The organism is Streptomyces azureus (genome assembly GCF_001270025.1).
GTDB classification, from domain to species: Bacteria; Actinomycetota; Actinomycetes; order Streptomycetales; family Streptomycetaceae; genus Streptomyces; species Streptomyces azureus.
This window is the reverse complement of record NZ_DF968254.1, coordinates 57,672-115,342: the sequence shown is the minus strand read 5'-3', so window position 1 is coordinate 115,342 and position 57,671 is coordinate 57,672. Positions and strand designations below refer to the sequence as shown.

General features: G+C 70.3%; 41 protein-coding genes and 3 pseudogenes (2 of these 44 cut by a window edge). 20 read left to right on the top strand and 24 right to left on the bottom strand.

The features are described 5' to 3' along the window. Window positions 1–1,057 carry the 5' portion of a beta family protein gene (locus AOQ53_RS14575; RefSeq protein WP_059417468.1) on the bottom strand. 5 nt of this gene lie to the left of the window's left edge, so only the first 1,057 of its 1,062 coding nucleotides appear in the window; the start codon lies at window positions 1,055–1,057; its stop codon lies off the left edge, out of view. A gap of 294 nt (window positions 1,058–1,351) precedes the next feature. Between AOQ53_RS14575 and AOQ53_RS14570 the strand changes: the two genes are divergently transcribed. The 4 genes from AOQ53_RS14570 (at window position 1,352) to AOQ53_RS14555 (ending at window position 12,528) form a co-directional block, all read left to right on the top strand. Then, window positions 1,352–2,563, top strand: a complete 1,212-nt coding sequence (locus tag AOQ53_RS14570) for an AAA family ATPase (protein WP_059417467.1) — start codon at window positions 1,352–1,354, stop codon at window positions 2,561–2,563. Next, on the top strand, window positions 2,560–3,207 hold the full coding sequence (locus tag AOQ53_RS14565; RefSeq protein ID WP_236711689.1) for a hypothetical protein: 648 nt from the start codon (window positions 2,560–2,562) through the stop codon (window positions 3,205–3,207). Before AOQ53_RS14570 ends, AOQ53_RS14565 begins: the two co-directional genes overlap by 4 nt. Window positions 3,208–3,304: 97 nt before the next feature. Next, complete coding sequence (locus tag AOQ53_RS14560) at window positions 3,305–10,258, top strand: DEAD/DEAH box helicase (RefSeq protein ID WP_059417465.1); 6,954 nt, start codon at window positions 3,305–3,307, stop codon at window positions 10,256–10,258. Next, a complete protein-coding gene (locus tag AOQ53_RS14555; RefSeq protein WP_059417464.1) occupies window positions 10,255–12,528 on the top strand; it encodes a UvrD-helicase domain-containing protein in 2,274 nt (757 codons plus the stop codon). The genes AOQ53_RS14560 and AOQ53_RS14555 overlap by 4 nt, the downstream gene beginning before the upstream one ends. 884 nt (window positions 12,529–13,412) lie before the next feature. On the opposite strand, the gene AOQ53_RS14545 is transcribed toward AOQ53_RS14555, so the two are convergent. Beyond that, window positions 13,413–14,108, bottom strand: a complete 696-nt coding sequence (locus AOQ53_RS14545) for a hypothetical protein (RefSeq protein ID WP_236711688.1) — start codon at window positions 14,106–14,108, stop codon at window positions 13,413–13,415. A 295-nt stretch (window positions 14,109–14,403) separates the two neighbouring features. Between AOQ53_RS14545 and AOQ53_RS14540 the strand changes: the two genes are divergently transcribed. The 8 genes from AOQ53_RS14540 (at window position 14,404) to AOQ53_RS14505 (ending at window position 27,165) form a co-directional block, all read left to right on the top strand. After that, a complete protein-coding gene (locus AOQ53_RS14540) occupies window positions 14,404–15,891 on the top strand; it encodes a DUF4331 domain-containing protein (protein WP_059417461.1) in 1,488 nt (495 codons plus the stop codon). Then, window positions 15,888–17,150 (top strand): tetratricopeptide repeat protein, encoded by a 1,263-nt coding sequence (locus tag AOQ53_RS47380; RefSeq protein ID WP_059417460.1) that lies wholly within the window; start codon window positions 15,888–15,890, stop codon window positions 17,148–17,150. The genes AOQ53_RS14540 and AOQ53_RS47380 overlap by 4 nt, the downstream gene beginning before the upstream one ends. Window positions 17,151–17,153: 3 nt before the next feature. Further along, window positions 17,154–18,764: a HoxN/HupN/NixA family nickel/cobalt transporter gene (locus AOQ53_RS14530; RefSeq protein WP_059417459.1), complete on the top strand. Its 1,611-nt coding sequence runs from the start codon at window positions 17,154–17,156 to the stop codon at window positions 18,762–18,764. 1,016 nt (window positions 18,765–19,780) lie between these two features. Then, entirely contained in the window at window positions 19,781–20,119 is a 339-nt protein-coding gene (locus AOQ53_RS14525; RefSeq protein ID WP_059417458.1) for a hypothetical protein, read from the top strand. Next, complete coding sequence (locus AOQ53_RS14520) at window positions 20,109–20,774, top strand: hypothetical protein (protein WP_059417457.1); 666 nt, start codon at window positions 20,109–20,111, stop codon at window positions 20,772–20,774. Before AOQ53_RS14525 ends, AOQ53_RS14520 begins: the two co-directional genes overlap by 11 nt. Window position 20,775: 1 nt before the next feature. Then, on the top strand, window positions 20,776–25,536 hold the full coding sequence (locus AOQ53_RS14515; protein ID WP_059417456.1) for a putative T7SS-secreted protein: 4,761 nt from the start codon (window positions 20,776–20,778) through the stop codon (window positions 25,534–25,536). Between the two features lie 8 nt (window positions 25,537–25,544). Beyond that, the gene (locus tag AOQ53_RS14510; protein WP_059417491.1) at window positions 25,545–25,895 is read left to right on the top strand and encodes a hypothetical protein; all 351 of its coding nucleotides are present in this window, start codon (window positions 25,545–25,547) and stop codon (window positions 25,893–25,895) included. Window positions 25,896–26,406: 511 nt separating this feature from the next. Next, a complete protein-coding gene (locus AOQ53_RS14505) occupies window positions 26,407–27,165 on the top strand; it encodes a hypothetical protein (protein WP_059417455.1) in 759 nt (252 codons plus the stop codon). A 28-nt stretch (window positions 27,166–27,193) separates the two neighbouring features. On the opposite strand, the pseudogene AOQ53_RS40955 reads toward AOQ53_RS14505, so the two are convergent. From AOQ53_RS40955 to AOQ53_RS14475, 6 genes and pseudogenes are all read right to left on the bottom strand, one after another. Next, a pseudogene (locus AOQ53_RS40955) lies at window positions 27,194–27,409 on the bottom strand (IS110 family transposase); the annotation flags it as partial. Between the two features lie 630 nt (window positions 27,410–28,039). Continuing rightward, window positions 28,040–28,432 carry a type II toxin-antitoxin system death-on-curing family toxin gene (locus AOQ53_RS14500; protein WP_059417454.1) on the bottom strand — a complete coding sequence of 131 codons (393 nt, stop codon included), beginning with the start codon at window positions 28,430–28,432 and terminating at the stop codon, window positions 28,040–28,042. Beyond that, window positions 28,429–28,623, bottom strand: coding sequence for a ribbon-helix-helix protein, CopG family (locus AOQ53_RS14495; RefSeq protein ID WP_037672007.1), 195 nt, complete (start codon window positions 28,621–28,623; stop codon window positions 28,429–28,431). Before AOQ53_RS14495 ends, AOQ53_RS14500 begins: the two co-directional genes overlap by 4 nt. Window positions 28,624–29,047: 424 nt before the next feature. Then, on the bottom strand, window positions 29,048–30,376 hold the full coding sequence (locus AOQ53_RS14485; protein ID WP_059417452.1) for a class I SAM-dependent RNA methyltransferase: 1,329 nt from the start codon (window positions 30,374–30,376) through the stop codon (window positions 29,048–29,050). A gap of 126 nt (window positions 30,377–30,502) precedes the next feature. Further along, window positions 30,503–32,554 carry an APC family permease gene (locus tag AOQ53_RS14480; protein ID WP_059417451.1) on the bottom strand — a complete coding sequence of 684 codons (2,052 nt, stop codon included), beginning with the start codon at window positions 32,552–32,554 and terminating at the stop codon, window positions 30,503–30,505. 515 nt (window positions 32,555–33,069) lie between these two features. Further along, window positions 33,070–34,014, bottom strand: coding sequence for an adenosine kinase (locus AOQ53_RS14475; RefSeq protein WP_059417450.1), 945 nt, complete (start codon window positions 34,012–34,014; stop codon window positions 33,070–33,072). 247 nt (window positions 34,015–34,261) lie between these two features. Between AOQ53_RS14475 and AOQ53_RS14470 the strand changes: the two genes are divergently transcribed. Together AOQ53_RS14470 and AOQ53_RS14465 are read left to right on the top strand one after the other, a co-directional pair. Beyond that, the gene (locus AOQ53_RS14470) at window positions 34,262–34,933 is read left to right on the top strand and encodes a potassium channel family protein (protein ID WP_059417449.1); all 672 of its coding nucleotides are present in this window, start codon (window positions 34,262–34,264) and stop codon (window positions 34,931–34,933) included. Beyond that, on the top strand, window positions 34,933–35,610 hold the full coding sequence (locus AOQ53_RS14465; protein WP_059417448.1) for a potassium channel family protein: 678 nt from the start codon (window positions 34,933–34,935) through the stop codon (window positions 35,608–35,610). The genes AOQ53_RS14470 and AOQ53_RS14465 overlap by 1 nt, the downstream gene beginning before the upstream one ends. Before the next feature lie 125 nt (window positions 35,611–35,735). On the opposite strand, the gene AOQ53_RS14460 is transcribed toward AOQ53_RS14465, so the two are convergent. The 8 genes and pseudogenes from AOQ53_RS14460 to AOQ53_RS14425 all read right to left on the bottom strand — a co-directional run bounded on the left by AOQ53_RS14460 (window position 35,736) and on the right by AOQ53_RS14425 (window position 43,598). After that, on the bottom strand, window positions 35,736–36,467 hold the full coding sequence (locus AOQ53_RS14460; protein ID WP_059417447.1) for a DUF3159 domain-containing protein: 732 nt from the start codon (window positions 36,465–36,467) through the stop codon (window positions 35,736–35,738). Window positions 36,468–36,470: 3 nt separating this feature from the next. Next, window positions 36,471–36,869 carry an OB-fold nucleic acid binding domain-containing protein gene (locus tag AOQ53_RS14455; RefSeq protein WP_078945308.1) on the bottom strand — a complete coding sequence of 133 codons (399 nt, stop codon included), beginning with the start codon at window positions 36,867–36,869 and terminating at the stop codon, window positions 36,471–36,473. A gap of 52 nt (window positions 36,870–36,921) precedes the next feature. Continuing rightward, window positions 36,922–37,605, bottom strand: a complete 684-nt coding sequence (locus AOQ53_RS14450) for a response regulator (RefSeq protein WP_059417445.1) — start codon at window positions 37,603–37,605, stop codon at window positions 36,922–36,924. Continuing rightward, window positions 37,602–40,157 carry a sensor histidine kinase gene (locus tag AOQ53_RS14445; RefSeq protein ID WP_059417444.1) on the bottom strand — a complete coding sequence of 852 codons (2,556 nt, stop codon included), beginning with the start codon at window positions 40,155–40,157 and terminating at the stop codon, window positions 37,602–37,604. The genes AOQ53_RS14450 and AOQ53_RS14445 overlap by 4 nt, the downstream gene beginning before the upstream one ends. A gap of 131 nt (window positions 40,158–40,288) precedes the next feature. Beyond that, window positions 40,289–41,454 (bottom strand): annotated as a pseudogene (locus AOQ53_RS14440) (alginate lyase family protein). Window positions 41,455–41,612: 158 nt separating this feature from the next. Continuing rightward, window positions 41,613–42,365 (bottom strand): DUF3710 domain-containing protein, encoded by a 753-nt coding sequence (locus AOQ53_RS14435; RefSeq protein WP_059417443.1) that lies wholly within the window; start codon window positions 42,363–42,365, stop codon window positions 41,613–41,615. 1 nt (window position 42,366) lies between these two features. Then, window positions 42,367–42,936, bottom strand: a complete 570-nt coding sequence (gene dut, locus AOQ53_RS14430) for a dUTP diphosphatase (RefSeq protein WP_059417490.1) — start codon at window positions 42,934–42,936, stop codon at window positions 42,367–42,369. A gap of 77 nt (window positions 42,937–43,013) precedes the next feature. Beyond that, complete coding sequence (locus AOQ53_RS14425; protein ID WP_059417442.1) at window positions 43,014–43,598, bottom strand: PaaI family thioesterase; 585 nt, start codon at window positions 43,596–43,598, stop codon at window positions 43,014–43,016. A 58-nt stretch (window positions 43,599–43,656) separates the two neighbouring features. Between AOQ53_RS14425 and AOQ53_RS14420 the strand changes: the two genes are divergently transcribed. After that, window positions 43,657–44,115 carry a DUF3093 domain-containing protein gene (locus AOQ53_RS14420; protein WP_010035031.1) on the top strand — a complete coding sequence of 153 codons (459 nt, stop codon included), beginning with the start codon at window positions 43,657–43,659 and terminating at the stop codon, window positions 44,113–44,115. Window positions 44,116–44,228: 113 nt separating this feature from the next. Here AOQ53_RS14420 and AOQ53_RS14415 read toward each other — a convergent pair whose 3' ends face one another. From AOQ53_RS14415 to AOQ53_RS14400, 4 genes are all read right to left on the bottom strand, one after another. Next, window positions 44,229–45,212, bottom strand: coding sequence for a hypothetical protein (locus AOQ53_RS14415; protein WP_059417441.1), 984 nt, complete (start codon window positions 45,210–45,212; stop codon window positions 44,229–44,231). Between the two features lie 13 nt (window positions 45,213–45,225). Next, complete coding sequence (locus AOQ53_RS14410) at window positions 45,226–45,522, bottom strand: DUF4193 domain-containing protein (protein ID WP_003993510.1); 297 nt, start codon at window positions 45,520–45,522, stop codon at window positions 45,226–45,228. 405 nt (window positions 45,523–45,927) lie between these two features. Further along, complete coding sequence (locus tag AOQ53_RS14405) at window positions 45,928–47,160, bottom strand: sensor histidine kinase (RefSeq protein ID WP_059417440.1); 1,233 nt, start codon at window positions 47,158–47,160, stop codon at window positions 45,928–45,930. A gap of 6 nt (window positions 47,161–47,166) precedes the next feature. Continuing rightward, window positions 47,167–47,820 carry a response regulator transcription factor gene (locus tag AOQ53_RS14400; RefSeq protein WP_003993508.1) on the bottom strand — a complete coding sequence of 218 codons (654 nt, stop codon included), beginning with the start codon at window positions 47,818–47,820 and terminating at the stop codon, window positions 47,167–47,169. A gap of 412 nt (window positions 47,821–48,232) precedes the next feature. Between AOQ53_RS14400 and AOQ53_RS44615 the strand changes: the two genes are divergently transcribed. Beyond that, window positions 48,233–48,406, top strand: coding sequence for a hypothetical protein (locus AOQ53_RS44615; protein ID WP_010035018.1), 174 nt, complete (start codon window positions 48,233–48,235; stop codon window positions 48,404–48,406). Window positions 48,407–48,554: 148 nt separating this feature from the next. Here the strand turns inward: AOQ53_RS44615 and AOQ53_RS14395 are convergent, their stop codons facing one another. Together AOQ53_RS14395 and AOQ53_RS14390 are read right to left on the bottom strand one after the other, a co-directional pair. Continuing rightward, on the bottom strand, window positions 48,555–49,370 hold the full coding sequence (locus tag AOQ53_RS14395) for an inositol monophosphatase family protein (RefSeq protein WP_059417439.1): 816 nt from the start codon (window positions 49,368–49,370) through the stop codon (window positions 48,555–48,557). 8 nt (window positions 49,371–49,378) lie between these two features. Continuing rightward, complete coding sequence (locus AOQ53_RS14390; protein WP_059417438.1) at window positions 49,379–50,506, bottom strand: ferrochelatase; 1,128 nt, start codon at window positions 50,504–50,506, stop codon at window positions 49,379–49,381. A gap of 157 nt (window positions 50,507–50,663) precedes the next feature. On the opposite strand from AOQ53_RS14390, the gene AOQ53_RS14385 reads away from it, so the two are divergent. The 3 genes from AOQ53_RS14385 (at window position 50,664) to sepH (ending at window position 55,405) form a co-directional block, all read left to right on the top strand. Next, complete coding sequence (locus tag AOQ53_RS14385; RefSeq protein ID WP_059417437.1) at window positions 50,664–51,902, top strand: MFS transporter; 1,239 nt, start codon at window positions 50,664–50,666, stop codon at window positions 51,900–51,902. Further along, window positions 51,862–53,181 carry a D-arabinono-1,4-lactone oxidase gene (locus tag AOQ53_RS14380; protein ID WP_059417436.1) on the top strand — a complete coding sequence of 440 codons (1,320 nt, stop codon included), beginning with the start codon at window positions 51,862–51,864 and terminating at the stop codon, window positions 53,179–53,181. Before AOQ53_RS14385 ends, AOQ53_RS14380 begins: the two co-directional genes overlap by 41 nt. A gap of 1,189 nt (window positions 53,182–54,370) precedes the next feature. Then, window positions 54,371–55,405: a septation protein SepH gene (gene sepH / locus AOQ53_RS14370; RefSeq protein WP_059417435.1), complete on the top strand. Its 1,035-nt coding sequence runs from the start codon at window positions 54,371–54,373 to the stop codon at window positions 55,403–55,405. Window positions 55,406–55,489: 84 nt separating this feature from the next. On the opposite strand, the gene AOQ53_RS14365 is transcribed toward sepH, so the two are convergent. Beyond that, on the bottom strand, window positions 55,490–56,341 hold the full coding sequence (locus tag AOQ53_RS14365; RefSeq protein WP_059417434.1) for a sulfurtransferase: 852 nt from the start codon (window positions 56,339–56,341) through the stop codon (window positions 55,490–55,492). Window positions 56,342–56,591: 250 nt separating this feature from the next. On the opposite strand from AOQ53_RS14365, the gene AOQ53_RS14360 reads away from it, so the two are divergent. Further along, window positions 56,592–57,395, top strand: coding sequence for a VOC family protein (locus tag AOQ53_RS14360; RefSeq protein WP_059417433.1), 804 nt, complete (start codon window positions 56,592–56,594; stop codon window positions 57,393–57,395). A 198-nt stretch (window positions 57,396–57,593) separates the two neighbouring features. Here AOQ53_RS14360 and AOQ53_RS40950 read toward each other — a convergent pair. Beyond that, window positions 57,594–57,671: pseudogene (locus AOQ53_RS40950) on the bottom strand (sigma factor-like helix-turn-helix DNA-binding protein); its annotated part runs 66 nt beyond the window's last position; the annotation flags it as partial.

The following is a 57,671-nucleotide window of genomic DNA, read 5'->3' as shown; positions in this document are numbered from 1 at the left end:
TGCCGGGCAGGGACCGGACGACGTACGTCATGTGCTGGACGTTTCCCGCCCAGAGCCACTGGGTGTGGGTGCCGGTGCCCTCGCTGTCCGTCTCGGGCCCGTGCACGCAGTCGCGCAACCAGGTCTCCCCGGCGCTCGCGACCGCTGTCCGGAAGTCGGGCAGATCGTGGATCCGGCGGGCGGCGGCCCGGATGCCCGCCGTGCGGTCCGGCCCCCCGTTCAACACCTTGCACAGCACGAACGAGCGGTCGGTGGTGTAGCGGAGGACGCCCCAGGGCGGGCCTCCGGCCCCCGGCTCCGTGGCCAGGGCTTCGGGAGGCTGGACGCCGTAGTCGCCGTATCTCAACCGCGAGAGGCCGTCCCGGTGGCCCGCCCGAATCTCGTGCCACATGTCCCAGTCGGCGCGGGGCTCCTCGTGCGGCTCGCCGAACCGCATCATGTCGTCCGTGACGTGGGGGAACGCCCCGCCGAGTACGGCGACGGTCCGCCGGTCGCCGGCCAGTGCCACCAGAGCGTCCAGAGCGCGCAGCGCCTCCTTACCCGCGTCGGGGCGGCCGGGCAGGACGGCGCCCAGGTCCAGCAGCAGATCGACGGGCACCTCCCGGCCGGCCCGGTCCAGCAGTGCGCCGACGGCCTCGGCGACGGCTCCGTCCCACTCCCCCGGCATGCGGACACGGACACCGATACCGCAGCCGCACTGGCGGGCGGTCTCCACCGCGGCCGTCTGGTGGGCCTCGCTGCGCTCGGGACCGGTCACCGGACGGAGCAGGGGGTTGATTGCCGTGCACTCGGCCAGGATCGCGGCGAGTGCCGGTATCTGTGCGGCCTCGGCGAACGGGGCGTCGATCCAGCCCGGATGGCGCCGGTGCACGCCCCTTACCCGGCGCAGTTCCCTCTGCCAGTGGGCCTTCTTCAGCTGCGCCGGACTCGTCCCGGAAGAGGACGGGAGGTTCCAGAGGGGCGCGACCGCCGCCTGTATGTCGGGCCGGAGGCGCTCGTACGCCACCCGGGCATGCTGCCGGACCGGCAGAACGGGAACGTAGAGCGGTTCGGACATCGCGGCTCCCCCTCGGCACTGCCCGCGCGCTTTCCCTTCCCGCCAGGGTCCGCGAACGTCACAGCTGCGAAAAGAGAGCCCTTTCGGTCCGAATGGCTGAAGTGCGCAAGTACCTGGTGACGGTGTGACGCAAGTTGTACGCTTCGTGATGCTCGGTGGTCGGACGCACCAAGTGGACGGCACACGTGGGGAACTGAGCGGCACTCAGGCCTGCCTCAGGGACCGTCCGCCGTGCGCCGACCAGTTCGATGCCCGGGTCTTCGTGACCCGGCCGTTCCACGATGGGCGCGAGGCTTGAACCACCGGATACTCGGTCTCACAGTGCGCAACTTCCGCACCCTGACCGACACGAAGCTGCCACTCGGGCCCCTGACCGTCATGGTCGGTCCGAACGCGGCGGGCAAGTCGAATGTTCTGCAGGCGCTGGGGTTTTTGGGTGATGTCTCCCAGGACGGAATCGCGACGGCGCTCGAAAGGCACGGCGGATTCGACGTCCTTGCCTTCCGCGGGGGCCGGAAGCCGGTGTCGCGGATCACGGTGGGTGTCGAGGGCATCTGGTCCGAGTTCGCGTCGGAGGAAGCTCCAGATCGCTACGAGTTGAGTGTTTCCCGTCCTCGCCTACCCGAAGGGGCCACGGCGCGGCACACGACGTACCGGCGGGAGCGGTTCACACAGCACCCGGCGGACAGCACGGAAACCCTGGTCGAGCTGACAAAGCGCTCGCTGACGGTCACCAGCCCGCTGGAGGCCGACCACCCGGAAATGACGGAGAACATCGGAGGGTTGGCATCCGCCCTCCACCAGGACCAGGCACTGCCGCTTCCGGAAACCGCCCCAACCCGCCGGGCCATGCGCGAAATCAGTCGGCATCTTTCCGCGATCCGGGTGTTCGACCCCGACGTACGGGCCGCGCGGAAGCCGTCGTCGGTCACTGAGCGGGGCCGGTACCTGGAGAGCGACGCATCCAACCTGGCCGACTTCCTCCTGAGCCTCAAGGAGGACAGAGATGCCTGGATGTACCTCCTGGAGGACGTCAGGACCGTGGTTCCGCAGATCAGGGACATCCACCTGGAACTCATCCCGGGCTCCCCGCTGGTCCAAGTGGAGCTGGAGGAAGAAGGTCTTCGCGGGCGCACCCGCCTGAATGAGGCGTCCTGGGGAACCGTCCGCATCCTGTGCATGCTGGCGATCTTCCACGACCCTCACCCTCCGTTGCTGACGTGCATCGAGGAGATAGACCACGGAATCCACCCGCACGCGCTGAGCCTGCTGGCGGGCAGGCTCCGCGAGGCCAGCGTCCGCGGCCAGTTCCTGGTCACCACCCACTCGCCGGTCCTGGTCAACGAGTTGGAAGCCGAGGAGCTCGTCGTGTGCGAGCGGCTGCCGAGCGGCGCCTCCCGTATCCCGGCCCGTCGGCTGGAGGAAATCCAACGGGTCATCGAGAAGTCGGAGTACGAGCCGACGGGAGACCTCTGGTATGCGGGAGCCCTCGGAGGCGGACTGTGAGCGCGAGAACCGCCCGGAGGCGTCGGCGCTCGGTCATCGTGGTGGCCGGCGAGGGGAACTACGACCGCGAGGTGCTCCGGCATCTGGTCCCGGCGCTGCACCCGGGCGATTGCCCTGAGGTGATCAACATGAAGAAACCCATACGGCTGGCTCGTGCCCAGGCGAAACTCTCTCCTCGGCTGGAAGAGATCAAGAGGTTCGCTCTGGGCGTCGCGGATACGGCGAAGCTGGCCGGGGTGGTCATACATGTCGATCTCGATGGCGTCGCCGACGAGAACTACGACAAGCTCCGCAGGCGCATCACCGAAGAGATGCGCGCCACCTTCAAGGACTGCCCCTCGGCCCTGGCTCTGGCAGCCTACGAGATCGAGGCCTGGCTGATGCTCTTTCCCGAGGCGTTCCCGAAGGTCAGGCCCGGCTGGCGGCTGCGGGACGCCGACTGCCGCCGTGACCTCGCCAAGCTGGAGAAGACGAAGGAACACCTAGTCAAGTACCTGGGCAAACCCCCCTACCGAGAGTCCGACGCTCCCGCGATCATGCAGGCGGCGGTGCGGGGTGGGCACGTCACCGCGCGTCCGGCCGGCAACAACCGGTCGTTCCAGGACTTCGCCGAGGACATGTCCCTCTGGGAGAAGACCGCCTAGCAGGTCAGAACCGGTTCACCACCGTACAGGGGCTGTCAGCCACCCCCTATACGGTGGTATCGATCAGCAGGGCACCGGCATCGCAAGGGGGACCGTCGTGAAGCCCACCATGGCCGCCGCGCAGCTCCGCGGCAGTCTGACGCAGTACCTCACGACGACGTACGCCCTCGCCGACGAGGACACCCGCGGCGCGCTCGAACGCTTCCTCGGGCATCCAGAGACCGGTATCTTCCGCGGGCCCTACCTGCGGATCAGGACGCCGTTCCACATCGCCGACGACGGCTGGCAGCGGGAGCTGGAGTGGTCGGCCGGTTTCCCCGGGTTCGCCCCGTGGCGGCACCAGGCCAAGGCATGGGCGCGGTTGTCCACGCTGCACGGGCCCGCCAGGCCGACGTTGGTGACCACCGGCACCGGGTCCGGCAAGACCGAGTCGTTCCTGGTCCCCGTACTGGACCACTGCCGGCGGCGGAAGACCGAGGGGCGGGCCGGGATCAAAGCCGTGCTGCTGTACCCGATGAACGCGCTCGCCACCGACCAGGCCGGGCGCATCGGGGAGTATCTGTCGCGGCCGGAGCTGGCCCAGGTCACAGCCGGCCTGTACATCGGAGACCGGCCCGACACGGACTTCCGGCGGGTGATGACGCGACGCGAGGAGATGCGCCTCTCCCCGCCCGACGTGCTGATCACCAACTACAAGATGCTCGACCTGCTGTTGCAGCGGGGAGAAGACCGCAGCCTGTGGGACGGCGCCGAGCCCGCGTACGTCGTGCTGGACGAGTTCCACACCTACGACGGCGCGCAGGGCACCGACGTGGCGATGCTGCTGCGCCGGCTGGCCGCCGCCACCGGCGCGTCCCGGCCCGGCAGACCGCTGGGGTCGATCTGCCCGGTGGCGACCTCGGCGACGCTGGGGGAGGGTGCGCCGGGCAAGGAGGCCGGAGGCATCCTCGACGTGGCGGCGCGGGTGTTCGGGATGCCGTTCCCGGCGGACGCGGTCATCGGCGAGGAGCGGATGACCGCCGACGAGTTCACCGGCACCGTCGACTACGAGCTGCCGGAACCGCCGACCCCGCAGGAGGTCGTGGCCGTGTCCGGCGGACCGGACGTGGAGGCCCGGCCCGACCTGCTGGACCTGGACGCGCTCGCCACCCGGATGCTGGGCCGCTCCGGCCTGGACGCCTTCCGCGTCGGCCGACTGCTGAAGCGGCACGACTTCACCCACGGTGTGCTGTCACTGCTCAGCGGGGAGCCGCTGGACGAGTGGACGCTGCGGGACCGGCTCGCCCGGTTCGGCTACTCCTGGGGCCGCACCGCGCGGGAGAACCCGCGGCTGGTGCTCCAGGCGCTTTCCCGGTTCGTGGCGCTGCTGTCGGCCGCCCGCGACCCGGACTCCGACGAGCGCAGGCCCCGGCCGCTGCTGCACATCGAGGCACACCTGTGGGTACGGCCCGTGACCCGTGTGCTGCGCGGGATGGGCCGCACTCCCGAGTTCCGCTGGTACGAAGACGACCGCACCGCAGCCCGCCGGGCCGCGCTCAACGCCGTGCCGCCTGGTGACGAGGACCCGGACGCCTCGTCCGGCAGCTGGCCGTCGTCCGCGAGCGGACAGCCGCTGCCGGGCAGCGACACCGCGCCGCGCCCCGCCCAGGTGCACCTGCCCGCCGTGTACTGCCGCAACTGCGGGCGCTCCGGCTGGGCCGCACTGTCCCCCGAGGCCGACCCGCAGCAGCTCGTGATGGCCCAGGACCGGATCTGGCGGGCCGGGGTGGGCCGGGACAAGCGGCGCGTCCGCTATTTCATCTCCGCCACCGCCCGCGAGCGACGGCAGGCCCTCGACGCACTGACCGGTGCCCGGCCCTCGGACGGCGGCGTCGACCCCCTGTCGGTGGTGGTGCTGGACGGCGGACAGGGCACCTACCGACTGCCGACCACCGGGGACGACGGAGATCTCGTCGACGCCTGGTTCGCGTTGGCCGTACTCGACAAGAAGACCGCCGATCGGGCCGCCAAGGAGGACCGGTGCCCGGCCTGCCACACCGACAACAGCATCCGCTTCCTCGGCACGGCCCGGGCCGCCCTCGCCTCTGCGACGGTCACCCAGCTGTTCACCGGCGGCGACATCGCGCTCGTACCGGAGGAGCGCAAGACGCTGCTGTTCAACGACTCGACGCAGGACGCGGCACACCGGGCGGGATACGTCGCCAACGCCTCGTACAAGTTCTCGCTCCGCTCGCTGCTCGCCCACAACCTCGACGAGTCCGGTGCGCCGACCGCACTGAACGACCTGATCGGCCATGTCCTGGACTCGGTGGACGACCCTGAGGCGCTGGCCGCCGTGGTGCCCCCCGATCTGCACGACGAACCGGGCGTCGACCGGCTGTTGTCCGGGCGCGGCACCGGCGACGCGCGGACCTGGCGGCTGATCGGCGAGCGGCTGGCGTTCGCGACGGTGATGGAGTTCGGGCTGCGCAGCCGCATGGGCCGCACCCTGGAGCTGACCCGGACGGCCGCCGCCGAGGTCGCCGTGGCGGACCCGGACCGGGTCACGGATCTGGCGCGGGACCTGCACCTGACACTGCCCGGCCAGTTGCTGGCGGTCGGCGGGCTGCCCACGCCCGAGCGCTATCTCGCGTACGTCCGTGGCCTGCTGGAGCGGCTGCGGCTGCGCGGCGCGGTACGGCACCGCTGGCTCGACACCTGGATCAAGGAAGCCGGCGCCGACCGCTATCTCATCTCCGGGCGCAGGCCGGACGGCATGCCCGCCTTCCCAGAAGGAATCGCTCCGCCGCGGTTCCTTCTCGACGGGCAGAAGGACAGGACCGACTTCGACTCGATCACAGGACGCCTGGGGTGGTACCAGGACTGGACCCGCAGATGTCTGGATCTGGACGCCGTCGGGGCCACCGAGTACCTGCGCAGGCTGCTGCCCGCCCTCGCCGACGCGGGCGTCCTCTCGGTGCGGACCGCCCGCGACCGCCAGACCCGGGTCTACGGGCTGCAGCCCGGCCACATCGAGGTGCGGCTCCTCGACGACGCCGTCGTCAACAAGGCCTTCGTCAGCTGTGAGGACTGCCGCTGGCAGCAGGTCGTGGCGCCCGAGCGCCGCACGCGCTGGTACGGGCATCCCTGCCCCCGCTACCGGTGCAAGGGCCGGCTGACCGCGCCCCAGAGCGACCGGTCCGCCGCAGAGGCCGAGGTGTCCCGCTTCGGCTCGGGCCCCCTCGTACCGGAACGGGACTACACCGGCGACTACTACCGCCGCCTCTACCTGACGGGCGGCACGTTCCGCGTGGTGACCGCCGAGCACACGGGCATGCTCAGCCGCCCCGAGAGGGAGCGCGTGGAGCGCACCTTCAAGGCGGGCACGCACTACACCGACCCCAATGTGCTGTCGTGCACTCCGACGCTGGAACTCGGCATCGACATCGGCGACCTGTCCGCCGTACTGCTCGGCTCCCTGCCGGCCGGTCCCGCCAATTATGTGCAGCAGGCCGGACGCGCCGGGCGCCGCACGGGCAACGCGCTGGTCATCGCGTTCGGCGGACGCAAGGCACGCGACCTGTACTACCTGGACGAGCCGCGCGAGATGATCGCCGGGAACATCCTGCCGCCGGGCTGCTACCTGTCGGCGGTGGAGATCCTGCGCCGCCAGTACACGGCGCGGCTGCTGGACCTGGCGGCCCGCGGCGAGCTGCGCACCTCCGACGGCGAGGTGCTGGCACCACTCCCCCGGCTGTCCTCCGCCCTGTTCGGCACCACCGGGTGGTGCCAGGACCTCGCGGACGCCGCCCAGACGCATGGCGCGAGCCTCGTGGAAGAGTTCCTGGCCCTGTTCCTCGACGACAGTGATGAACAGGGCACCGGCAGTTCCGACGAGGTGGGCGTGTCCGCGTACGCGGCGGAGGAACTCCGGGCGTACGCGACCGGCGGGATCGTACGGGCACTGCAAGAGGCCGAGGAGGATTGGACAGGGCGGCGCGAGGAACTGCGTCGCAGGATCGCGGCGATCGACGAAGCCGCGGAGCAACTGGCCCAGTCCGACGAGTCGCAGGCCCGAGAGCGGCGCGAACTGCTCGCCGAGCGACGGGGTGCCGGGGACCTGTTGCGGGAGTTGAGCCAGTCCAGCGCCCACGCCACCCTGGTGGACCTCGGGCTGCTGCCCAACTACAGCCTGACCGACACCACCACCCGGCTGGAAGCGACCCTGTACTGGACGGAGACCCCGGGGGAGGACGACGACACGGACGGGGCGGGAGCCGCCGAGCAGGGCGCCGTCCGCAAGGTGTACCGCAGTGAGACGCGGGACTACGAGCGGTCCCGCAAGCTGGCCCTCACCGAACTCGCCCCCGGCAACAGCTTCTACGTCAATGGCTACCGTCACGTGGTGCGCGCCCTGGACGTCGGCAGTCCCGAGCGCCGCGCCTGGTCGGTGTGGCGGCTCTGCCCCGCCTGCGGCTACGTCCGCACCGAGGAGCAGAACGCCGAGCACAACACCGACCCGTGCCCGCGCTGCCACGGCCGGGAGATCGCCGACGCGGGCTGTGTTCAGCGTGTACTGCGGCCCAGGCGGGTCCTGTCCCGCGACAAACGCGACGACGCCCGGGTCCGCGACGACCACGACGAACGGGACCGCAGGCGCTACGCGGTCCTCACCACCGTGGACATCGACCCCGACCGTCTGGCCCCCGGTTCCTGGCGGCACGACACCGCCGTGTTCGGCGTCGATTTCACCCGCCACGCCACCATCCGGACACTGAACCTCGGGCTGGACCGCGAGGACGGCAGCAGTACGGTGCCCCTCGCCGGACAGGACGTGCGGCTCAACCCGTTCTACGTCTGCACCGAGTGCGGCGGCGCCACGGCCGACGGCCGACCGGTGGTGGACGTGCCGCAGCACGCGCTCACCGAGTCGGGGGCGGCGAGCAGCCCGGCCGCCCAGCACCATCAGTTGTGGTGCCCGCGCCGCCGTGCCCGAAAGCCGGTGACCGGTGCGGGCGAACAGCAGGGCAGGGGCCAGGACGTGCCGCTGCTGCTCGCTCACGAACTGACCACCGAGGCCGTGCGCATTCTGCTGCCCGCGTCGGTGGCACGCGTCAAGGAGCGGCTCGCGTCGTTCACCGCCGCCCTGTTCGTGGGGATCGCGGCTCGCTACGGTGGCGATCCCGACCACATCGACATCGCCGAGGCGACCATGCCCGACCACGCGGGCGACCTGGACGCGGACTGGCCGAGGCGCTTCCTCGTCGTCTACGACCGGCTGCCGGGCGGCACGGGCTACCTGCACCGGCTGGCCTCCGCCGACGGCTTCCGGGAGGTACTGCTCAGGGCACGGGACGTCATCGAGCGCTGCGCGTGCCGCGAGAAGGGGCTCGACGGCTGCCACCAGTGCCTGCTGCGGCGCGTGCCGGCCGCCGACTACGACAAGGTCAGCCGCAACGAGGTCCGCCAGATGCTGGACGAGCTGCTGGGAGCCGACGGTGAGGGGTGGCGCACCTCGCCGGTGGCGACGACAGGTCACATCCCGCTGCAACGACAGGCCGAGAGCGACCTGGAGATCCTCTTCATCGACACTCTCCAGGACTGGGCGAAACTGGCCGAGTCGAAGGCCGCAGCGGACACGTACACGACCTCCGCCGGTACGTACGCCCTCGACCTGCGGCTCACAGCGGCCGACGGGGCCACCGTGAGCTGGCGTGTCTCCCAGCAACGTGCCCTGGACGGCACCCGGCCCGACATACTCCTCGAACGGCTGGACACCCCCGGCCCGCGCGTCGCCCTGTATCTCGACGGTTACGCGTACCACGCCACCCGTGTGCACAACCGGCTGGCGGACGACGCGACAAAGCGCACTCGGCTCCGGGCGGACGGCCTTCGCGTGTTCCAGCTGACCTACCACGACGTCAAGGAGTGGCGTCAGCGGATCAAGGACACGGGGTACGCGGGAGCCGCCCCCTCCGACCCCGTGTGGGAGCCGTACGGCGCGGCCGGACAGCAGCGGGCCCGCGACTACTACGACCGCGTGGGCCGGGGTCTGCCCGGTGAACTCGCCGAGACGGTGTGGGTCAACCCGGCTCGGCTGCTCCTGGCCTATCTGCGCTCTCCCGCCCCGGAGCGCTGGAGGCGGCGAGCGGAGGCGGCTGCCGCCGGGCTCAGCGGAGCGGGCGGGGTCCGCGCCGCCGCACTCACCGGCGAAGGCGTCGGCGAGGGCCTCCGGGCAGCGCTGCGCGGCGGCATGCCCGCTGGGGGCGCCGGACCCGTACGGCTGCTGTCCGGCCCCGATGCGTCAGGCTGCCGTCTGGTGCTGGCCGCCGACGGCAGACGCACCCCTCCCGTGTGGACGGGACTCACCGTCCTGGACGACGGTGACGCGGCCCTCGCCGACGAGCCGACCCACAAGCAACGCTGGCGTGCCTGGTTGTACTGGAGCAACGTGCTGCAGTTCCTGGAGCACGGCGGTGGAGACAGCGCCCAGCTGACATCGAGCATGCTCGACGGATTCGCCCCCGAGGTCCTCACCGTGACCGGCGGAGAGGGCTGGCTGACGTCGGCACGTGCGCCGGTACCCTCGCCCGCGGACGAGCTCGCGTCCGTCGGGGTCGTCCCCGCGCCCTCAGTGCCTGCTGTGGGCAGCGGTGAGGCAGTCGCGCCGAGGCCCTCTGCGGACGAGGCACGCGGCGACGAAGGACCGGGGCGGGACCCCGGCTGGGACCGGGTCATCGAGTACCTCGACCCGGAGGAGCCCGGGCTCACGGAACTCGCCCACGCACTGGCCGGCGCGGCGGTGCCCGTGCCTCGGGACGGCTACGAACTGGATGGCCACGGCTGGCAGGCCGAACTGGCATGGCCCCACGCCCGGATCGGAGTGGTCCTCGCCGCCCGCGCGGGCGGTGAGGAGCCCGACTACGAGGCACAGGACCGGGACAATGCGTTCTCGGCGGCAGGCTGGACGGTCCGCACCGCGACCGAATGGGACCCGGCGGCGATGATCGCCCGGCTCACGGAACGACAGCACGACAGCGACACCATCAGGGACGGGGAGCCGAAGCGATGAACACCTCGGGCGTCACACTGCGCCTGCTCGACAAGGCCGACAAGGAGATCCTCAAGCTCCCCCGCACGGTCAAGGGAGCGTTCTTCGACTTCCAGCACAAGTTCCGGAGCAACCCCCACACCACCGGGCTCAAGCTCCAGCAGCTCAAGGGCGACAGCAGGCTCTGGTCGGCGCGCGTCAATGATGAGTACCGGGCGCTGCTGCTGCGGCTCGCCGACGACGACTGGCTGATCGTCTCCGTCAAGCACCGCAAGGACGTCTACAACCGGCTGTCGTACGGTGTCAACCAGGTCACCGGCGGCATCGAGTACGTGGACCTGGAGGTGGTCGAGGACAGCGTCCTGCGCCGCCTTCCCGCCCCGCCCGCACAAGCCCCGGCGACCGCCGAACCATCCACGCCCGCGCAGCCCGAGCCGACCCGGCCCCTGTTCGCGGACTGGTCCGACCAGCAGCTGTCGGACCTCGGTGTCGCCGAACCCCTGCTGCCCGTCATCCGTTCCCTCGCCACCGAGGACCAGCTGCTGGGCCTCGTCGAGTACGCACCGCAGCTCACCGGCGAAGTGCTCCTCGCCCTGTTCGACGGGGCGTCGTACGACGACGTCCTCGACCAGGTGACCCGGCCGGTCTCCGCCACCGAGCCGGTCGACCCGGACGACTTCGAGGCCGCCGCCGGGCGGCCGGCGACGGTCGTCACCACGACGGACGACGCCCTGAGGGAGGCACTGGAGAGCGGCGACTTCGGTCGCTGGAAGGTCTTCCTCCACCCAACCCAGGCCAGACTGGTCGAACGGCGCTACAACGGCCCCGCCCGGGTGGGCGGCGGCCCCGGCACCGGCAAAACCATCGTCGCGCTGCACCGTGTGCGACATCTCGTACGGCAGCTTCCCCCGGGCCAGGACAAGCCTGTTCTCCTGACCACGTACAACAAGAACCTCGCCGCCGACCTGCGCTCCCGGCTGCTGGAACTGGGCGGAGAGGAGCTGCTGAGCCGGGTAGAGGTGAGCCACGTCGACCAGCTGGCGCTGCGCATCGTCCGCGAGGCAGAACCGGGCAACGGCAAGCAAGCCATCGACGACAGCCAGGCCGTACGCGAATGGCGCGGGCTGCTGGACGAATTGGGAGAGGACGGCTGGGACCCGGAGTTCCTGCACGACGAATGGACGCAGGTCATCCTCGGCCAGGCCGTCTGCACTCGCACCGACTACTTCAGGGCCCGGCGCGCCGGACGCGGCAGGAACATCGGCCGCGCCGAGCGGGCCGAGATCTGGCAGCTCGCCGAGCGCTTCACCCAGCGGCTGGACCGGCTCGGGCGGCAGACCTGGGACCAGGTGGCAGAGCGTGCCGCACGGCTGGAGATCGGCCGCGAACAGCGCATCCAGAACATCGCCCGACAGCGGGAGGAGACGGGCGGCCTCGACAACATTCACCTCCAGGACGGCTCAGGAGGCTGGCTGCGCCACCGGTACCGACACATCGTGGTGGACGAGGCACAGGATCTCCGACCCGCCCACTGGAAGATGCTGCGTGCGATGGCCCCCCGCGGCGCCGACGACCTGTTCCTGGTCGGCGACACCCACCAGCGCATCTACAAGAACCAGGTGACGTTGGGCAGCCTGGGCATCAATATCCGAGGCCGGTCCTCGAAGTTGAGCCTCAGTTACCGCACGACGCGGCAGATCCTGCGCTCCGCCCTCGGCGTGCTGGGCGAGACGAAGTACGACGACCTCGACGGCAGTGAGGAAACGCTGGCCGGCTACCGGTCGGTGCTCAGTGGAGGGCTTCCGGCCGGGCACGCGTTCCCGGACTGGGCCTCCGAGCGGGAAGGCGTGGCCTCGCTCATCAAGGAGTGGGACGCCGACACGGACAGGACCATTCCGCACGAGCAGATCGCGATCTGTGTGCCGACGAATCAGATGGCGGCCGAGATGGCCTACACGCTCAAGCTGAACGGTATCGACTCGGTGGAGATCCGTTCCGACGGCCCGCACGGCTCGGCTGGCGTGCACATCGGCACGATGTTCCGATTCAAGGGGCTGGAGTACCAGCGAATGGTTATCGCGGGCGTGGCGGACGGACTCGTGCCACGTAAGGCCGTCAACAGCCTGCGCGACAGGGACCCTGTCCGTTACCGGCACGAGATCCAGCGCGCCAGGTCCCTGCTGTTCGTGGCGGCGACACGGGCCCGCGACAGTGTGGACGTCTTCTGGCACGGAAAACCCAGCCCGTTCCTCGACGACTCGTGGGTCGACACACCAGAGCCGGCATCCTGAAACCAGATCAGCACCACCATGTATGCGGTCTGCCGATCGCCCATGGCTGCTGGCCCGCCGCCGATCCCCGGGCTGAATAGGCGTCAACGGCGTCTCGAACCTGCCCAAGCCTGAAGGGGATCGCCGCCGTGACTTCGGCATGGCAGTCGCCGAGGTCACGTCAGAACCTGCGCCAACCCGTGGCGTCCAAAGCCTCCTGGCTTTGCCGCCGGTTGAAGTGCGCGACTGAAACCGTGGACGGGGCATGGCATGGTCTGCGCTCAGGGGCGGTTCTCGGGAGACACCAAGCCGACGTCGAGTCGGGCGGGTGGTTTTCCGTTCGACCAAGCCGATCAGCGGCAATGTGCTGTCATGACGCGGCACCCGCCCCTGCGTCCTCTCTCACCGCGCGCGGCGGTGGGGCACAGGTGCGCGACGTCACCTGCTTCAGTTCGACAGCGGGCACCCACCGGTGCCCGCGGTCCGCGCGGGCGCCGGTGGGTCACGATGGCCGAACGGGCCCGCAGACACCGGTGTTCGGGGCCACGGCGTTCACCTCGGTGGCCCCGAACAGGCCGTTGCCAGGCGACTGCACGGCCGCGGGCCAGCTCGTCCAGGACGACGCCGGCGTGGGCGGCCACTCCCCCGGTCGGCTTGGCGGCAGCCCGGGCTCGGCGGCCGCGGCGGAGGCAGCGTCCCCGGCGGCGAGCGGCGCCCACCGGGTGTCCGCCTCCGTCCGGTGGGCACGGCGGCCGGCCTCTGTCCCTGAGCGCCCTGCCGACGGCCTCCGCACCGGGGCCGCTCCCGCCGAGCAGATCGTTGAGGTGGAACAGTGACGGCCCGAACAGCCAGGAGCCCGTGGCGCGTGCCGGGCGTCGGCCTGGCCTTCCGGTAGTGCGCGGAAGTTACGGGAGGGTCGGGACCGTCGGCGGCTTCGCCGTGGCCGGGATGTAGTCGAAGTTGGGCGTGAGCGTGCCGAAGAGGCTGCCGGCGCGCGGGGGTGTGGCTCCGGTGGCCGCCGCGAAGAGGTTTGCGGCTTCCTGGGTGACGTAGAACGGGGCCTTCTTGATGCGGAAGCCCGTGGGGCTCGGGCGCGCGCCGGCCATGATTTCGCTGTAGGTGGACTCGGCGATCACTACTTCCTCAAGGAGCGCCTTGCCGTCGATCGACACTCCTGCGGAGTAGGCGGGCGTCGGCATGACGCGGATGAACGTGGACTTCAGGGTGATCGTCTTGCCGGATCCTTGGTGCTGGATCTTGAGGCCGCCGGGGTAGAAGATGCGGCCCTTGGAGTCGAGGCCATCACCGGCCGTTGAACCGATCGGCATGCTGAAGCCCCGGCCGTCGGCGTCCATGACGAACGGGCTGATGGCCTCCACAGTGATGCCCTCCCGCTCCATCCAGGCGAGAGTCTCGTCACCGATCTCCACCTGCGCATCGCCCCAGGGGGAGATGTAGGCGCCCGGCAGCGGCTGGGCGGCGGCGGCCGTCCTGGTGGCGCTGGTCGGCTGCTGGGCGGCCGCTCCGGGCGAGGCCAGGCCGAGCGGTACGGAGAGAGCGGCCACGGCGGCGAGGACCGTGAGACGGCGGAGTGCGTGCATGCGCATAGAGGGTTTCCAGTCTGTGAGGGGGTGAACGAGCCGGAGCCCTTCCCGGATAGGCCCAACAGTGGGGTGGGGAGGCCCAGTTCGACGTCGGGGCAACGATGCGGTCGAAGATCGACTCTGCGGTGAGTATGCCCATCGATGCATGGCTTTGCGACCACGAGGGCGGCTTGTTGGGCCACCCGGGGGAAAAGAGTCACGCGACGAGTGGTGTGCGATGCGTAACGGTCGCGCCAAGATCGCATGAGCTGTTGGCTGGAGCGACCCCCCGCCCACAGCCCTGGAGACACGCGTGCCCGGAACCCCCAGAACGTCCGGAACCAACCCACTGTCCCGTCGGCGGCTCGCTGTCCTGGCCGCCACCACCACCGCACTCACCGCCGCTGCCCTGTCCGGGCAGTTCACGGGCACCAGCGAGGCGGGCGGGCACATCGACGCCCCGTCGACCGTGCTCGACTCTCCGGCGGACCTGACCGACGTGTACGCCTTCACCAGCCCGGACAACGCGGACATGGTCACGCTCATCGCGAACGTCCGCCCCTTCCAAGTGCCCGGTACCGCGGCCAACGCGCTGGCGGACTTCCCGTTCGCGACCGGCGCGCGGTACGAGATCCACGCGGACGCCGATGGTGACGGGGCGCCCGACACCACCTACCGCTGGACCTTCCGGGACGAGGACCGCAGGCCGTTCGGGACAGGGCCGAAGGTCGGGCCCCTGCCGGTGAACTCGCTCGACGACCGGTCGCTCGGGGTACGCCAGAAGTACACCCTGGAGAAGGTCGAGGCGGGCGGCGTCACCCAGACGCTGCTGAAGGACGCGATCGCGTCCCCCACCCACACCGGCCGGGCCCTGATGCCCGACTACGGCACGTTGCGGACACAGGCGATCCGCCAACTCCCCGGCGGTGGCCGGACCGTGGCCACGCAGGCGGCGGAGTCGTTCAAGGCCGACACCCAGGTCTTCGGCCTGTACACGGTCGGTACCCGCGGCCCCGTGCCGGGATGGCTGCCCGATGCCCAGCCACTGTCGGCGCTGAACGTGAACAGCCTGGTCCTGCAAGTACCCAAGAGCGAGATCGCCCTGAACGGCGATCCGAAGCGCAACCCGGTCGTCGGCGTGTGGGCGTCCGTCTCCCGGCAGGGCGCGAACCTCGAGCGCAGTCTCTCGGAGCAGGCCCCCACCTTCCGGCAGGTCTCCCGGCACGGCATGCCGCACGTCGCGTTCGCGCTGTTCGGCTCCACCATCGGGCTGGCCGAGCCCGGCGGGCCCGAGGACCGGCTCCAGGCCCGCGCACCGAAGGACGACCACTTGGAGAGCGACTTCCTGGCCGCCACCCTCGACCCCGTACCGCCGCGCCGGATCGAGAGGGCACAGGGCCGCAAAGCACCGGCGACCCCGCGCCACGACATCCAGGCCCTGTTCATGAAGGGCATCGGCAAGGACAACGGAGCCACTTTCGGCTTCGACCTCAACACCCACACGATGAACGCCGACGCCGACCCGAGGCGCATCGTGCTCGCCGAGCAACTGCGCCTGAACCTCAACACCCCTGTCACCACCAGCCCGAAGGCGCACGGTGTCCTCGACGGGGACCTCCAGGGCTTCCCGAACGGGCGGCGCCTCAACGACAACATCGACGGGCCGCTGATCCGGATGCTGGAGGGCGAGCCCGCCGGGCCGTCCGCCGCGGAACTGCTCCCGCAGCCGGTCGTCGGTCTGGAGCCCGCCGACGCCCAGACCGTCTTCCCGTACCTCAATCTCCCGCACGCGGGCCCGTGAGGCGTCTGATCACCGCCGGGGGCGCGGCGCTGGCCGTGGCCGGGTGTGTGGCGGGACTTCTGTATCTCGGTCCTGACACCCCCCGGCCCCAGGCCACCGCCGCCCCCGCGGGCGCCCACAGCGCCGGCATCAGCCCTGTCGTAGCCGCCCGCAAGGCGACAGAGGCATACCCCGACGACCCGGCCGCCTGGGCCGGCCTTGCCCGCGCCGAAATCGAACAGGCCCGCACCTCCCTCGACGCGGGCCGGCTCGACGCCGCCGAGAGGGCCCTGCGCCGCTCCCTCGCCCTCGACGCCACGGACAACTACGGGGCCGTGGCTGGGCGGGGGTTGCTCGCCAACGCCCGGCACGAGTTCGCGAAGGGGCGCGAGTACGGGCTCCGCGCCACCCGGATGGCACCCGACCGGCCGGACGGGTACGCCGTGCTGGCGGACGCCGAGATCCAGCTCGGGAACTATCCACAGGCGCGGGCAGCCGTACAGCGGATGCTCGACATCGCTCCGGCCACGGCCGCCTACAGCAGAGCCGCCTACGACCTGGAGACCGGCGGAAGGCCCGAGGACGCCGCCATCGCGCTCCAGCGAGCCGTGGACAGCGCGGCCACCCAGGACGAACGGGGCTTCGCCGAGGCCCGCCTGGGCGACCTGGCCTGGTCCCTGGGCAAGGTGGACCAGGCGGAACGGCACTACCGGCGCGCCCTGGCCGCCGTACCGGACCATCCGTACGGGCAGGCCGGAATCGCCCGGGTGGCCGCCGCACGGGGGCAGACCGGCAGGGCACTCGACCTGTACACGCGGCTCGTCGAACGGACGCCGTTGCCCCAGTTCCTGCTGGAGACGCTGGAGCTTCGACGTGCGGCCGGGGACTCCCGCCAGGGGAGCGAACGGGCCGCCTTGTCGGCGCAGGTACGGATGGTCCGCGCGGACGGCGGTCCCGTCGACCCGCATCTCATTCTCTACGCAGCTGATCACGGCGACCCCGAGGTCGCGGTGGAACTCGGGCGCAGGGAGTGGAAGCACGCTCGGAGCGTCATCGTCGCCGACGCACTCGGGTGGGCGCTGCACCGCGCGGGACAGCACACCGAGGCCCTCGCCTACGCACGCCGGGCAGCCGCAACCGGCTGGAAGAACGCGCTGTTCCGCTACCACCGGGGCGCGATCGAGCAGGCACTCGCCATGCCCGAAGGATCCCGTCATCTGAGCGAGGCCGACGCCTTGAACCCACACCTCTCCCTGTACCGACCCGACGGAGACGGGTAGTCGATGAAGCTTCCATGCCGCGCGGCGGTCGTCGCGGCGCCCCTGCTCGTCCTGTTCGGCCTGAGCGCCGCACCGACGGCTCAAGCCCACCCGCTGGGTAACTTCAGCGTCAACCACTACGACGGACTGCGCTTGTCGCACGACCGGATCGAGGACACCGCGGTCGTCGACAGTGCGGAGATCCCCACCGCACAGGACGAAGAAGCGACGGACACCGACCGCGACGGGACGATCTCACCAGCCGAAGCGGCGGACCGGGCAGCCGAGCGATGTGCCCAACTCGCCGACCGCACCCGCGTTTCGGTGGCCGGCGAGCGCCTCGCCTGGAGTGTGGGCCGCTCCACCCTGACGTACGGGAGAGGGGCCGCGGGAGTCCCTGTCGCCCGGCTGACCTGCATCCTGCGGGCTGACGCCGCGCTCTCCCGGCCCGCCGACGTTGCCTTCGCCTCGGGGGCGGATGTGACACGGACCGGCTGGAAGGAGATCACCGCTGTCCCGGGCGACCGCGTACGGCTGGCCGGTTCGTCGGTTCCGTCGAAGAGCCCGAGCGATGTGCTGCGCCACTACCCGCGGGACGGGGACGAGCAGCCGCTCGATGTGGTCAAGGCCGAGCTGCGTACCCAACCAGGGCCGGGCGGGGCCACCTACGGCGCCTCCGGGCCGGTAAAACCGGACGAGGCCCCAGCAGTTCAGGCTGCGGACCGGGGCACCGTGCTGTTTCCGGCGCTGGAGCACCGGCTCACCGGCCTGACCGCGGGCCGGGACCTCACTGTGCCGGTGGGTCTCCTCGCCGCCCTGCTGACCCTGCTCCTGGGCGCGGGCCACGCGGCACTGCCCGGGCACGCCAAACTCGTCGTCGCCGCCTGTCTGGCCCGCCGGCAAGGCGGCGTCCGCGCCGCTCTCGCGGTCGGGACGACGGTTACGGCTACCCACACCGCCGGGGTCCTGGCCATGGGCCTGATCCTTACCGTGGGCGGCGGATTCGTCGGGGAGCGACTGCTGGGATGGCTGGGGGCGATCAGCGGTGCGGTGATCGCGGTGCTGGGGATGGTGCTGGCGGTGACGGCGGTACGGGCCTTGCGGGCGGGACGGCCCCCGGCACGCTGGCACCACGGGCACAGCCATGGGCACACGCACAGCGAGACACGGGAACGCACTCACGCGCATGGTCACCCCCACCGTCATGACCACCCCCACGGTCATGAAGACCGGCACGGGACCGGCCACTCTCACGGCCATGGCGACCACGCGCACGAGACCGACTCCCGTGCGGGGAAGATGCCGCGCCGCACCGGCCTCCCCGCGCTCCTCGGCGTAGGACTCGCGGCTGGTCTGGTGCCCAGCCCGTCGGCCCTCGTCGTCCTGCTGGGCGCCATCGCACTGAGCCGGACATTCTTCGGCGTCCTGCTCGTCGTCGTCTACGGCCTCGGCATGGCCCTCACTCTGACCGCCGCCGGCCTGTTGCTCTCCGGCGGCGGACGCAGATTCGCCGCTCTTGGTGAACGCCGCCTGCCCTCCCTGCGCCGATACACCCGCTACGCGACGGTTCTCACCGCTCTCGCCGTCCTCACCGTAGGCATCAGCCTCACGTTGCGAAGCCTGCTCACACTCTGAACCCCGAAGAAGTGCAACCAGACATGGGAGACCAGCGAACCACAGGTCAGGGTGTACAGCTTCGACCTCACCCGCGCCGCCGTCGGCAAAGGCAGCCGCGAAGCGCAGGACGTCAAGAGGTTCCGGATCGGCCGACGTGAGCAACTGGGTGCGCCCCGACGCACCCACCTTCTGCCGACTCGGTCCTCTCGGTAGCCATCGCTCGATCTCCGGCAATCGCACCTGCCAACAGAATCGTGCCTCTGCGTCGGGCTCCCCATCTGAGCGTCACTCGAGCGTCAAGAAGTACGAACAGCAACCGGCACCCACGGTCGGGGGACAGCCTCCGCACTCTGAAACCGTAGGTCAGCGACTTGCAATTAGTGAGGCGGTTTGCTCGACCCGCCTCGCGGAAGGAAACAGGTCGAGCGAACCACTCGGGACACAAAACCGCAGGTCAGGCACCCTTAGCCGCTTAGCCGCAGGCTCAAGAACCGCCACGCACTCCACGTGCGACGCCATCGGAAACATGCCGCAATACGATACTCAATCGCTTCGACCAGGCGAGCCAACAGGACGTCAGCCACCAGTTCCTCGACCGCGGCGGTGAGACCTCGCGCTGTACGGGAGAAGTTCCGGCGGCGCCTGCCGAGTCGCTGGACCTGTTGCAGGGCCCCACTCAGGGGGTCGTGGAGTTGCCGCTGCACATCGCCTGATCCGGGGCGCCTCCCCCAACTCGCGTCCCGCACCAGGGCGGCCGCGTGACGGACATGCCGAAGCTGCACACGCGGCTCCTGGCGCGAATCTGCACCGTGAGGGCTGGTCCTGTCTCGACAGCGGTCTCGAACTGAGGGCGACATGCAGGGCCATGATGAGCCTTCAGGAGAACCGCCGACATGTTCGCGTGCGTATTGATCTACGGTGCCATCAGTCACCTAGGACGGGGAGAGGCCGTGCAGCGGACAAGGACAGCGCTCGCTGAGCGAATTGCCGAGCAGAGAAGCGGAGTCGGTGACCCTCGGGCGCTGGTCGGTGAGATGCGGCGCTCGGTCCTTCTGGTGCCGACGGCCGGTGGAGGGCTCTGGTCGGCGTGGTCGGGCGGGGTGCGGTGGATCTGCGGGTTCACCGACGAGGCCGCACTGGCCCGGTTCGCTCTGCTGCACGCATCCGGTGATCAGCCCATGGACTACGCGGCGCTGCTGGGCGCCCGCATCGTCGACGAGGTCGTGCCGTCCCTCGACGAGCCCACCGGCCTCGCCGTCGACATCGCCACCGAGGACGGGTCGATGTTCTTCCCACCGGTCGTCGGCATCGTCGCGGACGGCGTCGCCGTCGACACCGGCGAGGCGGAGGAGGGGCGCGGCCATGGGCGTTGACGGGGCCGACCTGCAATTCGACAAGGCGTCTGTCGCGAAGTTCAAGCAGGGCGTGGGCGCGACCATCGACGGGCTCGGTGATCTGGGCGGCGCCACCGGTTCGGTGCTGGGCAAGGGCTTCTCGGAGCTGGCGATGACCGGGATGGAGGCCGGGCACCACGGCCTCTCGGTCGACTTCGAGGACTTCTGCGAGCGCTGGGAGTGGGGCGTGCGGGCCCTGGTGGGCGACGCCAGCGCGCTCGCGAACCGCCTCGGCCTGGCGGCGGGCACCCAGTGGGAGCACGACCAGTACGTCGAGGGCACCCTGAAGGTGGGCGTCAACTCCGTGATGGGCGGCAACCCGCACGCCACCGAGGAGGAGATCGCCCAGCAGGGCTGGGGTGACATCGTCACGCCGGACTACCTGAACCCGGACTGGAGCGCCGAGTCCTTCGACCAGGCCGGTCAGGACATCACCCAGACCTGGAAGGACACCGGCCGCACGGTTCTCACCGAGGGCGAGGGCGGCCGGCGGTCGCAGGCGATCATCGACGCGTCGGGGGTCTCCGAGGACCAGTGGAACCAGGCGCTGGACAACACCTTCGGCCCGTCGCCTGAGGAACGCGCCCAGCAGGCGCAGCAGGCGCAGCAGCAGGGTGAGTCCGGGGGGAACTGACGTGGGTATAGGCGACTTCATCAGTGACATCACGCCCGACTCGGTCGAGAACGCGGTCGAGGACGGTGTCGAATGGGCCGGCAACCGGGTCGAGGACGCCGGCAACTGGACCGCCGACCGGCTGAACGACGTCGGCTGGGAGTCCGGTGCTGACTGGGTGCGCGAGCAGTCCCGTTCGGTCGCCAACCGCATGGGCGCCGAGGTCGACGAGATGGACCTCGGGCAGACCGAGGACAAGACCAAGCTGATCCACGGCAGCGCAAGCAAGATCAACGCCACCGCCGACAAACTCCGGGCCTTCCAGACGGCCTTCGACGACGCCGGTGACGGTCTCAAGGGCCTGGACTCCTCCCGGCTCAAGGGCGAGACGGCCGAAGCGCTGCGCACCGCGGTGAGCACCCAGCCGCCCAAGTGGTACGCCGCCGCCGACGCCTGCGCGAAGGCGCTCGGCGCGCTCGACGCGTTCGCCGGCACGATCACCTGGGCGCAGGCACAGGCGCAGACGGCGATCGACAAGTGGAAGGAGGGCGTCAAAGCCTCCGAGGACGCCGCAGAGGCCCACCGCAAGAAGGTCGACGACTTCAACAGCGCCGTCGACCGCTACAACGCCCAGCCCGCCGACAAGCGCGACCCGGCCTCCCTCCCGCCCAGGCCCGCGGCGACGTTCGAGGACCCCGGCAAGAAGCTGATGCAGGAGGCCCAGGACATCCTCGCCGAGGCCCGCAAGCAGCGGAACTCGGCGGCGGAGACAGCGCGCACCGCGGTCCGCGCCGCCCGCGACATGGCCCCGCAGAAGCCCTCCTACGCCGAGCAACTGGCCGGCGGGCTCCAGGAGTTCCAGATCATGGGCGACCACGTCGGCGGCGGCATCATCAAGGGCACGGCCGGCATCCTCAACTTCGTCCGCAGCATCAACCCCGTCGACCCGTACAACATCACGCACCCGGCCGAGTACGCCACATCCCTCAACAGCCTCGCCGCCGGACTGATCGTCGCCGCCAACGACCCGGTCGGCACCGGCAAGCAGATGGTCAGCGACTTCATGAAGGACCCGGCCGAGGGCTTCGGCAGGTTGATCCCCGACCTCGCGCTGACCGCCGCCACCGGTGGCGGCGGCGCCGCGGTGAAGGGCATCCGCATCGCCGAGGAGGCCGCCGACGCCGCACGGGCGCGCAAGCTGGTCGACGACGCCCCCGACGGCACCCACAACCGCCCCGACGGCGAGCGCACCACCGACGGCACCGACCCCGTCGACCTCGCCTCCGGCCGGATGTTCCTGCCCCAGACCGATCTGACGATCCCCGGCATCCTGCCGCTGCTCTTCACCCGCCGCACCGAGTCCGGCTGCACGGCCGGCCGCTTCCTGGGCCCCTCCTGGACGTCCACCGTCGACGAACGACTGGAGGTCGATGCGGTCGGCGTCATCCACGTCACCGCCGACGGGCTCCTGATCCCGTACCCGCACCCGGTCCCCGGCGCGCCCACCACCCCGGCATCGGGCAGAGCCCGCACCCTGCTGGCCCGCGACGCCGACGGCGACTACACCGTCACCGACCCCGACAGCGGCCTGATCTTCCACTTCACCGCCCCGCCCGGCAGCGAACCGGGGGACGACGGCGTCGCATGGCTGTCGGGCATCACCGAACGCAACGGCCACACCATCACCGTCGACCGCGGCGAGGACGGCCTGCCGCTGGCCCTGGTCCACTCGGCGGGCCACCAGGTGAAGCTGTCCGTCGCCGACGGCCTGGTCACCGCCCTGTCCCTGGCCGGCGCGGGCGAGGGCGGTGCGGACCTGCCCCTGATGAGCTACGGCTATCAGGACGGCAACCTCACCACCGTCACCAAACCCTCCGGTGCCACCACCACCTTCGTCTACGACGACCGCCGCCGCGTCATCGCCTGGATCGACTCCAACAACAGCCGCTACGACTACATCTACGACGATCGCGACCGCGTCATCGCCGAAGGCGGCGAAGCAGGCCACGTCCAGATCACCCTGGCCTACACCGAACCCGACCCAGAAACCGGCCACCGCACCACCACACTCACCACCGCCGGCGGACACACCACCCGCCACCTCATCGACCACCGCTGCCGGGTGATCGCCACCACCGACCCGCTGGGCCACACCACCCGGTTCACCTACGACGCGCGCGGCAACCTCCTGACCCGCACCGACCCATTGGGCCGCAGCACCGTCTACACCTACGACGAAGAGGGCCAAGTGGTGTCCGCCACTCGGCCCGACGGGAGCGTGCTGCGCACGGTGCGCGGCCCGTTCGGCCTGCCGGTGGAGGTGATCGGTCCGGACGGACACCGCACGACCTACGCATACGACGAGCGCGGCAACCGCACCTCGGTCACCGAGTCGGCCGGACACACAACGCGCTACGGGTACGACCAGCACGGCCGCCTGATCTCCGTCACCGACGCCCTCGGCGCTACGACACGGAGGGTCTGCGACCCGGCGGGCCTGCCGGCGGAGGTCACCGACCCGGCCGGCGGAGCCACCCGACTGGAACGCGACGCCCTCGGCAGAGTGATACACATCACCGACCCGGTCGGCGGAGTCACTCGCTTCGTCTGGGACGTAGACGGCAATCTCGTTGGCCGAACCGCCCCGGACGGCGCCACTGAGTCATGGACTTACGACGGCGAAGGCAACTGCCTCACCCACACCGACCCGGCCGGAGGAGTGACCCATTTCGAGTACACCCACTTCGATCTCCTCGCTGCCCGCATCCAACCGGACGGATCCCGCTACGACTTCGAGCACGACACCGACCTGCGCCTGACCCGGGTAACCAACCCCCAGGGCCTCACCTGGAGCTATGAGTACGACCCGGCGAGCCGCCTTGTATCGGAAACCGACTTCGACGGCAGAACCCTCAGCTACCGTCTCGATGCCGCAGGGCAATTGGTTTCCCGGACCGACGCCCTCGGCAGTGTCCTTTCCCTGGAGCACGACCAGCTCGGCCGCATGATCAGGAAGGACGCCGGAGGCAGGACCACCACCTACGCGTACGACGCGTCGGGACGCCTCTTGCAGGCATCCGGCCCGAACTGCGACCTGATCCGCCAGTACGACCGACGCGGCCTACTCAAGACCGAACTCGTCGACGGCCGCGCCGTCACCTACATGTACGACGCACTCGGCCGCCGGACTCGACGGGTGACCCCGACCGGCCATGTCACCACGTATACCTATGACGTGGCAGGCCGCCTCGACCTGATGGCCGTGAGCGGCCATCAGGTCGGCTTCACCCATGACGCCGCAGACCGTGAAGTGTCCCGTTCCTACGGCGACACAATGACTCTGTCATCCGTCCGGGACGAAGTCGGCAGGCTTTCCGCCCAGCACTTCACGGCCGGTGGACAGACCCTGAACAGCCGTACGTACACCTACCGTGCCGACGGTCACCTCACCTCCGTGACCGATCAGTTGTCCGGCACGCGGTCGTTCGAACTCGATAACGTCGGCCGTGTCACCACCGTCAACGCCCACGGGTGGACCGAACGCTACGCCTACGACGTCGTCGGCAATCAGACCGAAGCCTCCTGGCCCTCAACCCATCCGGGCCACGAGGCAACCGGCCCTCGCACGTACACTGGCACGACGATCACCCGTGCCGGCGACAGCCGCTTCGAGCACGACCGTCTCGGGCGCGTAGTCCTCAAACAGCGGACCCGTCTGTCCCGCAAGACGCAGACCTGGCGTTACTCATGGGACTCCGAGAGCCGCCTCACCTCGGTCGTCACGCCGGACGGCGCCCTCTGGAAGTACCGTTACGACCCACTCGGCCGCCGCATCGCCAAGCAGCTTCTCGCGGACGACAGTGAGTCCGTCCTGGAGGAAACCCGTTTCACCTGGGACGGCATGGTCCTGTGCGAACAGACGACCGTCTCCCACGACGTGCCGGACATCGTCGCACTCACCTGGGACCATCGCGGCTCGATTCCCCTCACCCAGACCGAACGCATCCTCTCCCGCGACGCGGGTCAGCGGGAGATCGACCGCCGCTTCTTCGCCATCGTCACGGACCTCGTCGGCACTCCGACCGAACTGGTCGCCGAGAACGGGGACATCGCCTGGCACACCCGGTCCACCCTCTGGGGCACCACCGCCTGGAACCGGAGCAGCACCGCCTACACCCCCCTCCGCTTTCCCGGCCAGTATCACGACCCCGAAACCGGATTCCACTACAACCTCTTCCGGCACTACGACCCCGCCACGGCCCGCTATCTCACCCCGGATCCGCTCGGACTCGCTCCCGCGCCCAACCCGGCCGCCTACGTCCACAATCCACACACCTGGTCGGACCCACTGGGCCTTTCTCCCTATCAAGATCGGGCGGGAAACGCGGAGATCGATCCCCGAAAGCTCGACTACCTTTTCAACAAGGACATCAAGCCAGACTCGCACAACTCACCGAGGGCGCTCCAGAACGAACTGCAACTCCACCGGATCGGCATACCGGACACGCCAGAGATGCGGCAATACGTCACCGATCATCTGGCACACAGCTCCCAACAGCCGTTCGGGCGTACATTCAACAAGGAGTGGCCCGGCGGAAGCGGTGAATTCGGCGTGACCGAATCGGTCCTCTACGGCCCGCACGGAGCACTTGGTGTCGAGAGCACCTGGCAGATCCTGCCGGACGGCGGGCATAGACTCTCCACAGTCATCTTCCGCGGCAGTGGCCCGAATGTAAGCATTCACGGCAGCCTGGACCACTGGCCGCCGTACAGTGGAAAGTGAAGGCGGACGTGTACCGAGAGTTCCTCATCCCCGACGACGAAGAGATCTACGAGGCCATCGGAGAATGGCCGGATTCGGACGAGAGTGGCGCACGGATTCTCACCGTGCAGGACAATTCGGGGCAATCTCTCATTTTTTCCTACGATGCATTGGCGAGGTCGGTGAGGATCCGCTGGATGAACGAGCAGGGAATCGAGATGCTGGATTTCTTCCGTGAATCTGCAACTCGCCTTTCATTCACCTCAGGTCAATCCACAAAGCAAATTTCCATCGATTTCCACACGGGCGAGTGCACGGGAACCATGGAGATTCAGGTGACACCCCACCTTTCGGTACGCGACCGCCTCCTGTTCCAATAGTAGGCAGGCGTCAGAGGCTCTTCCGGCAGGCTCAAGGATTGCCACATATTCCACGTGCTGCGCCACAGGAAAGACGTCAACTAACGCCCCAGCAAGCAAAGCGACTGGTGAGCGGCGCGTTTCAGCTCGGTTCGTCCTGGCACACCCGCAGCACGCTCTGGGTCGAATCCAGCCTCCACTGCGACTCTTCCGCCATTACGACCCCGAGACCGGCCGCTACACGGCTTCCAGACCCCCTGGCCTCACACTCGCGCTCAATCCGGTCATGGTGCCGTCCATCCCCAAGCCATTCGAGAACAGCGGGAAGAACGGCGCCTACAAAGTCGATCGACAACCCGAGATGGGGCGGTGAGAGGGTCGTGACCGGGTCGGACAGATCGGCGTACTCACTCCGACCCATTATCGGACGTACATCGTGATGGAGACCGGCCGATGAGCAACGCCACCTGGTGGGAAGGGAACGAGGAGTTCGGCAACCTGGCCCCAGGAGTGCAGATCAGATGAGGCAGGAATGACCACGAAACTGTCGTTTGACGGCGACTGGCGCGCAACAGTGACGGACGATCCGCTGCACATCACTCCCCGCTTCACCGGCGACTCCGTGGATCTCGCGCGGTACGCGGACGTGAGCGAGCGTGAGCGGTTGCTCGCGGACACCTTCGGCAGCCAGCACTGGCTGTGGGACACGCCGGACGTCTTCCGGTTCGCCCCGGACAGCCGGAAGCTGGTCGGGGCCGAACTCCAGCTGCCGTACGTGTACGCCGCCGCCGAGACCTCCACCCGCCTTCCCGTCATGCCCGCCGTACGCCGGGGCGGGCTCCGCGCGGACGAGGTCCGGGACTTCCGGCATGAGATGTGCACGGTGCTGTGCCGCGCCCCCGAGGACACCGTGCTCACCTGCCTACGCGACCTCGACGTCCTCGACGAACCGCTGGAAGCCGGCCTCGGCATCGCCCCCGACGTGGCGCTCCTCGTCCAGCACGGAACCGTCGTCGGCTGGAGCCTCACCGACCCCGCGCGCTACCTGACCACCAGCTTCGCCGCCCCCGACCCTGCTCCCCCCGTCCCGGCCACCCGCCGCCTGCTCACCGAATGCCTGGACCTGGTCACCACGCCGGTGGTCGACGACCTGGTCGACGGTGAACCGGCCGCCCTGGCCCGCCTCCAGGGCGCCGACAAGGCCCTGCGCGAGCAACGCGAGGACCGGCACCGGGCCGAAGCCCTGCTCGAGCTGATCGCCACCTACGTGGAGGACTACGGGAACTGGTGAACGAGGACGAAGACCAAGGAACGGGGGGCGGCAGGGCGCCGATGGAGGCGGGCTGGTCTACGACCACCAGGACGGTGCCGAACTTGGCCTTGAGTTTGTCGAAGACGGCCCGCAGTTGGGGTTCGCCGTTCGGCAGGGCCTTGTCGAAGACTTTCTTCCCGGCCGGGGTGAGTCCGTGGCCGTGATGGTTGCTCTTGCCGACGTCCAGGCCGAGAAAGACGCCCGTCTCGTCGATGTCGATCACCGTGCCCCCCTATGCGTCGATGCTGTGCCGGCCTCGGCGGTGGGGCCGTTCGCGCGCACCCACGTTATGCAGACCTGCCGCCCGCGAGCTGCCCGGCATTGCGCTGGGCCGGGCGGTGGCCGGACCTCTGATCAGCGTCTCCGACGGCACCCCTCGGGCCCGGTGACACCACCCCCCAGGGTCATCCGATCGACAGGGGGCAACAGTCATGCCGGGCCCGGAGGCCAGCAGCCCTCTTGCAGGACCGCGAAGAAGATGACGGGGGGGCTCTATTTGCCTGTGCGGTTTCTGCCGCTGATCCCCACGGGCCCTGCCGTCAGGGTGCCGGTCCCGGCGACGAGACCGCGGCATCTCGGATCGCGCGGTAGCACATCGAGCGCGCCTTTCTCGGTCTGGCGAACCTCGAAGTCAACCGCTGACAAACCATCTACTCCGCAGACAGCCGCCGACGACCAGCGTGAGCATCCCGAGAACTGGTCACAGCCCTTTGACCTGCGACTTCAAGTTGGCGAAGGCTCAATCCGCTGAACGGACGCCCCCACAGGACGAGGCCAGCACGATCGGCCGACTGCCAGGAGCCAGCACCGCTCACGGAACCTTGTTCCGTCCTGTATCTCACGCCGTCGAACGTCAGGAAACGGGGAACCAGGCCGACAGGCGCTTGGCAATGGCCGGCACATCGATGTCGTCCTGTGCGACTTCCTCGACGAACGGGCCGGCAACGGAGACGGGCGGCGGGACGGTACTGGCGCTCACGCCGTTGAACCGCAGGAAGACGCGCATGGCGAGCCAGGCGGTGGGCTTGTTGCCGTCGATCAGCGCGTGATTGCGGGCGACGGAGTGCAGCAATGCCGCAGCCTTCTCGTGCAGCGTGGGATACAGCTCGGCTCCGAACACGTTCGTCCGGGGCCGTTCGATCGCTGACACCAAAAGTCCCATGTCACGCACGCTGTGCTCGGTACCGTTGACCGTGCGGGCGATGGCCAGGATCTCGTCGATCTGGATGTAGCGCACGTCCGTCACTTCAGGTAGTCCAGGATCTCCGCATCGCTGTCCATGAGTTCGGCCAGAACGTCATCGACCTTCAGCTCGGCCCGGTTCTGGGCGTCACGGATGGCCTCAATGGCAAGTTCCTGCTTGCTGCGGCCCTCCCGACGAGCCCGCTCGGTGAGCTTCGCGTCAAGGTCGTCGGGGAGTCGGAGTGTCATCGCCATGCAGGCATGATACCGGACTGGTATCAAGACGGCGAGGTGATAACAGCCACTCGGCTTCAGACCACGCCGCCGGATTCTGCGGCCCGTACGCACCGCGCTCTCGGCTCCAAGAAGCGTGAGGCCGAGATGGCAACTCGCACCGCCGCCGGGGAGGCGAAGCGGGACGCACGTACCAGAGTCCCTGCCCGTGCCGATGGAACCGGTCCGCGCGGCCCGGGCCGGAGAGGTCCGGCAGGTTGAGATTCACGCTTCGAGCGTCATGCGAGCGTCGAGAATCTCCGGACGAGACCTTGACGGCGCCCTCCGATGCAGCGCCTCCCTCATGAGTGCGCAGGTCAGGAAGGTTGCGAGGAACACCGTCCGCTCGAACCGCTGTACGGAGAGAAACAGGTCCAGCGCTCTACCCTGGCCACAAAACCGCAGGTCAGACACCCTTGTCAGCTGGCTCCAGGATCGCAACACACTCCACGTGCGACGTCATCGGAAACAGATCGAACGCCCGAAGCGTCCGCACCCGATACCCCCCATCCCGGAAGTACCCCAAGTCCCGCGCCAGCGCCGCCGGATCACAAGCCACATACGCGATCCGCCGCGCCCCCAGGGACGACAGATGCTCCACCGTCTTCCGGCCCGCCCCGGCCCGCGGCGGGTCCAGGACGATCAGGTCGACCTCCGTGATCCCCGTGCGCGGCAACACGCTCTCGACCTTGCCCTGTTCGATACGCACGCGGTCGAACTCGGCGAGGTTGTGCCGCGCGTCCTCCACCGCCCGCTTGCCGGACTCGATGCCGAGGACCGCGCCCTGTTCGCCGACGCGGTCGGCGAGGGCGCCCGCGAAGAGGCCGACGCCGCAGTAGAGGTCGAGGGCCATGTCCCCCTTGCGTGGCAGGAGGCCCTGCATGACGGCCGTCACCAGGGTGTCCGCCGCCTTGGGGTGGACCTGCCAGAAGCCGCCGCCTCCGACCCGGTACGTCCGGCCGTCCGCGCGCTCGCGGACGAAGGGGCGGCCGTGGACGCGGTGGACGCCGCCGGAACGCTCGTCCACGCGCAGCACCGAGACCGGGTGGTCGAGTTCGACCAGCGGGAGGCGCGCGCCCGGCTTCGGCGTGAGGATCACCTGGCGGTCCTGCGAACCCGTCGCCGCGATCGCCTCGACGGAGTCCATGCCGGTCCAGACCCGCTTCTCGATGCCCAGCTCGCTGACGCCCTCCGCGGCGATCATGCAGTGGTCGATCGGCTCCACCTCGTGGGAGCGGTGCCGGCGCAGACCCGCGCGGCCGTCGGCCGTGACGGCGTACTGGACGCGGGTGCGCCAGGACGGGACCTGGCCCGCGGGTACCTTGTCGCCCTCGGCGGGCACGACCGTGCCGTCCCACCCGGCCTCCTCCGGGGTGAGCCCGGCGAGGTGCTGGAGCTGTTCGGCGATGACGTCGGCCTTCAGGCGCCGCTGCGCGCCCGGCTTGGCGTGCTGCCAGTCGCAGCCGCCGCAGCGGCCGGGGCCGGCGAACGGGCAGGGGACGTCGATCCGGTCCTTGGAGGCGTCCAGGACCTTCACCGCGTCCGCACGCAGGAACCGGGCGCCCTGCTCGCCCTCCGTCACCCGCGCCACGACCCGCTCACCGGGCAGCGCGTGCCGGACGAACAGCACCTGACCCTCGGACGTGCGTGCGATGCAGTGGCCGCCGTGGGCGACGGGGCCGATCTCGACCTCGTACTCCTCCCCCACCAGCGACTTCCTCGGTTCTGCCTGCATGGTGGGGTGACTCCAAAAACGTGAGGGGAAAGGGCCGAAGAAAATCGGCCGGACAACAGCCCACCAGTCTACGTGGGTGCCGCCCGGCCGATTCACGCCCGTTTCGACACGAGCAGCCGACCGCCCTCAGGCCTTCGGGTCCGAGGACTCCCTCGGCCGCTCCTGCGCCGGCCCCCGCCGCACCGAACCCGGCGCGTTCCACTCCTGCTGCCTGCGGGCCCGCCGCTTGGCCGCCTCGGAGGACTGGAGCTGGTAGGGCACCGAGGTCACCATGATCCCCGGCGTGAACAGCAGCCGGCCCTTCAGCCGCAGAGCGCTCTGGTTGTGCAGCAGATGCTCGTACCAGTGGCCGACGACGTACTCGGGGATGATCACGGACACCGCGTCCCGCGGCGACTCCTTGCGCAGTCCCTTGACGTACTCGATGATCGGCCGCGTGATCTCGCGGTAGGGCGAGTCCAGGACCTTCAGCGGTACGTCGATGCCGCGCCGCTCCCACTCGTCGCGCAGCGCCTTGGTCTCCGCCGGGTCGACGTTGACGCTCACCGCCTCCAGGGTGTCCGAGCGCATCAGCTTGGCATAGGCCAGGGCACGCAGCGCGGGGCGGTGGATCTTGGAGATCAGGACGACGGAGTGGACGCGGGAGGGCCGTACGCTGTCGTCGCTCGGGCCCTCAGGGGCGGCGATCTCCTCGGCGACCCGGTCGTAGTGCTTACGGATGGCCGTCATCGTCGCGTAGAAGATCACCATGCCGAGCAGGGCGACCCATGCGCCGTGCGTGAACTTGGTGACGAGGACGACCACCAGCACCAGGCCGGTGAAGAAGGCGCCGAAGGCGTTGATGGCGCGCGAGCGGACCATGTGGCGGCGCTTGGCCTTGTCCTGCTCGGTGGCCAGGTGGCGGTTCCAGTGCCGGACCATGCCGGTCTGGCTGAGCGTGAAGGACACGAACACGCCGACGATGTAGAGCTGGATCAGGCGGGTGGAGTCGGCGCTGTAGATCCACACCAGCAGTCCGGCGGCGCCGGCGAGCAGCACGATGCCGTTGGAGAAGGCGAGGCGGTCGCCGCGGGTGTGCAGCTGGCGCGGCAGGTAGCGGTCCTGGGCGAGGATCGAGCCGAGCAGCGGGAAGCCGTTGTAGGCGGTGTTCGCGGCGAGGAACAGCACCAGCGCGGTGGCTGCGGCCAGCACGATGAACAGGATGCTGTCCGCGCCGAAGACGGCCTCGGCGACCTGTGCGATCACCGGGTGCTGCACATAGTCCGGGCCGAGCGGAACGCCGTTGTGGACGAGGTCCTTGGCCGGGTTCTCGGCCATGCGGACGTCGGTCGCGGCGGCCAGCGCGATGATGCCGCAGAACATGGTGACGGCCAGCAGGCCCATCAACGCGAGCGTGTTCGCGGCGTTCTTGGACTTGGGCTTGCGGAAGGCCGGGACCCCGTTGGAGATCGCCTCGACGCCGGTGAGCGCGGCGCAGCCGGAGGAGAAGGCGCGCAGCAGCAGGAAGACCAGTGCGAAGCCTGCCAGGCCCTGGTGCTCGGGTTTGATGACGTAGTCCGCCGTCGGTGCCCGCATGGTGTCGTCCAGGACCAGTCCGCGGAAGGCGCCCCAGGCGATCATGGTGAAGACGCCCGCGACGAAGACGTACGTCGGGATCGCGAAGAGCGAGCCCGACTCCTTCACGCCGCGCAGGTTCATCAGCGTGAGCAGCACGATCACGCCGATCGCGCAGAGCACCTTGTGCTCGACCACGAACGGGATCGCGGAGCCCAGGTTCTCGATGCCGGAGGAGATCGACACGGCGACGGTGAGGACGTAGTCGACGAGCAGCGCGCTCGCGACCGTCAGGCCCGCCTTGGGGCCGAGGTTGGTGTTCGCCACCTCGTAGTCGCCGCCGCCGCTGGGGTAGGCGTGCACGTTCTGCCGGTAGGAGGCCACCACGGTGAACATCAGCACGACGACCGCGACGGCGATCCACGGACTGAAGTGGTACGCCGTCACACCCGCGATCGACAGGACCAGCAGCACCTCCCCCGGCGCGTACGCGACGGAGGACAGGGGGTCGGAGGCGAAGACGGGTAGTGCGATGCGCTTCGGCAGGAGTGTTTCCCCCAGCCGGTCACTGCGCAGTGCGCGCCCGATCAGGATCCGTTTGGGCACGTCGGTCAGTTTGGACACAACAGAGGATCGTAAGCGTTCGATTGCGGGCTCGCCCACCCGCCACCCCCCATCGGCGCTCCGTCTGCTCTCCGAGTGAATTCAGGGGCTGCTGCGGCTGCGGATTGCGCAGGTCACCCGGTTCCCATGCCTATATGACTGAGCCCCGTCCGTCCCCGGCTGTCGCCGCCCCTGGAGGCCCCATGCACCCGACCGCAGAACTGATCGGCGCCGCAGCCACACTGTTCGTCCTCGGAATCCTCACCGTGGCGAGTTTGCGGAGCATCAGCCGCCGCAAGGACGTGTCGCCGGGGACGCGCTAGTGCCCCGGAACGCAACGTTCGCCCGTCAAGGAGCGGCGCCCGGTGCGTGCTCTGGGGGTACCCCCTGCTCGAAGAGCTTGGGGGAGTGCCGGCCGGAAGCCCTCGTACTGGATGCACTCGGGCTTTCGGCCGGTGCGGCGAGCGGGCGTCGCGACGGGGCGAACGTTGCCTGCCGGGGCACTAGAGACACGAGCCGTGGCCGCGGGGCAGACGTCACGGGCTTCCGTCGCACTGTCCGCCGCTGACCCTGGCCCGCTCCAGCTCCGCCACCCCGGCAAGCAGCGCCTCCCGCCCGATGCTGTCCGTCCGGGTCGACGGGACCGTGCAGGCGTACGCCCCGGCCACCGCGCCGTGCAGGGCGCAGTGGCGGGGCGGGGCGCCGTTCAGCCAGGCGTGGAGGAACGCGGCGGCGAAGGCGTCGCCCGCGCCGTTGGAGTCGACGACCGGTGCCGGGGGCGTGGCGGCGGGTACGTGGGTCAGCTCGCCGTCGGTCAGCAGGTACGCCCCGTGCGCCCCGGCGGTGGCGACGACGGCCCGGGCGCGGCCCCGTTCGGTGATCCGCCGCATGGTCCGCTCCGGGTCGGCCAGTGCCGTGCTGGACAGGAAGACCAGGTCGGCCTGGTGGGCGAAGGGCTCGTGGTAGGGGTTGGACCCGTCCCAGTCGTGCAGGTCGGTGGAGATCGTGAGGCCCGCCTCGCGCAGGAGGGGCAGCGCGTGGGCGCACGGCTGCGTGATGACGACATGGGCGTGCCGGCTGGCCGCGGCCAGCTTCCGCAGCGTGGCCTCGGGCAGCCGGTCCGTCTCCGCCGAGCGGGTGGCGTCGTACAGGGACAGCCGTCCGCCGTCGGGGCCGACGAGGTTGACCGCGCGCTTGGTGCCTAGCGGCTGGGGCACGGCGGTGAGCGCGATGCCGCGGTCGCGGTGCAGGGCGCGGACCAGGTCGCCCTCGGGGTCGTCGCCCAGCATGTCGACGTGGTGCGTGCGCAGCCCCAGCGCGCTCGCGGCCAGCGCGACGAAGTCACCACTCTGGCCCGCGCGCGTCACGATCCCGGGCCGGATCATGTGGCTGTCGGCGAACGGCACGGGCAGCTCGGGCACGTGCACGATCGTGTCCACGCCCGCGCCGCCCAGGACCAGGACGTCGATCTCGCTGCTCATGTCGGCTTCCTCCCCCGCCGAGGGCCGGCAGGGCCCTCGGCAACCCTCTCGACTTTGCCGATACGTTGGAGTCGGGCAGTCGAACGCGGCACCGGCCCCGGAAGGCATCATGACGTGATTCCACCGGCATGATGTTGCCTGGCGGCCCGCACTCAGGCCGCGACGTGGTGCCTGGCGAGCCGAAAGAGAGACATGAGCAGGACAATGTTGATGGTCAGAGGGCCCGTAGGAAGCACGGTGTGACGCGATGCATATTGTGATCATGGGTTGCGGAAGGGTGGGCTCCGCCCTGGCGCAGAACCTGGAGCAACAGGGCCACACGGTCGCCGTGGTCGACCAGGACCCCACCGCCTTCCGCCGCCTGGGCTCCTCCTTCGGCGGCCGCCGGGTCACCGGGGTCGGTTTCGACCAGGACACCCTGCGCGAGGCGGGCATCGAGGAGGCCGGCGCCTTCGCCGCCGTCTCCAGCGGTGACAACTCCAACATCATCGCCGCGCGCGTGGCCCGCGAGATGTTCGGCATCGAGAACGTCGCCGCCCGCATCTACGACCCGCGGCGGGCCGAGGTCTACCAGCGCCTGGGCATCCCCACCGTCGCGACCGTCCGCTGGACGGCCGACCAGATGCTGCGCCGCCTGCTCCCCTCGGGCGCCGAGCCGCTGTGGCGCGACCCCACCGGGGGCGTCCAGCTCGCCGAGGTGCACACCTCCACCGCCTGGGTCGGCCACAAGATCAGCCGGATCCAGGAGGAGACGGGCGTGCGCGTGGCGTTCCTGACCCGGCTCGGCGAGGCGGTCCTGCCCACCTCGCAGACGGTGCTCCAGGAGGGCGACCTGGTGCATGTGATGATGCGCACCGACGAGATCGACAAGGTCGAGGCGGCGTTCGCCAAGGGCCCCGAAGAGGAGGTCGGTCACTGATGAGGGTCGCCATTGCCGGAGCCGGCGCGGTCGGCCGCTCGATCGCGGGCGAACTGCTGGAGAACGGCCACGAGGTCCTGCTGATCGACAAGGCACCGACCGCCATCTCGGTCGAACGCGTCCCGCAGGCCGAGTGGCTGCTGGCCGACGCCTGCGAGATCACGTCCCTGGACGAGGCGGCGCTCCAGCGCTGCAACGTCGTCATCGCCGCGACCGGCGACGACAAGGTGAACCTGGTCGTCTCGCTCCTCGCCAAGACGGAGTACGGCGTCCCGCGGGTGGTCGCCCGGGTGAACAACCCGAAGAACGAGTGGCTGTTCAACGAGGCCTGGGGCGTGGACGTCGCCGTCTCCACGCCGCGTCTGATGTCGGCCCTGGTCGAGGAGGCGGTGAGCGTGGGCGACCTGGTCCGCCTGCTCCGCTTCAGCCACGGCGACGCCAACCTGGTCGAGCTGACCCTGCCGGAGGAGTCGGCCCTGGCCGGCACGCAGGTCGGCGACGTCGAGTGGCCCGAGGACACGTCCCTGGTCACGATCATCCGCGGCACCCGCGTCCTGACACCCTCCCGGGAGGACTCCCTGGAGGCGGGCGACGAACTCCTCTTCGTGGCCGCACAGGCCCGTGAGGAGCAGCTGGAGGACCTGCTGTCGGTACGCCGGGACAGCGCGGCGAGCTGAGCTGGGCCCTTCGGTGAGCGAGCAGGAAGGGGCGCCCCGGGTTTCCGGGACGCCCCTTCCTTAACTCTGGAGGTTCTTTCAGCTCTGGAGCCTTTCAGCTCTGAGGTTCTTTCAGCTCTGGAGGTTCACTGCTCGGCGGACCGAGCAGCAGCCTCCCGCTCCCTCTCCTCCGCGGCCTTCTCCTCCGCCTCCATCTCCGCGAACACGTCGATGGGCGCGGGCGCCTTCGCCAGGAAGACCCACGTCAGCCATACGGCGAGCAGGAACGGCGGGATCTTCAGGGCGACCAGGACCCAGCCCAGCTGTGTGGTGTCGGCCCACCAGTACAGCGGGAAGAGGATCGCGCACTTGGCGAGCAGGATCGCACCCCACGCGTAACTGGCCTTCGCGTACGCCTTCTTGCGGCCGGGGTTCCGCGTGCGCCAGGAGAGGTTCTCCTTGAAGACCGGGCCGAGGATCAGCCCGATCAGCGGGACACCGCACAGGGTGGTGATGATGTAGGCGAGTCCCAGGCCCAGCGTGTAGAGCATGCCGGGCAGGTAGAAGTCCTTGGCGTTGCCGGTCATCATCGCGAAGACGACACCGAAGGCCACGCCGAAGACACCGCTGAAGGCGTGCTTGACGGTGTCCTTCATCACCAGCCGGACCACGACCAGCACCAGCGACACGGCCAGCGCCGCGATCGCCGACAGGTGCAGGTCCTTGTTGATCGTGTAGATGGTGACGAACAGCAGGCCGGGCAGCACCGTCTCGACCATGCCCCGCACGCCGCCGAACGCTTCGAACAGGGCGGCCTCGGTCACCGCCCGGGCGTCGTCCGCAGATGTCTCTTCGGTCGGCTTGTCGAGCGACGTCACCGGCTACTCCCGTCCGAGGGGTCTCAGTTCGTACTTGGGATTGAACAGCACCCGGCGGCCCCGGCTCATGGAGATCCGGCCCGATGCGATCAGCTTGCGCCCCGGCTCTATGCCCACGATCGAGCGCCTGCCGAGCCACACCACGTCCAGCGCCGCGGAGCCGTCGAACAGCTCGGCTTCCAGGGCCGGGACTCCGGCGCGCGGCCGCAGGGTGACCGTGCGCAAGGTACCAGTAACCGTCACTATCTGCCGGTCCTGGCAGTCTCCGATCCGGATACAGCCCGCGGTCTCGGCGTCCTCGCGCAGCTCCTCGGACTCCAGGTCCTCCTGCGACGAGGAGAGCCGGTCGAGCATGCGCCGGAACCGGCCCGCCTGCTTCTGCGAACGAGGAACAGCACTCATGTCTAGAGCCTACCGGGGCGTGCTGACAGCCACGTAGCCCCGGGCGAGGACCTCACTTCTCGAACCGGTAGCCCATCCCCGGCTCCGTGATGAAGTGCTTCGGATGCGAGGGATCCGCCTCCAGCTTCCGCCGCAGCTGCGCCATGTACACGCGCAGATAGTTGGTCTCCGTCCCGTACGAAGGCCCCCACACCTCCTGGAGCAACTGCTTCTGCCCGACCAGTCGGCCGCTGTTGCGGACGAGGACCTCCAGCAGGTGCCATTCCGTGGGGGTCAGCCGTACGTCCTTCCCTGCGCGGTTGACCTTCTTCGCGGCCAGGTCGACGGTGAACTCGCCGGTGTCCACGATCACGTCGTCCTCACCGCCCCCGGCCGGCTCGGCCCTGCGCACGGCGGCCCGCAGCCGGGCCAGCAGTTCGTCCATGCCGAAGGGCTTGGTGACGTAGTCGTCGGCGCCCGCGTCCAGCGCCTGGACCTTCTCGTCGGAGGAGTGCCGGGCCGACAGCACCAGGATCGGCACCCGGGTCCAGCCGCGCAGGCCCCTGATCACCTCGACGCCGTCCATGTCGGGCAGGCCGAGGTCGAGGACGACCACGTCGGGGTGGCGGGCGGCGGCGAGCCGGAGGGCGGTGGCGCCGTCGTGGGCCGCGTCGACCTCGTACGTGCGTGCCCTGAGGTTGATCACGAGGGCGCGCACGATCTGCGGCTCGTCGTCGACCACCAGCACACGGGTCATGAGGCCTGCCTTTCCGGTTCGGCTGTGTGTTCCGCCACGTGGTCAAGCTCCGGGCGCGGTCCCGCCGCGCGGAGGGTGAGGACCATGGTGAGCCCGCCGCCCGGGGTGTCCTCGGCGTCGAGCGTGCCGCCCATGGCCTCGGCGAAGCCGCGCGCCACCGCGAGCCCCAGTCCCACGCCGGCGCCGCGCGGGGCGTCGCCGTAGCGCTGGAAGGGCTCGAAGATGCGGTCCTTGGCCTCGTCGGGGAGGCCCGGCCCCCGGTCGGCCACCCGTACCTCGACCCGGTCGGCGAGCGCGCTGGCGGCGACCAGCACGGGCGTGCGGGGCGGACTGTACTTGACGGCGTTCTCGACGAGGTTGGCCATGGCCCGCTCCAGCAGCCCGGGGTCCACGCCGACCATGGGCAGGGTCTCGGGGACGTCCAGGTCGACACTGCCCTCGGGTACGCCGCCGAGCGCCATCGGCACCACCTCGTCGAGGTCGATCTCGCGGATCAGCGGGGTGACCGTGCCGGTCTGGAGCCGGGACATGTCGAGCAGGTTGCCGACTAGGTGGTCGAGGCGGTCGGCGCCCTCCTCGATGCCTTCCAGCAGCTCCGCCCGGTCCTCCTCGGACCACTCGACGTCCTCGGAGCGCAGGGAGGTCACCGCCGCCTTGATCCCGGCGAGCGGGGTGCGCAGGTCGTGGCTGACGGCGGCGAGCAGCGCCGTACGGATGCGGTTGCCCTCGGCGAGGGTGCGGGCCCGGTCGGCCTCCTCCTGGAGCCGGCGGCGGTCCAGGACGACGGCGGCCTGGGCGGCGAAGGCTGCCAGCACGCGGCGGTCCTCGGCGGGCAGGACGCGGCCGGCCAGCGCGAGCGCCATGTGGTCCCCGACCGGCATGTCCACATCCGCCTCGTCGGGCCGCTCGACGGGACGTCCCCGCCCGACGCGGCCGGCGCAGGTCCACGGCTCGACGTCGCTCGACCTCTCCAGCAGGGCCGCCGACTCCATGCCGAAGGTCTCCCGGACCCGTTCCAGCAGGTCCTCCAGGCCGGTCTCGCCGCGCAGCACGTTGCCCGCGAGGAAGGAGAGGATCTCGGACTCGGCCCGCAGCCGGGCGGCCTGGTGGGTGCGGCGGGCGGCGAGGTCGACCACGGAGGCCACCGCCACGCCGACGGCCACGAAGATCACGATGGCGACGATGTTCTTCGGGTCGGCGATGGTCCACCGGTGCAAGGGCGGTGAGTAGAAGTAGTTCAGCAGCAGGGAGCCCACCGCCGCCGAGGCCAGCGCCGGCATCAGCCCGCCGAGCAGGGCCGCCGCCACGGTCAGCGCCAGGAACAGCAGCATGTCGTTGGCGAGGCCGAGGTCGACGGCGTTGAGCAGCGCCGCCAGAACCGGCGGGCCGGCGACCCCGGCGATCCAGCCCCACACCCGCCGGGACCGCCCGAGGCGCGCACCCCGGGCCACGGGCAGTCCGCGGCCCTTGGCGACCTCGTCGTGGGTGACGATGTGCACGTCGAGGTCGGACCCGGACTCCCGGGCGACCGTGGCGCCGACGCCGGGCCCGAAGACGTACTGCCAACTCCTGCGGCGCGAGGAGCCCAGCACGATCTGGGTGGCGTTCACACCGCGGGCGAAGGCGAGCAGCGCGGCCGGTATGTCGTCGCCGACCACATGATGGAACGTTCCGCCGAGGTCTTCGACGAGGGTCCGCTGCAACGCCAGTTCCTTCGGCGAGGCCGAGGTCAGACCGTCGCTGCGGGCTATGTAGACGGCCAGCACCTCACCGCCTGCGCCCTTATCGGCCAGCCGAGCGGCCCGGCGGATCAACGTACGGCCCTCGGGGCCGCCGGTCAGTCCGACCACGATCCGTTCGCGCGAGCCCCAGATCCTCGACACCCGGTGATCGCTGCGGTACTGGGTGAGGTAGGCGTCGACCCGGTCGGCCACCCACAGCAGCGCCAGCTCGCGCAGGGCGGTCAGGTTGCCGGGGCGGAAGTAGTTCGACAGGGCCGCGTCGACCTTGTCGGGTTGGTAGATGTTGCCGTGCGCCATCCGCCGCCGCAGCGCCTCGGGCGACATGTCGACCAGCTCGACCTGGTCGGCCCGCCGCACCACCTCGTCCGGCACGGTCTCCTGCTGCCGCACCCCGGTGATCGACTCGACGACATCGCCCAGTGACTCCAGGTGCTGGATGTCGACGGTCGAGATCACGTCGACACCGGCCGCCAGCAGTTCCTCCACGTCCTGCCAGCGCTTGGCGTGGCGGGAGCCGGGGATGTTGGTGTGGGCGAGTTCGTCGACCAGGGCGACCTGGGGGCGGCGGGCGAGGACGGCGTCGAGGTCCATCTCGTGGAAGACGCCGCCGCGGTGCTCCAGCCGCCTGCGCGGCACCTGCTCCAGGCCGTGCAGCATCACCTCGGTGCGGGGGCGGTCGTGGTGCTCGACGTGGGCCACCACGCAGTCCGTGCCCCGCTCGACGCGGCGGTGCGCCTCGGACAGCATCGCGTACGTCTTGCCGACGCCCGGTGCCGCACCGAGGTAGATCCGAAGTTTGCCGCGTCCCATGGCCTCATTGTCTTCCGGTCTGCCGACTGCGCAGCGTCGACCTTACGGCCAGCAATCACGACATATGGGTTCCGGGCGCGGCAGTGGGGCCGCCTTTGACGGAACTCTGACGCGCCCGGCCGGTCGGGGCCTCACGCGGGGTTGTCTCCGTGGGTGAGGGTCTCCCAGGCGACGAAGAGGTTGTCGCTGCCGGCGGGGCGGCCGCGCAGGGTCAGCGTCTCGGTGTTGGTCATGGCGTGTCCGAGACGGTTGGCCAGGGCGTTGTGGCCCACCTCGGGGACCGGCCCGAGCCCGGGCTTCAGGGAGCCGCCGCACAGCCAGCCCGGAGCGGCGGCGCCGAGCTGGTACTTGGCGTGGAAGCCGAGCCCGTGCCGCAGCCGCTCGCCCACGTCGGTGCCGTAGAGGTCCTGCCCCTGGATCCGGCTGGTCTCGGCGACGTGCGAGATGGCCGAGAGTCCGTACCCGGTGTGTGTGAAGTCCCGGCAGGTCTCCTGGCTGAGCCCGTCGACGAAGGCCGACTGCCCCTGCCAGTACTTGACGATCTTCTCCCGGGTGTCGAGGCTCTGGCTCGGCACTGTCCTCGGCAGGTCGCCGTCGGAGGCCAGGTAGACGTAGGCGGCCGTGCGCGTGCGGAACTTCGCCATGGCCCTGTCGTACGACGCCTTGTCCTCCAGGAAGACGGAAATGCCGACGGCGGCCTCCATCATCGACAGCTCCCAGTTGCCGTTGGAGTTCGAGCCGTTGATCACCTCGGGCAGGTACACGGTGCGGAGCATGGTGGCGAAGCGGCCGGAGTTGGCCCAGGTGCCGGTGTACGTGTACTTGATGATCTCGGCGGCCTTGGGCCAGGAGGAGCCGGCCCAGCCGGTCTGGAGGGGCGCGTTGCTGTTTGTGTGGTCCCGGATCACGGCGGACCAGGCGTCCATCAGCTCGATCGCCTTGCGCGCGTGCCGTTCGTCGCGGGTGACGTACCAGGCGAGGGCCTGGGTGTAGGCGGCGATCGCGTCCTCGCGTTCGTCGGTGCAGCCGTTGTTGGGCTGGAGTACGAACCGCACTCGACGACCGCCCGGGGTCTGGGCGTGCGGTTCAGGTCGGCGTACTTGCTCGCCATCATCCGGCCGAAGGCACCCTTCCAGGGCTGGGCACCGGCGTTGACCTTGGCACGGGTGAAGTCCAACTGACCCTTGGAGACGGTGACTCCGGGATGGACGAAGGTGCTGGGAGCGGCGTCGGCGGGCCAGGCGAGGACACCGGCGACGAGGGCGGCCGTGGCCGCTGAGAGTGCGGTTCTGCGCATACGCGGGAGCCGTCCGTTCTCGTATATGAACGTGAAGCGCCTTTATGAACGGCGCGTTGGACGGAGACGGTAGGTGCAGACCAATGCCCCGTCAAGGCTCCACGCATGAAAAAGGGCCGCACCCCTTGAGGAGTGCGGCCCTGGTGTTTCTACGACGCTCAGCGAACCTCGGTGATCTCCGGTCCGCGCTGGAGCTGGCCCATTCCGCCGGCGAAGCGGGAGCCCTCCTCCTGCTGGACGCCCTCGGGGACCATCTGGGCGTCGTTGGGCAACTTCAGGACGATCGGGTCGCGGGGCGCCATCGGACCCTCGCCTCGAACCACGACCGTGTCCCGGAAGATCTGCTCGAGCAGCCCGGCGGCCTGCGGCTGCACCGCGCCCTGACCCGAGATGACCCCGCGCAGGAACCAGCGGGGGCCGTCCACACCGACGAACCGCACGACCTGGAAGCCGCCGGTGCCGTCCGGCAGCTGCACCGGCACCTGGGCGCGCAGCTCCCAGCCCAGCGGCCCCTCGACCTCGTCGACGATGCCGCCCTGCTGGGTGATGCCCGAGCCGATCTCCTCGCGCACCTCGCCCCAGATGCCCTCGCGCTTGGGCGCGGCGAAGGCCTGCAGCTGAATGGCGCTGTCCCGCAGCACGACCGTCGCCGCCACGATCGCGTCACCCGCGACCTCGACCCGCAGCTCCATGCCGTCGACACCCGGCACGAACAGACCGCCCAGGTCGACCCGGCCATCGCCCGGGTCGCGCACCTCGGAGCTGTCCCAGGGCCCGTCGGGCCGCGGCGCCGGCTCGAGCCTCAGGCGCTCGCCCTCGCCGCCCGCCTCACTGTCGACACCGTCGACGACCTGCTCGGCCTCGCCGGCCGCGTCCTCGGCGGCATCCCTCTTCTTGCGACGTCCGAACACGTCACTGTCCTTCCCGGTCGGATACGACCGAAGCGTATCGATTCCCACCCGCCTGACCGCCCAGGGCGGCCTGACCGCTTGTGCCGCTCGTCCCGTCCACCGCGGCGTGCCCTCCGGTGGACCCGAAGCCCCCGTCGGCCCGCGCGGAGCCGGGAAGCTCCGCCACCTCCTGGAAGCGGACCCTCTCGACCTGCTGGACGACCAGTTGGGCAATCCGGTCAAAGCGCTCGAACCGCACGGCCTCGCGCGGGTCGAGATTCACCACGATCACCTTGATCTCCCCACGGTACCCGGCATCAACCGTCCCCGGGGCATTCACCAGAGCGACGCCGCAGCGCGCGGCCAGGCCGGACCGGGGGTGCACGAAGGCCGCGTACCCCTCCGGCAGTGCCACAGACACTCCCGTGGGCAGCACAGCCCGCTCGCCCGGCGCCAGTTGGCACGCCTCGGTGGTGCGCAGGTCGGCTCCCGCGTCCCCGGGGTGCGCATACGACGGAAGCGGTACGTCCGGATCGACGCGCCGGATCAGCACGTCCACGGGCTGACGGCTCACAGGGCTCGCGGGAGTCATGGGGCCTTCCGGGCTGACGGGGCTCGTGGGGGTCACGGGAGTCGCGGGGGCCACGGGGCTCAAGAGGCTGTCCGTACTCACGGGTTCACCTCGAACGCACGGGCTCGCCGGACCTGGTCCGGGTCGTTCATGGCCGCCTGGATCTCCTGCTGGCGGCCGTGGTCGACGAAGTGGTCGACCTTCACCTCGACGAAGAGCGCGTCGGCACGGACGGCGACGGGCCCGCCGGGGCCGCCGACCCGCCCGGTGGCGGTCGAGTAGATCTTCCGCCCGGCCACCGCCGTCACCTCCGCCTCCAGGTGCAGCGTGGTGCCGACGGGCACCGGCCGTACGAAGTCGGTCTCCAGCCGGCCGGTCACGGCGATCGTGCGCAGCAGCCAGTTCAGCGAGCCGAGGGTCTCGTCCAGGGCGGAGGTGAGCACACCGCCGTGGGCGAGGCCCGGGGCGCCCTGGTGGGCGGGCTGCACGGTGAACTCCGCGGTGAGTGACACGCCCTCGCCGGCCCGTGCCTCCAGGTGCAGCCCGTGCGGCTGGTCGCCGCCACAGCCGAAACACTGGCCGTAGTGCGCACCGAGGAGCTCACCGGGCGCCGGAGCGTCCGGATGCCGCACCGGTCGCACGGCGTCGGCCGGAGGCTGAAGGGCAGCGGAAGTACGACTCACAGCCGGAGACCTTACCCGCGCGTCGGCCCCTCCCGGACACCGTGTCAAGCTTGGCCCCATGCAGCTCTCCGCCGCCCCGTACGAAGAACGCCTGACCGCTCCCCGGTCCTGGTGGCTGATCTCGTTCCTGGTCGGGGTCTCCATGGCCTTGGTCCTGCTCCCGTTCGGCACGCTGCCCATGCTCGGCGGCCTGGCCGGGGGCACCGCGGTCGCGGCCGTCGCCGCGAGTTCGTACGGCTCGGTCCGCATCCGCGTGGTGGGCGATTCGCTGATCGCGGGCGAGGCGAAGATCCCGGTGGCGGCCCTGGGCGAGGCCGAGGTCCTGGACGCCGAGGAAACCCGTGCCTGGCGCACCCACAAGGCCGACCCGCGCGCCTTCATGCTGCTGCGCGCCTACATCCCCACGGCCCTGCGCGTGGAGGTCACGGACCCGGAGGACCCGACTCCGTACCTGTACCTGTCCACGCGCGAGCCGGAGCGCCTGGCGGAGGCGCTGCGGGCGGCGAAGCCGGCGTAGCACATCTGCGCGGGGCGCCATCCGGCGGCGGACGGCGGCACGCGCACACGCGGCCCGGCGCGGCCCCGTGCCCGTCGTCGCGCGTCGCTCTGTGCCCGTCGTCTCGCGTCGTCTCAGTGCCCGTCGTCGCGCTCTTCGCGTTGCCCGTCGTGCTTTTCGCTCTCGGGCTTCTCGCTCTCCAGGCGGCCCAGGGGGTCGTCAGTGATCTCGCCCATCTCCAGGGCGTCCGCGGGACGTTCCAGGGCGGGGAGGGGCTCCAGGGCCTCCCAGGGCACCTGGATCCTGCGCAGGTCCTCGCGGATCCGGGCGGCGAGCTTTCTCGTCTCGCTGCGGTTCATGGCCGCCCCGACGGCGGCGCCCACCAGGAACGGCACCAGGTTCGGCATGCTGCGGACCATCCGCTTCATGATCCGCTGCCGCAGCTCGCGCTTCATGCGGCTGTTCAGCGCCGTGCTCAGCGTCGACGGCTTGGTCGCGTCGATCCCGCGCTCCCCCGACCACGAGTCGAGGTACGCGGTGCTGCGCTGCTTGAGGTTGCCGGGCGGCCGTACGCCGTAGACCTCGTGGAGTTCGGCGATCAGCTTCAGCTCGATCGCCGCGACGCCGGTGACCTCGGCGGCCAGTTCCGTCGGCATCGCGGGCGGCACGGGAAGCATCGCCGCCGCGCCGATGCCCGCTCCGACCGTCGCCGTCGCCTTCGCCGCGCCCGCGACGAGTTTGTCCGCGAGCTCTTCGGGCCCCAGGCCCGGGAACTGCCTGCGGAGCGTCGTCAGGTCCCGTACGGGGACGCGCGGGGCCAGTTCGATGATCCTGTCGGCGAGATGGGCGAGGCCGGCCCGGGCCCGGACCGAGCCCTTGCGGGCACTGTCCATGGCCCGCTCCCGGAGCGTCCCCGCCGTCCGCCGGGCGACGGGTGCGGGGACGTCCACGGACGGCGGGAGGTCACCCCGGTCCGCTGCCGGTTCGAGCGAGGCCGCCCCCGTACCGGTTGCGCCTCGCTCGTCGTCACGCGCGCCGTGCTGCGGGCCGTCGATCGGCCCTTCGTCCGCTTTCCGTTTGGAGAAGCGGCGCTTCCAGGGAGGGGTCGAGCCAGTCACGGCCGACCCGTCCTCAGTCGCAGTCGCGGCAGATCGGCTGGCCGTTCTTCTCCCGGGCCAGCTGGCTGCGGTGGTGCACCAGGAAGCAGCTCATGCAGGTGAACTCGTCCTGCTGCTTCGGGAGCACTCGTACTGCCAGCTCCTCATTCGAGAGATCGGCGCCGGGCAGTTCGAGTCCCTCTGCGGCCTCGAACTCGTCGACGTCCACTGCGGAGGCCGACTTGTCGTTCCTCCGAGCCTTCAGCTCTTCGAGGCTGTCCGAGTCAACGTCGTCATCGGTCTTGCGTGGAGTGTCGTAATCGGTTGCCATGTCGCTCTCCCCCTCTGGGTGTCTGCGGTGTCTCCAGCGCACGTAACGCGTGAGAGGCCGGACTTGTGCCCGACCTGAGGCGGAGATTTTGCCTCACATCAAGGTCTGTTACTCAATCGACACCCAACCGGACTCCTCACGAGTGATCGGCTTGGATGGCGATGGGGACCGTACACGGTCCGAATGCCGCACTTCAAAGGCGTCTCACCGTGTACTTCCCGTGATCAAGACCCCCGAAAACCGGGATTTTCCCGGCTTTCCGACAGGACACATGATCACGGAGAGTAGACAGCCGGAAAAGCGTCCCTGTGATCGATCACACACGGGACACGCGCGGTGCGATGTCGGAAATTCCGCGTAAAGCGAACATCCCCGTGCGCCGCCGAGTTGATCGGACACATGATCTCAGATGGGCAGCGTGACCCGCATCACGAGCCCACCCCCTTCCCGCGGCTGTGCGTAGATGTGCCCGCCGTGCGCCCGGGCCACCGACCGGACGATGGACAGACCGAGTCCGACGCCCTTGTCGCTGCCCGTGCGCTCGGTGCGCAGCCGCCGGAACGGCTCGAAGAGGTTGTCGATCTCGTACGCCGGCACGACGGGGCCCGTGTTGGAGACGACCAGGACCGCCTGGCCGTGCTGGACCTCGGTCGTGACCTCGACCCAGCCGCCCTCGGCCACGTTGTAGCGCACGGCGTTCTGCACCAGGTTGAGCGCGATCCGCTCCAGCAGCACGCCGTTGCCCTGGACGACCGCGGGCTTCTGCTCGCCGCGGATGTGCACGCCCTTGGCCTCGGCCTCGCCGCGCACCTGGTCGATGGCCTGCCCGGCGACCTCGGCGAGGTCCACCGGGCCCCGCTCGACGACCTGGTTGTCGCTGCGGGCGAGCAGCAGCAGGCCCTCGACGAGCTGCTCGCTGCGCTCGTTGGTGGCCAGCAGCGTCTTGCCGAGCTGCTGCAGCTCCACCGGCGCGTTCGGATCGGACAGGTGCACCTCGAGGAGCGTGCGGTTGATCGCCAGCGGTGTCCGCAGCTCGTGCGAGGCATTGCCGACGAAGCGCTGCTGGGCGGTGAAGGCGCGCTGGAGCCGCTCCAGCATGTCGTCGAAGGTGTCCGCCAGCTCCTTCAGCTCGTCGTCCGGGCCGTCCAGCTCGATCCGGCGGGACAGGTCGGAGCCGGCCACCGCGCGGGCGGTGCGGGTGATCCGGCCCAGCGGCGACAGCACGCGCCCGGCCATCGCGTAGCCGAAGGCGAAGGCGATGACCGCCAGGCCCAGCAGCGCGAGCAGCGAGCGGCTGAGCAGGTTGTCCAGGGCGTGCTGGCGCTGCTCGTTGACGCACTGGTTCATGGCGTTGTTGAACTCGGCCGGCGAGGCCTGGTCGGGCAGGTTGCAGATGTCGCTGGTGACCTTGCCCTCGACGATCTTGAACGGCAGCTCGCTGCCCACGTTCAGCGCTTCCGCGGCCAGCAGGTAGATGATCGACAGCAGCAGGATGCCGGCGATCAGGAACATGCCGCCGTACAGCAGCGTGAGCCTTATGCGGATGGTCGGGCGTAGCCAGGGGAACGGCGGCGCGGGTCGCCGGGGATCCCAGGTGGGCTTCGGGGGCGCCTGAGGAGGCGCGGGAGTGGTGGCCACAGTCGATCAGATCCGGTAGCCGGAGCCGGGGACGGTGACGATCACGGGCGGCTCGCCGAGCTTGCGGCGCAGGGTCATGACCGTCACTCGGACGACGTTCGTGAACGGGTCGGTGTTCTCGTCCCAGGCCTTCTCCAGCAGCTGCTCGGCCGAGACGACGGCGCCCTCGCTGCGCATCAGCACCTCCAGGACGGCGAACTCCTTGGGTGCGAGCTGGACCTCCTTGCCGTCGCGGAAGACCTCGCGGCGGTTGGGGTCGAGCTTGATCCCGGCGCGCTCCAGGACCGGGGGCAGGGGCACGCTGGTGCGCCGGCCGAGGGCCCGCACGCGCGCGATGAGCTCACTGAACGCGAACGGCTTCGGCAGATAGTCGTCGGCGCCGATCTCCAGGCCCTCCACCCGGTCGCTGACGTCACCGGAGGCCGTGAGCATCAGCACGCGCGTGGGCATGCCGAGCTCGACGATCTTGCGGCAGACGTCGTCACCGTGCACGAGTGGGAGGTCGCGGTCGAGGACGACCACGTCGTAGTCGTTCACGCCGATGCGCTCCAGGGCGGCCGCACCGTCGTACACGACGTCGACGGCCATGGCCTCCCGGCGCAGTCCGGTGGCCACCGCATCGGCGAGCAGTTGCTCGTCCTCGACGACGAGTACGCGCACGTCCCTGGTCCTTCCTCATGTCCACCCGCGTAGCGCCGCACAGGCGCAGACGGGCAGGGGTCTTCGACGGTTCGCTGGTGTGTTGCCCTCCATCCTGCCCTTTTCGGCCATAAGTCGGAGGTAAGGCGGGTGAGGAGACGGAGCCCGAGGCGGAATAGGAGATTTTCTCCTTCGGTTAGGTTTCCACGGAAGGGACCTTGGGGAGGACGGCTTTACATCCCACGATCACGCTCTGCTTGTACCGCACCACCATGCGGTGCGCGTCAACCCGCTTCCGCAGGGCGGGCGTGGGTGTCCGGCACCGTCGCCGCCCAGCTGAGCGGCGCTGGGCATCCACCGGAGACGTGATCGTCCCTTCCGAACGGCACACCCCCGTGCCATCGACACACGACCCAGGACGAGGGGGCGCAGCATGGACGCATTCACCGCAGGACTTCTGCAGCGCATAAGGGCGACCGAGTCCGATCTGTCCCGGGCTCGCGACGAGGGCGACGACTTCCTCGTCGAGGTGGAGCAGGGCGAGCTCGACGACCTGCGCCGTCTCGCCGCCGAGCACGGTGTGGAGGTCGGCGCGACGAGCGTCTGATCAGGCCGTACGAAGCGGGTCCCGGCGAATCCAGCGCCGGGGCCCGCTTCGTCGTCTTGCGGCCCCGTTCACTCGGTGTCGGGCGTGCCGTCGGCCGTCGTACGACGGCGGGCGTGCCACCGGCTGTCGTACGACGGCCTGGCCGTCCTCAGTCGTGCCAGGCCCCGAGCCCCTCCAGCAGGCGCTGGAGGGGCTCGAAGACACCCGGGGTACCCGCGACTGTCAGATCCCCCGACGGGCGCTCTCCGGGGCGTCCACCGGTCAGCGCGCCCGCCTCCCGGGCGATCAGGTCGCCGGCCGCGAGGTCCCAGGCGTGCAGGCCGCGCTCGTAGTAGCCGTCGAGTCGTCCCGCAGCCAGGTCGCACAGGTCGACCGCCGCCGAACCGCCGCGCCGGATGTCGCGCAGCAGTGGGATCAGACGCTGGGCGACCTCGGCCTGGTGGGTGCGGACCTCGGCCACGTAGTTGAAACCCGTCGACACCAGCGCCTGGTCCAGGGGCGGCGCGGGACGGCAGGCCAGCCTGCGCTCGCCGTCCCAGGCCCCGGTGGCCCAGGCTCCGCCGCCGAGCACCGCGTGGAAGGTCTCGCCGCGCATCGGGGCCGTGACGACTCCGACGACGGTCTCGCCGTCCTGCTCGGCGGCGACGGAGACGGACCAGGTGGGCAGCCCGTACAGGTAGTTGACCGTGCCGTCGAGCGGATCGATCACCCAGCGGACGCCGCTCGTGCCCTCGGTGGTGCCGCCCTCCTCGCCGAGGATGCCGTCGTCCGGGCGGCGCTCGGCGATCAGACCGGTGATCAGCTTCTCGGCCGCGATGTCCATCTCCGTGACGACGTCGATGGGGCTGGACTTGGTCGCGGCCACCGCGAGGTCGGCCGGGCGCCCGTCCCGCAGCAGCGCGCCCGCGCGGCGAGCGGCCTCCTGGGCGATGTCGAGCAGGTCCTTGTGCAGGGGGTCGGTCACGGGGCTCCTCACGCGTAGGTGCTGTCGGCGCCCGCGGCGGCGGGGCGGGGGGCCCGGGCCGGGCAGCAGCCGGCCGGGCAGAGGTGGTGGCTCGGCCCGAGGGCGCCCAGGGCGCAGGGGGTGACCTCCTGCCCGCGCTCGACGGCGGCGCGCTCCACGACGAGCTCGCGGATCGCGGCGGCGAACCTCGGGTCGGCGCCGACGGTGGCCGAGCGGCGCATCGGCAGCCCCAGCTCCTCCGCCTTGGCCTTGGCCTCCGTGTCGAGGTCGTAGAGGACCTCCATGTGGTCGGAGACGAACCCGATGGGGGCGATCACCACGGCCGGGACACCTGCCGCGTGCCGCTCCTCCAGGTGGTCGCAGATGTCGGGCTCCAGCCACGGGATGTGCGGGGCACCGGAGCGGGACTGGTAGACGAGCTGCCAGGGGTGGTCGACGCCGGTGCGCTCCCGGACGGCGTCCGCGATCAGCTGCGCCACGTCCAGGTGCTGCCTGACGTACGCGCCGCCGTCGCCGTGGTCCTCGACGGGCCCGGAGGTGTCGGCGGAAGCCGTCGGGATCGAGTGCGTCGAGAAGGCGATGTGCGCCCCGTCCCGGACGTCCCCGGGCAGCTCGGCGAGGGACCGGAGCACCCCGTCGATCATGGGCTCCAGGAAGCCGGGGTGGTTGAAGTAGTGCCGCAGCTTGTCGACCTTCGGCAGCTCCAGCCCCTCCGCCGCGAGGGCGGCGAGCGAGTCGGCGAGGTTCTCGCGGTACTGGCGGCAGCCCGAGTAGGAGGCGTAGGCGCTGGTGGCGAGGACCAGGATGCGGCGGCGGCCGTCGCGGACCATCTCGCGCAGCGTGTCGGTCAGATACGGCGCCCAGTTGCGGTTGCCCCAGTAGACCGGCAGGTCCAGGCCGTGGTCGGCGAAGTCCTTGCGCAGGGCGTCCAGCAGGGCCCGGTTCTGGTCGTTGATGGGGCTGACCCCGCCGAACAGGAAGTAGTGCTGCCCGACTTCCTTGAGGCGTTCCTTGGGGATGCCGCGCCCACGCGTCACGTTCTCCAGGAACGGGACCACGTCGTCCGGGCCTTCCGGGCCGCCGAAGGAGAGCAGGAGCAGGGCGTCGTAGGGGGTGACATCGCGCGCGTCTGGCATGAGTCGATCCTGCCACCCTGCGCTGACAGCCGGGAAACGGCGGGGTGACACCTGCGCGGCGGACGGCCCCGGGGGGCCTGGCGGGTGCGTCGGGCGCACCGCGCGGCGTAATCTGTGTCGACTGCGTTCGCAGCTTACTGAGCTTTTCGGAGACCCCGTGCCCAGCCCCTACCGCGCCCTGTTCGCCGCCCCCGGCAGCAAGCGCTTCTCCGCCGCGGGCTTCCTCGGCCGTATGCCGCTGTCGATGATGGGCATCGGCGTCGTCACGATGGTCTCCCAGCTCACCGGGCGGTACGGACTGGCCGGTGCCCTGTCGGCCACCATCGCGCTGGCGGCGGCGGTGGCCGGACCGCAGGTCTCACGGCTGGTGGACCGGTACGGACAGCGGCGGGTGCTGCGGCCGGCGACGCTGATCTCGCTCGCCGCGGCGGCCGTCCTGCTGTTCGCGGCGCACTACGGGTGGCCGGACTGGGTGCTGTTCGTGGCGTGCGTCGGCATCGGCTGCGTGCCGAGCGTCGGCGCGATGATCCGGGCCCGCTGGGCGGCCCTGTACCGGGGCACCCCGCAGTTGCACACCGCGTACTCCTTCGAGTCCGTGGTGGACGAGGTGTGCTTCATCTTCGGGCCGATCATCTCCATCGGCCTGTCCACGGCCTGGTTCCCGGAGGCCGGTCCGCTGCTCGCCGCCTGCTTCCTGGCCGCCGGCGTCTTCTGGCTGACCGCGCAGCGCGCCACCGAGCCGGAGCCGCACCCGCGCGAGCACCGTGGCGGGGGCACGGCCATGCGCTCGCGGGGCCTCCAGGTCCTGGTGGCCACCTTCGTGGCGACCGGGGCGATCTTCGGGGCGGTCGACGTGGTCACCGTGGCCTTCGCCGACGAGGAGGGGCACAAGGCCGCCGCGAGCATCGTCCTCGCCCTGTACGCGGCCGGTTCCTGTGTGGCGGGCATGGTCTTCGGACTGCTGCACTTCGCCGGGGCGCCGGAACGCCGGTGGTTGCTGGGCGTGTGTGCCATGGCCGTGAGTATGATCCCCCTCCTACTGGTCGGAAACTTGCCGTTTCTGGCCGTGGCGCTGTTCGTTGCGGGTCTGGCCATCGCTCCGACGATGATCACGACGATGTCCCTCATCGAAGAGCACGTACCACGCGCGCAGCTCACCGAGGGCATGACCTGGGTGAGCACCGGGCTCGCGGTGGGGGTCGCACTCGGCTCCTCCGCGGCCGGCTGGGTGATCGACGCGGCCGGGGCGCGTGCCGGGTACGGGGTTCCGGCGGTGGCCGGGGCCGTCGCGGTCGCGGTGGGTTTCCTCGGATTCCGTCGGCTCAAGCGGCCGGCTACGGGTCGGGGAGGCTCCGTTGAGCAGCACAGCGAACGGAAAGAACGGCACGTGGCGTAACTGGGGCGGCAATGTCTCCGCGCGTCCCGCGCGGGAGGTCACCCCGGCCTCCGTCGACGAACTGGCCGCCGCCGTGCGGCGAGCCGCCGAGGACGGCCTGAAGGTGAAGGCCGTAGGAACCGGGCACTCCTTCACGTCCATAGCGGCGACCGACGGGGTGTTGATCCGCCCTCAACTGTTGACCGGCATACGCGACATTGATCGCGACGCCATGACCGTCACGGTGGAGGCCGGCACCCCGCTCAAGAGACTCAACGTGGCCCTGGCGCGCGAGGGTCTGTCGCTGACGAACATGGGCGACATCATGGAGCAGACGGTCTCCGGGGCCACCAGCACCGGCACGCACGGCACGGGCCGCGATTCCGGCTCGATCGCCGCCCAGATCAAGGGCCTGGAACTGGTCACCGCCGACGGCTCGGTCCTCACCTGCTCCGAGAAGGAGAACCCGGAGGTCTTCGCGGCCGCCCGCATCGGCCTCGGCGCCCTGGGCATCGTCACCGCGATCACCTTCGCCGTGGAGCCGGTCTTCCTGCTCACGGCCCGCGAGGAGCCGATGCCGTTCGACAGGGTCCTCTCCGACTTCGAGGAACTCTGGGCCGAGAACGAGCACTTCGAGTTCTACTGGTTCCCGCACACCGGGAACACCAACACCAAACGCAACAACCGCAGCGCGGGCCCCGAGAGGCCGGTGCCCCAGCTCCAGAGCTGGTTCGAGGACGAGTTCCTCTCCAACGGGGTCTTCCAGGTGGCCAACTGGGTCGGACGCGCGGTGCCCGCCACGATCCCGGCGATCGCCCAGATCTCCAGCAAGGCCCTGTCCGCGCGGACCTACACCGACATCCCTTACAAGGTCTTCACGTCTCCGCGCCGGGTGCGCTTCGTGGAGATGGAGTACGCCGTTCCGCGCGCGGCCGTCGTCGAGGTGCTGCGCGAGCTGAAGACGATGGTCGACCGCTCCGGCCTGAAGGTCAGCTTCCCCGTGGAGGTGCGCACCGCCCCGGCGGACGACATCACCCTGTCCACCGCCTCGGGCCGGGACACCGCCTACATCGCCGTCCACATGTTCCAGGGCACGCCCTACCAGCGGTACTTCACCTCGGCCGAACGGATCTTCACCGCCCACGAGGGACGTCCGCACTGGGGCAAGGTGCACACCAGGGACGCCGAGTACTTCTCCCGGGTGTATCCGCGCTTCGCCGAGTTCACGGCGTTGCGGGACCGTCTCGATCCTGACCGGCGGTTCCAGAACGACTACTTGCGGAGGGTTCTGGGGGCGTAGGCGACGCACTGGGGGTGGTGTTCCCCCGGGCCTCGCTCCCCTCGGCGCTCGGTGTGGATGTCGGTGCCGGGCTCGGTGCCGTACCGCCGCTTTCGTCGGGTGAGGGCGAGGCGACCGCACCCTCAGGAGTGGTGCCGGACGGGCTCTTCGCCGTGGCGTCGCCGTCACCGTAGGGGCCGGCGACGCTGGCGGCCCCGGAGCCTTCGGAACCGTCAACCTCCGGAGCCCGACGCGGACTTGCCGTCGCCGGTGAAGACGTCGCCAGCGGTCGTACTTCGTCCGCCACCCAGGTTGCGGCCGGAAACCAGCTCGTAGGTGGTGATTCCGGTCATCGTGAGACCGAAGCCGATCGCCGCCGCGAGCACCGGCCGCTCTCAGCCCCGGGCCCGGGCGCGGTAAACGGTGCCCGCGGTGAACTCACCAGGCGCCGGAGGCGCTTGGTCCGCCGGCCCGGCCGCCTGCCGGGAAGCGGCCGCCGTCGCGCCGCGGAGCTGCTCGCCGGTGCGCTTGAAGAAGTGCTGGAAGAGCGTGCCGCCGCAGGTCGCGACGACGCCGACTACACCGGCGCCGAGGGTCGTGCCGTAGACCCCGAAGTACGAGGCCAGTTCGGCGGCCAGGGCCGCCGCCCGCGACCTGGGGCACGTTCAGGTCGATCCGCTTGCGCCCCGCCGTCTCGGGCTCGCTCGCTCCACCGACACCATCGGGCCTTTCACGCATCGCCGGACCTTGTCTGCCTTTCCCGTGCACGGCCGTTCAACTGCACAAGAAGGGGACACGTGTCCGAAACTGATAGTTCCGTTTCTGGCGATTACGTGAAGTATCCCACGTTCAAGATCGCGAAAAGCGGACAGAGGGCGGCCAAGTCCACTCCCTTGCCGGAAGTTGGACGGCGTGCCAATCCACGCACGTGGCCCAAATGGAGTACTGTGGCGAGCCCTGGGCCCGGTCTCCCATCAGGGTGTACGGGGCCTTTAAGGACCGCCGGGAGGGGGGCTAGTTGCACAGGGTGACAGAGTTCGTCACTTAGCGTTGCGAATAGGTAACCGTGCCATAACGGCGATCCAGGGCCCGCGCCCGACACGCCGGGCAACTCGGCAAGGTTGTGGCAGGCTGCACCCGGGCAGGCCACACTCGACTAGCGGAAGCAGCGACGCACGTGACGTCGGCAGGCACCACCCGGGAGGTCCCCATGCCCGAACTGCGTGTCGTGGCCGTCTCGAATGACGGCACACGGCTGGTGCTGAAGGCTGCGGACAGCACGGAGTACACGCTTCCGATCGACGAACGGCTCCGCGCCGCCGTGCGCGGCGACCGTCCTCGCCTCGGCCAGATCGAGATCGAGGTGGAGAGCCATCTCCGCCCCCGCGACATCCAGGCGCGTATACGTGCCGGCGCGACCGCGGAAGAGGTCGCGCAGATGGCAGGCATCCCCGTCGACCGGGTCCGCCGCTTCGAGGGTCCGGTGCTCGCCGAGCGTGCGTTCATGGCCGAGCGGGCCCGCAAAACCCCGGTCCGCCGCCCCGGCGAGAACTCCGGTCCGCCGCTGGGCGAGGCCGTGCAGGAGCGGCTGCTGCTGCGCGGTGCCGAGAAGGACACCGTCCAGTGGGACTCGTGGCGTCGCGACGACGGCACCTGGGAAGTCCTGCTGGTCTACTGCGTCGCGGGCGAACCGCACTCGGCGAGCTGGACGTACGACCCGCCCCGACGGCTCGTCCAGGCCGTCGACGACGAAGCGCGCATGCTCATCGGCGAGTCCGACGACCTGGCCGCGCCCGAGCCCAGCTTCCCGTTCGTCCCGCGGATCGCCCGGCTGCCGCGCGACCGGCCACTGGACCGTTCCGCCGACCGCGAGCGGCCCAGCCTTCCGGCAGCGGCGTCCGAGCCGGTGGAGGAGAGCGCGGGTGAGCGGGACTCGCTGACCAGCCTGCTGGAGGCGGTGCCGAGCTTCCGCGGCGACCTGGTGGTGCCGGAGCGCCCGGCACCGGAGCCCGAGGAAGAGCCCGTCGCCGAACCCGAGGAAGAGGAGCCCCCGGCTCCCGCCGCCTCGGCCGGTTCCGCCTACGCGGACGTCCTCATGCCGCGCTCCGTCGGCAGCCACCGCGACCGGCTCATCGGCGCCACCGACCGCCAGGCCGAGGCCGACGGCGTCCGACCGGGCCGCAGAGCCGCCGTGCCAAGCTGGGACGAGATCGTGTTCGGGACGCGGCGTAAGAAGCAGGAGTAGCCGGATCAGCTTCGGCTTCGGCTTCGGCTTCGGCTGCACGACGACGAGGGCCGCGCCTTCCGGGCGCGGCCTTCGCTCATGCCGTTACCGGGAATCCGGTCCCACCGCCACCGGCCGGTCCGGGTCCGAGGACCACTCCGACCACGAACCCACGTACAGCTCCGCCGGAATGCCCGCGACCGCCAGCGCCAGAACCGCGTGGGCCGCGGACACCCCCGAGCCGCAGTACACGCCGACCCGCGCATCCTCCGTCACGCCAAGCCCCCTGAAACGGGCGCGCAGTTCCCCGGCAGGGAGGAAGCACCCGTCCGCCCCCACGTTCTCCGTGGTGGGCGCCGACACCGCTCCCGGGATGTGCCCGGCCACCGGATCGATCGGCTCCACCTCGCCCCGGTACCGCTCCCCCGCCCGCGCGTCCAGCAGCACCCCGGACCGCGCCAACGCCGCGGCGGCGTCGGCGTCGAGCAGGCCGGACGCCCTCGGCTCGGGCATGAAGTCGCCCTCGGCCGGTGTCGGCACGGTCTTCTCCAACGGCCCCTCCCAGGCCGGCAGCCCGCCGTCGAGGACCCGCACGTCCGGGTGACCCGTCCAGCGCAGCAGCCACCACGCCCGCGCCGCCGCCCAGCCTTGGCCGCCGTCGTAGACGACCACCGGCGTCCCGGACGACACGCCCGCGCGGCGCATCGCGGCACCGAAGCGCGCGAGGTCGGGCAGCGGATGCCGGCCGCCCTTCCCCGGCGCCGAGGCCAACTCCCGGTCCAGATCGACGAAGACGGCTCCCGGAAGGTGCCCTGCCTCGTACGCGGCCCGGCCGTCGTACGGCGGCTCACCGGACGCCTTGGCCGCGGTGAGCTGCCAGCGGACATCGAGCAGGACGGGCGGGTTGGGGCCCGTCAGGTCGCTCGCGAGATCGGATGCGGAGATGATGGCGTTCATGGCTTCATCCTCGCGCACGGGGGGTGGCCGAGCCGTCCGGGTCCGGCTACTCTGCCGGCCGAGCCGGGGCGTCACGCGGTGTACGGGAACAAGCACATGCTGTACAGCTGAACGACACGTGCCGACAAGCGCGCCGCAAGGGACAGGACACCGCGCATCAGGCATTCTCCCGGGCAGGGGCCGCCCCGCAGGGCATGCCCACGAGGGCTGCGCAGAGCACGCCCACCGCGAGGCCGAGAAGAGAGTGACGATGACCGACGCACGGGAGTCAGCCGGCCCGAACAGCGCACGACCCGCTCGGCACGCGCCCGGCACGCCCTGCTGGGTGAGCCTGATGGTGCACGGGCCGGCCGCCACCCAGGAGTTCTACGGAACGCTGTTCGGCTGGGAGTTCCAGCCGGGCCCCCAGCAACTCGGCCCGTATGTACGGGCGCTGCTCGACGGGCACGAGGTGGCGGGGATCGGCCTGCTGCCGCCGGACCGCCATCTGCCCATCGCGTGGACCCCCTACTTCGCCTCGGAGAACGTGGATCTGACCGCCGAGACGGTGCGCAGTTGCGGTGGCACGATCGGCGTGGGCCCGCTGGACGCGGCCGACGCCGACCGCCTGGCGATCGGCTCCGATCCCTCCGGGGCGGTCTTCGGCGTGTGGCAGGCCGCCGCACATCTCGGCACGACCGTGTCGGGCGTCCCCGGCACGCCCGCCTGGAACGAGTTGCTGACCTTCGAGTCGGCGACCGTCGCCAAGTTCTACCGGACGGTGTTCGGCTACCAGGAGGAGCCGGTGGTGTCCGCCGACTTCGACTACGTGACCCTGAATCTCGGGGGTGGGCCCGTCGCCGGCATCCACGGGCTGGGGAAGGCCCTGCCCCGCGACCGGGGCGCGCACTGGGTGACGTACTTCCAGGTCGCCGACCTCGACGACGCCCTGGACCATCTCGCCCACCTGGGTGGGCACGTCCTCAAGCCCGCCCACGACACCGCACACGGCCCTGCGGCGATGGTCGCGGATCCGGAAGGGGCCCGGTTCGCGCTGCTGGAACCGCGGCGCTGACGGCCTGGCGGCTCGTCAAGAGGGCGAGATGGGCCCCACTGCGGAACAGCGCCGAAGCGTCGTCCCGTCACCGCGGTCACGCGGCGGCGGTGGCACCAGCCGCTGGGAGCCGGGGAACGGCTTGGAGCGGACGTCGATCGTGACACTGCCCGGTGATCGGTCACATGACCGGGCGGCGATGTGACGGAGAGAGACGGGCTACCCGACCCGCGACTCAAGCATCTCGGAGAGCTTCGTCATGCCCCGTGACGTATGGGACTTCACGGCACCGACCGA

Excerpts from the sequence above, each read along its gene's own strand:
- AOQ53_RS14555 (WP_059417464.1), top strand. The coding sequence starts at position 10,255 with ATGAACACCTCGGGCGTCACACTGCGCCTGCTCGACAAGGCCGACAAG.
- AOQ53_RS14545 (WP_236711688.1), bottom strand. The coding sequence starts at position 14,108 with ATGCACGCACTCCGCCGTCTCACGGTCCTCGCCGCCGTGGCCGCTCTC.
- AOQ53_RS14530 (WP_059417459.1), top strand. The coding sequence starts at position 17,154 with ATGAAGCTTCCATGCCGCGCGGCGGTCGTCGCGGCGCCCCTGCTCGTC.
- AOQ53_RS14525 (WP_059417458.1), top strand. The coding sequence starts at position 19,781 with ATGCGGCGCTCGGTCCTTCTGGTGCCGACGGCCGGTGGAGGGCTCTGG.
- AOQ53_RS14520 (WP_059417457.1), top strand. The coding sequence starts at position 20,109 with ATGGGCGTTGACGGGGCCGACCTGCAATTCGACAAGGCGTCTGTCGCG.
- AOQ53_RS14505 (WP_059417455.1), top strand. The coding sequence starts at position 26,407 with ATGACCACGAAACTGTCGTTTGACGGCGACTGGCGCGCAACAGTGACG.
- AOQ53_RS14495 (WP_037672007.1), bottom strand. The coding sequence starts at position 28,623 with ATGGCGATGACACTCCGACTCCCCGACGACCTTGACGCGAAGCTCACC.
- AOQ53_RS14485 (WP_059417452.1), bottom strand. The coding sequence starts at position 30,376 with ATGCAGGCAGAACCGAGGAAGTCGCTGGTGGGGGAGGAGTACGAGGTC.
- AOQ53_RS14475 (WP_059417450.1), bottom strand. The coding sequence starts at position 34,014 with ATGAGCAGCGAGATCGACGTCCTGGTCCTGGGCGGCGCGGGCGTGGAC.
- AOQ53_RS14470 (WP_059417449.1), top strand. The coding sequence starts at position 34,262 with ATGCATATTGTGATCATGGGTTGCGGAAGGGTGGGCTCCGCCCTGGCG.
- AOQ53_RS14465 (WP_059417448.1), top strand. The coding sequence starts at position 34,933 with ATGAGGGTCGCCATTGCCGGAGCCGGCGCGGTCGGCCGCTCGATCGCG.
- AOQ53_RS14455 (WP_078945308.1), bottom strand. The coding sequence starts at position 36,869 with ATGAGTGCTGTTCCTCGTTCGCAGAAGCAGGCGGGCCGGTTCCGGCGC.
- AOQ53_RS14450 (WP_059417445.1), bottom strand. The coding sequence starts at position 37,605 with ATGACCCGTGTGCTGGTGGTCGACGACGAGCCGCAGATCGTGCGCGCC.
- AOQ53_RS14445 (WP_059417444.1), bottom strand. The coding sequence starts at position 40,157 with ATGGGACGCGGCAAACTTCGGATCTACCTCGGTGCGGCACCGGGCGTC.
- dut (WP_059417490.1), bottom strand. The coding sequence starts at position 42,936 with ATGACTCCCGCGAGCCCTGTGAGCCGTCAGCCCGTGGACGTGCTGATC.
- AOQ53_RS14420 (WP_010035031.1), top strand. The coding sequence starts at position 43,657 with ATGCAGCTCTCCGCCGCCCCGTACGAAGAACGCCTGACCGCTCCCCGG.
- AOQ53_RS14410 (WP_003993510.1), bottom strand. The coding sequence starts at position 45,522 with ATGGCAACCGATTACGACACTCCACGCAAGACCGATGACGACGTTGAC.
- AOQ53_RS44615 (WP_010035018.1), top strand. The coding sequence starts at position 48,233 with ATGGACGCATTCACCGCAGGACTTCTGCAGCGCATAAGGGCGACCGAG.
- AOQ53_RS14390 (WP_059417438.1), bottom strand. The coding sequence starts at position 50,506 with ATGCCAGACGCGCGCGATGTCACCCCCTACGACGCCCTGCTCCTGCTC.
- sepH (WP_059417435.1), top strand. The coding sequence starts at position 54,371 with ATGCCCGAACTGCGTGTCGTGGCCGTCTCGAATGACGGCACACGGCTG.
- AOQ53_RS14365 (WP_059417434.1), bottom strand. The coding sequence starts at position 56,341 with ATGAACGCCATCATCTCCGCATCCGATCTCGCGAGCGACCTGACGGGC.
- AOQ53_RS14360 (WP_059417433.1), top strand. The coding sequence starts at position 56,592 with ATGACCGACGCACGGGAGTCAGCCGGCCCGAACAGCGCACGACCCGCT.